The organism is Streptomyces sp. NPDC093544, from assembly GCF_040683495.1.
GTDB lineage: Bacteria > Actinomycetota > Actinomycetes > Streptomycetales > Streptomycetaceae > Streptomyces.
Genome location: NZ_JBFBEA010000033.1, coordinates 1 through 55,402 on the forward strand (window position 1 = coordinate 1; position 55,402 = coordinate 55,402).

The 55,402-nt window shown below is 68.4% G+C and carries 48 protein-coding genes and 10 pseudogenes (1 of these 58 cut by a window edge); 35 read left to right on the plus strand and 23 right to left on the minus strand.

Annotated features, from left to right (window positions below):
- The coding region (locus AB0N66_RS36270; protein ID WP_365443144.1) for a DNA-directed RNA polymerase subunit alpha C-terminal domain-containing protein at positions 1-376 on the plus strand (376 nt) is incomplete at its 5' end.
- 592 nt (positions 377-968) lie between these two features.
- Here AB0N66_RS36270 and AB0N66_RS36275 read toward each other — a convergent pair.
- Complete coding sequence (locus tag AB0N66_RS36275) at positions 969-1,454, minus strand: MarR family transcriptional regulator (RefSeq protein ID WP_365443146.1); 486 nt, start codon at positions 1,452-1,454, stop codon at positions 969-971.
- A gap of 85 nt (positions 1,455-1,539) precedes the next feature.
- On the opposite strand from AB0N66_RS36275, the gene AB0N66_RS36280 reads away from it, so the two are divergent.
- From AB0N66_RS36280 to AB0N66_RS36290, 3 genes and pseudogenes are all read left to right on the plus strand, one after another.
- On the plus strand, positions 1,540-2,436 hold the full coding sequence (locus AB0N66_RS36280) for an NAD(P)H-binding protein (RefSeq protein ID WP_365443148.1): 897 nt from the start codon (positions 1,540-1,542) through the stop codon (positions 2,434-2,436).
- A gap of 56 nt (positions 2,437-2,492) precedes the next feature.
- Positions 2,493-3,050 carry an anthrone oxygenase family protein gene (locus AB0N66_RS36285; RefSeq protein ID WP_365443149.1) on the plus strand — a complete coding sequence of 186 codons (558 nt, stop codon included), beginning with the start codon at positions 2,493-2,495 and terminating at the stop codon, positions 3,048-3,050.
- 11 nt (positions 3,051-3,061) lie between these two features.
- A pseudogene (locus AB0N66_RS36290) lies at positions 3,062-3,440 on the plus strand (alpha/beta hydrolase); the annotation flags it as partial.
- Between the two features lie 62 nt (positions 3,441-3,502).
- Here the strand turns inward: AB0N66_RS36290 and AB0N66_RS36295 are convergent.
- The gene (locus AB0N66_RS36295; protein ID WP_365443151.1) at positions 3,503-3,937 is read right to left on the minus strand and encodes a cupin domain-containing protein; all 435 of its coding nucleotides are present in this window, start codon (positions 3,935-3,937) and stop codon (positions 3,503-3,505) included.
- 552 nt (positions 3,938-4,489) lie between these two features.
- Here AB0N66_RS36295 and AB0N66_RS36300 point away from each other — a divergent pair.
- On the plus strand, positions 4,490-5,773 hold the full coding sequence (locus AB0N66_RS36300) for a hypothetical protein (RefSeq protein ID WP_365443153.1): 1,284 nt from the start codon (positions 4,490-4,492) through the stop codon (positions 5,771-5,773).
- A gap of 134 nt (positions 5,774-5,907) precedes the next feature.
- Positions 5,908-9,045: a BTAD domain-containing putative transcriptional regulator gene (locus AB0N66_RS36305; protein WP_365443155.1), complete on the plus strand. Its 3,138-nt coding sequence runs from the start codon at positions 5,908-5,910 to the stop codon at positions 9,043-9,045.
- Here the strand turns inward: AB0N66_RS36305 and AB0N66_RS36310 are convergent.
- The 3 genes from AB0N66_RS36310 to AB0N66_RS36320 form a co-directional block, all read right to left on the minus strand.
- Positions 9,026-9,820 carry an ABC transporter permease gene (locus AB0N66_RS36310; protein WP_365443157.1) on the minus strand — a complete coding sequence of 265 codons (795 nt, stop codon included), beginning with the start codon at positions 9,818-9,820 and terminating at the stop codon, positions 9,026-9,028. The two genes, AB0N66_RS36305 and AB0N66_RS36310, sit on opposite strands and share 20 nt — an antisense overlap.
- Positions 9,817-10,797 (minus strand): ATP-binding cassette domain-containing protein, encoded by a 981-nt coding sequence (locus tag AB0N66_RS36315; protein WP_365443159.1) that lies wholly within the window; start codon positions 10,795-10,797, stop codon positions 9,817-9,819. Before AB0N66_RS36315 ends, AB0N66_RS36310 begins: the two co-directional genes overlap by 4 nt.
- Positions 10,798-11,006: 209 nt before the next feature.
- Positions 11,007-11,249, minus strand: a complete 243-nt coding sequence (locus AB0N66_RS36320; RefSeq protein ID WP_365443161.1) for a hypothetical protein — start codon at positions 11,247-11,249, stop codon at positions 11,007-11,009.
- A 62-nt stretch (positions 11,250-11,311) separates the two neighbouring features.
- On the opposite strand from AB0N66_RS36320, the pseudogene AB0N66_RS36325 reads away from it, so the two are divergent.
- Positions 11,312-11,674, plus strand: a pseudogene (locus AB0N66_RS36325) (nuclear transport factor 2 family protein); the annotation flags it as partial.
- 39 nt (positions 11,675-11,713) lie between these two features.
- Here the strand turns inward: AB0N66_RS36325 and AB0N66_RS36330 are convergent.
- The 5 genes from AB0N66_RS36330 to AB0N66_RS36350 all read right to left on the minus strand — a co-directional run bounded on the left by AB0N66_RS36330 (position 11,714) and on the right by AB0N66_RS36350 (position 19,096).
- A complete protein-coding gene (locus tag AB0N66_RS36330; protein ID WP_365443163.1) occupies positions 11,714-13,732 on the minus strand; it encodes an NB-ARC domain-containing protein in 2,019 nt (672 codons plus the stop codon).
- 193 nt (positions 13,733-13,925) lie between these two features.
- Positions 13,926-16,715, minus strand: coding sequence for a discoidin domain-containing protein (locus AB0N66_RS36335; protein ID WP_365443165.1), 2,790 nt, complete (start codon positions 16,713-16,715; stop codon positions 13,926-13,928).
- Between the two features lie 142 nt (positions 16,716-16,857).
- A complete protein-coding gene (locus AB0N66_RS36340) occupies positions 16,858-16,998 on the minus strand; it encodes a hypothetical protein (protein ID WP_365443167.1) in 141 nt (46 codons plus the stop codon).
- 585 nt (positions 16,999-17,583) lie between these two features.
- Positions 17,584-18,309, minus strand: a complete 726-nt coding sequence (locus AB0N66_RS36345; protein ID WP_365443169.1) for an SDR family oxidoreductase — start codon at positions 18,307-18,309, stop codon at positions 17,584-17,586.
- 25 nt (positions 18,310-18,334) lie between these two features.
- Positions 18,335-19,096, minus strand: coding sequence for a DeoR/GlpR family DNA-binding transcription regulator (locus AB0N66_RS36350; protein ID WP_365443171.1), 762 nt, complete (start codon positions 19,094-19,096; stop codon positions 18,335-18,337).
- Between the two features lie 80 nt (positions 19,097-19,176).
- On the opposite strand from AB0N66_RS36350, the gene AB0N66_RS36355 reads away from it, so the two are divergent.
- The 5 genes and pseudogenes from AB0N66_RS36355 (at position 19,177) to AB0N66_RS36375 (ending at position 22,005) form a co-directional block, all read left to right on the plus strand.
- Positions 19,177-20,388 carry an MFS transporter gene (locus AB0N66_RS36355; RefSeq protein ID WP_365443173.1) on the plus strand — a complete coding sequence of 404 codons (1,212 nt, stop codon included), beginning with the start codon at positions 19,177-19,179 and terminating at the stop codon, positions 20,386-20,388.
- Between the two features lie 32 nt (positions 20,389-20,420).
- Positions 20,421-21,053 carry an HAD-IA family hydrolase gene (locus AB0N66_RS36360; RefSeq protein WP_365443175.1) on the plus strand — a complete coding sequence of 211 codons (633 nt, stop codon included), beginning with the start codon at positions 20,421-20,423 and terminating at the stop codon, positions 21,051-21,053.
- Between the two features lie 39 nt (positions 21,054-21,092).
- A pseudogene (locus tag AB0N66_RS36365) lies at positions 21,093-21,230 on the plus strand (IS110 family transposase); the annotation flags it as partial.
- 52 nt (positions 21,231-21,282) lie between these two features.
- Positions 21,283-21,429, plus strand: coding sequence for a hypothetical protein (locus AB0N66_RS36370; protein ID WP_365443177.1), 147 nt, complete (start codon positions 21,283-21,285; stop codon positions 21,427-21,429).
- A gap of 6 nt (positions 21,430-21,435) precedes the next feature.
- Positions 21,436-22,005 carry a TetR/AcrR family transcriptional regulator C-terminal domain-containing protein gene (locus tag AB0N66_RS36375; protein ID WP_365443179.1) on the plus strand — a complete coding sequence of 190 codons (570 nt, stop codon included), beginning with the start codon at positions 21,436-21,438 and terminating at the stop codon, positions 22,003-22,005.
- Positions 22,006-22,225: 220 nt separating this feature from the next.
- Here the strand turns inward: AB0N66_RS36375 and AB0N66_RS36380 are convergent, their stop codons facing one another.
- Complete coding sequence (locus AB0N66_RS36380; RefSeq protein ID WP_365443181.1) at positions 22,226-23,002, minus strand: polysaccharide lyase family 7 protein; 777 nt, start codon at positions 23,000-23,002, stop codon at positions 22,226-22,228.
- A gap of 409 nt (positions 23,003-23,411) precedes the next feature.
- On the opposite strand from AB0N66_RS36380, the gene AB0N66_RS36385 reads away from it, so the two are divergent.
- The 5 genes from AB0N66_RS36385 to AB0N66_RS36405 all read left to right on the plus strand — a co-directional run bounded on the left by AB0N66_RS36385 (position 23,412) and on the right by AB0N66_RS36405 (position 29,831).
- The gene (locus AB0N66_RS36385; RefSeq protein ID WP_365443183.1) at positions 23,412-24,416 is read left to right on the plus strand and encodes a TIGR03885 family FMN-dependent LLM class oxidoreductase; all 1,005 of its coding nucleotides are present in this window, start codon (positions 23,412-23,414) and stop codon (positions 24,414-24,416) included.
- A complete protein-coding gene (locus tag AB0N66_RS36390; protein WP_365443185.1) occupies positions 24,407-26,107 on the plus strand; it encodes an alpha-amylase family protein in 1,701 nt (566 codons plus the stop codon). Before AB0N66_RS36385 ends, AB0N66_RS36390 begins: the two co-directional genes overlap by 10 nt.
- A gap of 199 nt (positions 26,108-26,306) precedes the next feature.
- Positions 26,307-28,064 (plus strand): diacylglycerol kinase family protein, encoded by a 1,758-nt coding sequence (locus tag AB0N66_RS36395; protein WP_365443187.1) that lies wholly within the window; start codon positions 26,307-26,309, stop codon positions 28,062-28,064.
- Positions 28,065-29,018, plus strand: a complete 954-nt coding sequence (locus AB0N66_RS36400; protein WP_365443188.1) for a YihY/virulence factor BrkB family protein — start codon at positions 28,065-28,067, stop codon at positions 29,016-29,018.
- On the plus strand, positions 29,019-29,831 hold the full coding sequence (locus AB0N66_RS36405; protein WP_365443190.1) for a phosphatase PAP2 family protein: 813 nt from the start codon (positions 29,019-29,021) through the stop codon (positions 29,829-29,831). It begins immediately after the preceding gene.
- Positions 29,832-30,548: 717 nt separating this feature from the next.
- Here the strand turns inward: AB0N66_RS36405 and AB0N66_RS36410 are convergent.
- Positions 30,549-30,852, minus strand: a pseudogene (locus AB0N66_RS36410) (ISL3 family transposase); the annotation flags it as partial.
- Positions 30,853-30,946: 94 nt separating this feature from the next.
- Positions 30,947-31,315 (minus strand): VOC family protein, encoded by a 369-nt coding sequence (locus AB0N66_RS36415; RefSeq protein ID WP_365443191.1) that lies wholly within the window; start codon positions 31,313-31,315, stop codon positions 30,947-30,949.
- A gap of 63 nt (positions 31,316-31,378) precedes the next feature.
- Between AB0N66_RS36415 and AB0N66_RS36420 the strand changes: the two genes are divergently transcribed.
- The 6 genes from AB0N66_RS36420 to AB0N66_RS36445 all read left to right on the plus strand — a co-directional run bounded on the left by AB0N66_RS36420 (position 31,379) and on the right by AB0N66_RS36445 (position 36,536).
- On the plus strand, positions 31,379-31,837 hold the full coding sequence (locus AB0N66_RS36420) for a MarR family transcriptional regulator (RefSeq protein ID WP_365443193.1): 459 nt from the start codon (positions 31,379-31,381) through the stop codon (positions 31,835-31,837).
- A gap of 666 nt (positions 31,838-32,503) precedes the next feature.
- Positions 32,504-33,469, plus strand: a complete 966-nt coding sequence (locus AB0N66_RS36425) for an ABC transporter substrate-binding protein (protein ID WP_365443195.1) — start codon at positions 32,504-32,506, stop codon at positions 33,467-33,469.
- Positions 33,466-34,239, plus strand: a complete 774-nt coding sequence (locus AB0N66_RS36430) for an ABC transporter permease (protein WP_365443197.1) — start codon at positions 33,466-33,468, stop codon at positions 34,237-34,239. Before AB0N66_RS36425 ends, AB0N66_RS36430 begins: the two co-directional genes overlap by 4 nt.
- On the plus strand, positions 34,203-35,012 hold the full coding sequence (locus tag AB0N66_RS36435) for an ABC transporter permease subunit (RefSeq protein ID WP_365443199.1): 810 nt from the start codon (positions 34,203-34,205) through the stop codon (positions 35,010-35,012). The genes AB0N66_RS36430 and AB0N66_RS36435 overlap by 37 nt, the downstream gene beginning before the upstream one ends.
- Positions 35,013-35,036: 24 nt before the next feature.
- Entirely contained in the window at positions 35,037-35,840 is an 804-nt protein-coding gene (locus AB0N66_RS36440; RefSeq protein WP_365443201.1) for an ABC transporter ATP-binding protein, read from the plus strand.
- 9 nt (positions 35,841-35,849) lie between these two features.
- A complete protein-coding gene (locus tag AB0N66_RS36445) occupies positions 35,850-36,536 on the plus strand; it encodes a response regulator transcription factor (RefSeq protein ID WP_365443203.1) in 687 nt (228 codons plus the stop codon).
- A 59-nt stretch (positions 36,537-36,595) separates the two neighbouring features.
- Here the strand turns inward: AB0N66_RS36445 and AB0N66_RS36450 are convergent, their stop codons facing one another.
- Positions 36,596-37,798, minus strand: a complete 1,203-nt coding sequence (locus AB0N66_RS36450; RefSeq protein ID WP_365443205.1) for a histidine kinase — start codon at positions 37,796-37,798, stop codon at positions 36,596-36,598.
- A 459-nt stretch (positions 37,799-38,257) separates the two neighbouring features.
- On the opposite strand from AB0N66_RS36450, the gene AB0N66_RS36455 reads away from it, so the two are divergent.
- Positions 38,258-39,790: a subtype B tannase gene (locus AB0N66_RS36455; RefSeq protein ID WP_365443207.1), complete on the plus strand. Its 1,533-nt coding sequence runs from the start codon at positions 38,258-38,260 to the stop codon at positions 39,788-39,790.
- Positions 39,791-39,973: 183 nt separating this feature from the next.
- Here the strand turns inward: AB0N66_RS36455 and AB0N66_RS36460 are convergent.
- Positions 39,974-40,093 (minus strand): annotated as a pseudogene (locus tag AB0N66_RS36460) (IS5/IS1182 family transposase); the annotation flags it as partial.
- A gap of 65 nt (positions 40,094-40,158) precedes the next feature.
- Here AB0N66_RS36460 and AB0N66_RS36465 point away from each other — a divergent pair.
- Positions 40,159-40,362 (plus strand): annotated as a pseudogene (locus tag AB0N66_RS36465) (IS110 family transposase); the annotation flags it as partial.
- A 92-nt stretch (positions 40,363-40,454) separates the two neighbouring features.
- On the opposite strand, the gene AB0N66_RS36470 reads toward AB0N66_RS36465, so the two are convergent.
- The 3 genes and pseudogenes from AB0N66_RS36470 to AB0N66_RS36480 form a co-directional block, all read right to left on the minus strand.
- Complete coding sequence (locus AB0N66_RS36470) at positions 40,455-40,946, minus strand: IS5 family transposase (protein WP_365443209.1); 492 nt, start codon at positions 40,944-40,946, stop codon at positions 40,455-40,457.
- A gap of 156 nt (positions 40,947-41,102) precedes the next feature.
- Positions 41,103-41,504 carry a transposase gene (locus tag AB0N66_RS36475; RefSeq protein ID WP_365443285.1) on the minus strand — a complete coding sequence of 134 codons (402 nt, stop codon included), beginning with the start codon at positions 41,502-41,504 and terminating at the stop codon, positions 41,103-41,105.
- An 82-nt stretch (positions 41,505-41,586) separates the two neighbouring features.
- A pseudogene (locus tag AB0N66_RS36480) lies at positions 41,587-41,982 on the minus strand (carbohydrate binding domain-containing protein); the annotation flags it as partial.
- Between the two features lie 935 nt (positions 41,983-42,917).
- On the opposite strand from AB0N66_RS36480, the gene AB0N66_RS36485 reads away from it, so the two are divergent.
- The gene (locus AB0N66_RS36485) at positions 42,918-43,190 is read left to right on the plus strand and encodes a hypothetical protein (RefSeq protein WP_365443287.1); all 273 of its coding nucleotides are present in this window, start codon (positions 42,918-42,920) and stop codon (positions 43,188-43,190) included.
- 89 nt (positions 43,191-43,279) lie between these two features.
- On the opposite strand, the pseudogene AB0N66_RS36490 reads toward AB0N66_RS36485, so the two are convergent.
- Both AB0N66_RS36490 and AB0N66_RS36495 read right to left on the minus strand, forming a co-directional pair.
- Positions 43,280-44,590 (minus strand): annotated as a pseudogene (locus AB0N66_RS36490) (amidase).
- Positions 44,505-44,687: a hypothetical protein gene (locus AB0N66_RS36495; protein WP_365443211.1), complete on the minus strand. Its 183-nt coding sequence runs from the start codon at positions 44,685-44,687 to the stop codon at positions 44,505-44,507. Before AB0N66_RS36495 ends, AB0N66_RS36490 begins: the two are co-directional and overlap by 86 nt.
- A 633-nt stretch (positions 44,688-45,320) precedes the next feature.
- Here AB0N66_RS36495 and AB0N66_RS36500 point away from each other — a divergent pair.
- The 4 genes from AB0N66_RS36500 to AB0N66_RS36515 all read left to right on the plus strand — a co-directional run bounded on the left by AB0N66_RS36500 (position 45,321) and on the right by AB0N66_RS36515 (position 47,478).
- The gene (locus AB0N66_RS36500) at positions 45,321-45,758 is read left to right on the plus strand and encodes an ankyrin repeat domain-containing protein (RefSeq protein ID WP_365443213.1); all 438 of its coding nucleotides are present in this window, start codon (positions 45,321-45,323) and stop codon (positions 45,756-45,758) included.
- Positions 45,759-45,991: 233 nt separating this feature from the next.
- Positions 45,992-46,333, plus strand: a complete 342-nt coding sequence (locus AB0N66_RS36505) for a metalloregulator ArsR/SmtB family transcription factor (protein WP_365443215.1) — start codon at positions 45,992-45,994, stop codon at positions 46,331-46,333.
- A gap of 3 nt (positions 46,334-46,336) precedes the next feature.
- The gene (locus AB0N66_RS36510) at positions 46,337-46,843 is read left to right on the plus strand and encodes an SRPBCC family protein (RefSeq protein ID WP_365443217.1); all 507 of its coding nucleotides are present in this window, start codon (positions 46,337-46,339) and stop codon (positions 46,841-46,843) included.
- On the plus strand, positions 46,843-47,478 hold the full coding sequence (locus AB0N66_RS36515) for a dihydrofolate reductase family protein (RefSeq protein WP_365443219.1): 636 nt from the start codon (positions 46,843-46,845) through the stop codon (positions 47,476-47,478). The genes AB0N66_RS36510 and AB0N66_RS36515 overlap by 1 nt, the downstream gene beginning before the upstream one ends.
- Positions 47,479-47,879: 401 nt before the next feature.
- On the opposite strand, the gene AB0N66_RS36520 is transcribed toward AB0N66_RS36515, so the two are convergent.
- Entirely contained in the window at positions 47,880-48,608 is a 729-nt protein-coding gene (locus tag AB0N66_RS36520) for a spermidine synthase (protein WP_365443221.1), read from the minus strand.
- A gap of 129 nt (positions 48,609-48,737) precedes the next feature.
- Entirely contained in the window at positions 48,738-50,423 is a 1,686-nt protein-coding gene (locus AB0N66_RS36525) for a ribonuclease J (RefSeq protein WP_365443223.1), read from the minus strand.
- Between the two features lie 380 nt (positions 50,424-50,803).
- On the opposite strand from AB0N66_RS36525, the pseudogene AB0N66_RS36530 reads away from it, so the two are divergent.
- The 4 genes and pseudogenes from AB0N66_RS36530 to AB0N66_RS36545 all read left to right on the plus strand — a co-directional run.
- Positions 50,804-51,373 (plus strand): annotated as a pseudogene (locus AB0N66_RS36530) (transposase family protein); the annotation flags it as partial.
- A 56-nt stretch (positions 51,374-51,429) separates the two neighbouring features.
- Positions 51,430-51,549, plus strand: a pseudogene (locus AB0N66_RS36535) (IS5/IS1182 family transposase); the annotation flags it as partial.
- Positions 51,550-52,017: 468 nt separating this feature from the next.
- Complete coding sequence (locus AB0N66_RS36540; RefSeq protein WP_365443225.1) at positions 52,018-53,259, plus strand: hypothetical protein; 1,242 nt, start codon at positions 52,018-52,020, stop codon at positions 53,257-53,259.
- A gap of 204 nt (positions 53,260-53,463) precedes the next feature.
- The gene (locus AB0N66_RS36545; RefSeq protein WP_365443227.1) at positions 53,464-53,628 is read left to right on the plus strand and encodes a hypothetical protein; all 165 of its coding nucleotides are present in this window, start codon (positions 53,464-53,466) and stop codon (positions 53,626-53,628) included.
- Between the two features lie 330 nt (positions 53,629-53,958).
- On the opposite strand, the gene AB0N66_RS36550 is transcribed toward AB0N66_RS36545, so the two are convergent.
- A complete protein-coding gene (locus tag AB0N66_RS36550) occupies positions 53,959-54,708 on the minus strand; it encodes a TetR/AcrR family transcriptional regulator (protein WP_365443229.1) in 750 nt (249 codons plus the stop codon).
- A 103-nt stretch (positions 54,709-54,811) separates the two neighbouring features.
- Here AB0N66_RS36550 and AB0N66_RS36555 point away from each other — a divergent pair, with 103 nt between their 5' ends.
- A protein-coding gene (locus AB0N66_RS36555) for an NmrA family NAD(P)-binding protein (RefSeq protein ID WP_365443231.1) crosses the window boundary here: on the plus strand, positions 54,812-55,402 show its 5' portion. The gene runs 309 nt beyond the window's last position; only the first 591 of its 900 coding nucleotides appear in the window; the start codon lies at positions 54,812-54,814; the stop codon falls past the right edge of the window.

A 55,402-nucleotide genomic window follows, 5' to 3' on the forward strand; every position in this document is an offset into this window, starting at 1 on the left:
GGAGCTGTTCGGGCTTGCCCGTGAGCTCAACATCGACGCCGAGGGCATCGACATGGGCCCGTCCCCGACGGACGCCGCCCTCGCCGCTGATCTCGTCATGCCGATCGAGGAGCTCGAGCTCACCGTTCGGTCCTACAACTGCCTCAAGCGTGAGGGCGTCCACTCCGTGGGCGAACTCGTCGCCCGCTCCGAGGCCGACCTCCTCGACATTCGTAACTTCGGTGCGAAGTCCATCGACGAGGTCAAGGCGAAGCTCGCCGGTATGGGTCTGGGTCTCAAGGACAGCCCGCCCGGATTCGACCCCACTGCCGCTGCCGACGCCTTTGGCGCCGACAACGACGTGGACGCGGGCTTCGTGGAGACCGAGCAGTACTGACGCTGAGCTGGGCCGGGTCGCGGGGGAGTCGGGAAGGCAGAGGAGACGGCTCATCGGGCGTCTGCGCCCCCTTTCTCAGAGAGGGGGCGTCTGCCAGGTCGGGCACCTTGTCCCGGCCCAGCCGACGTTCCCCGACGACCCGGTCCACAAGGTGAGCGGTGCGACGGTGTCCGCGGGCCCGTCACGTCAGTACATCGCGGGCCGCGCGATCCGTCGGGCACCCGGGTGTCACCGGGTCCCGAGGGGAATCGTGGCGTGGCCCATCACTTGACGGCGTGCCTGGCGAACCGCCGCCAGGCCGCCTTCTGCCGCTGTGTGGTCCTGGCAGGCTGACGCCAGGACCACTCGGCGTGCCTCGGCACCTGCTCGCCCACGGCCGCCGCTTTCGTCCGGGGCCGCTGAGTTCGCCGCCACGGCGGAACCTTCCCGCTCTTCGATGACGTACGGGGCGGCGCTTTGCCAACAGCGTGCCCTTCTTCGGGCGTTGGCCCTCCCGCTTTCCCTCTTTCCCTCTTTCCCTCTTCCCCTCTTCCTGTCTTCCTGTCTTCCCGTCGGGCAGCGCTGTGAGGCGACCCGGCCGCGGTGGATGTCGTCAGTTGCCGGCCAGTCCCTCGGCCGCGTTTCGCCCGGCGTCGGCGGTGCGGCGGAGGAAGCCGGCGAGTCGTTCGAGCTCGGCGTCGTCGTAGTCGGCGCAGATCTGGTCCACCGAGGAGTTCATCCCGGCGAAGAGCTCGAGCAGTTCGCCGTTGCGGTCGCGCAGGGCCCGGACCAGCGAGGCTCGGCGGTCCGCCGGGTCGCGGTCGCGGGCCACCCAGCCGGCGCGTTCGAGCCGGTCGAGAACCCCGGTCGTCGTGGCGGCGTGCAGCCCGGCTCGTCGTGCCAGCGCGGTCGGGCTCAACGGACCGTGGGTGTTGATGAGGTCGAGGCAGTCCAGGTCGATGTCCTTGAGGCCGAGGCGGGTGCTGACCTGCCGGTTGAGCAGGGTCAGTTCGGCGCCCAGCTCGCGCAGCCCCTGCTTGACCTCGACGGTGGCCCGCCGACGACGGTGAGCCTCATCCCCAGATGTTACGGGAACCATAATGTACGCCTCTCAAATCAACATGCTACGGTTCTCGTATATTACGGCATCCGAACAACCGGGTGTCGAAGCGAGGGGCATCGACATGTTCATGGTGATCGGAGCGACCGGGAACGTCGGACGCGAAGCGGTGGACCTACTGCTGGAGGCCGGGGAGAAGGTGGCGGCGGTCACCCGCGATCCAGCCGCCGCTCTGCCCAGCGGTGCGCAGGTGGTGACGGGAGATCCGTCCAGGCCGGACAGCCTCACGGCCTGGCCGGACGGCGTCGAAGCGGTTCTGCTCAGCCCGCGCGCTGTCAGTGGAGCGGCTGCTGAGTTGCTGTCGCTGGCTGCCGCTCGGGGCGCGCAGCGGGTGGTGGTGCTGTCAGCCGCGACCGTGGAGCACCCGGCCGGTCACCGGCGGTTCGCCGACGAGTTCAGAGCGGTCGAGGAAGCCGTCAGGCGCTCCGGCCTGCAGTGGACGTTCCTTCGGTGCGCCGACTTCGCCTCCAACGCACTGGCCTGGGCTCCGCAGATCCGCGCGACCGGCGTTGTGCGTGGCGCCTACGGCAGCGCGGCGACCTCGCCGATCCACCAGCGCGACATCGCGGAGGTGGCCGTACAGGTGCTGATGACCTCAAAGGACGCAGGGCACACAGGGCACGCAGGGCACACAGGTCATGCTGGTCACGCAGGGCGTGCCTACCTGCTCACCGGCCCGCAGTCACTCGACCAGCGGGACAAGGTCCGCCTCATCGGCGAGGCCATAGGCCGAGACCTGTCCTTCCAGGAGCTCGCCCCCGAACAGGTCCGCCAGGCGATGCTCGCCCAGGGCCTGGCGGAGGACATCCCCGACCGGCTCCTCGGCTCCCTGGCCGACTACGCGAACACGCCAGGCCCGTCCACGGACACCGTTGAGCGGCTCCTGGGCCGCCCCGCACTCACCTTTGCCGCGTGGGCCGCCGAGAACGCCTCCGCCTTCATGACCCCGGCCGACTCATGAGCTCTCGGCCACGGCAGGCACGGCAGGCACGGCAGGCCCGACCGGGAGGAACGAACGTGCTGAACAGTCCAGTTGCAAAGGTCGCGCGGTGGGCCGGCCTGTTTTTCTCGGGCCTCTTCGCGGGGTTCCTCGTCGCCGTCCTCGTCCTCGAACTGTCCCTGCGGGGCTTCGACCGTCAGGTGTACACCCAGGTCCGGCAGGTCGAACTCGAGTCGCTGGACAAGCTCGCGGTCGCCACACTCCTGCCGGCGCTGATCGCCACGGCATTGCTCGTCGCCCTCACGTTCAAGGCGAGAGAAGTCACCCCCTGGTTGACGCTGGCGGCGCTCACCCTGCTGGTCGGGGTTCTGGCCCTGACGCTAGCGGTCAACCTGCCCATCAACGCCGACCAGCTCGACTGGAACGTGCAGGCGCCGCCCGCGGACTGGGCGACCGTACGTGATCACTGGCAGATCGCCCACGGCGTGCGGACGGGCGCGGCCGTGCTCGCGCTCGGGGCCTTGATCGCCAACGCGACGGGAACCCCGCGCCGCACGCGGCACGAGACACCGACGTCAACGCACCGTGGACTGCCCGCCGCATCAGAGGATTCCCCGCTGCACCAACGGACATGAGGGAGACCGGCATGAGGGAGATCGACGTGAAAGGGATCGAACTGTCCGCCAGGACAAGCGAATACGAGGACACCGGCGGCGACGGCCCCACGACCGCCTGCACTGCTGCACGGCTTGATGATGGACTCCTCGCTATGGGACGGCCCCATCGCCGAGCTGGCCGCCGACCACCGGTGCGTGGCACCGACGTTGCCGCTCGGCGTGCACCGTCACGCGATGCACGCCGACGCCGATCTGTCGCTGCCCGGGGTGGCACGGCTGGCCGCGGAGTTCCTCGACCGCCGCGCTCTGCATGACGTCACCCTTGTCGGCAACGACACCGGTGGAGCACTTGTCCAACTGCTGATGTGCGACGGCGCCGCACGTGTGGGACGGGCCGTTCTCGTCTCAGGTGAGTACGCCCCAGTGCTTCGGCGGTGAGCTACGAACGCAACAAGGGGGCGACTTCCTGGTTACTGGAAGTCGCAGCCCGGGTTGGGGGCGTCTTCGGACAGGGGCGCGCCATGGGGCAGTACGTAGAGGACGTCCAGGACCAGTGGGGTGGTCCCGAGGTTGCGGCCGATGTGTACGTGGTCGGAGCCGGACGGTTCGGTGAGGGTGGCGCCGGCCTGATAAAGGCCGTCGGGCGCGCAGTTCGAGTCGAAGTGGCTCAGCGTGCCCTCTTTGACGAGGCCGTACAGCGTTCCGTCGTGGTAGTGCCAGCCGGTGCTCTGGCCCGCCGGGACGGTGATCTCCCGCAGGATGTAGTCGGTGTCGCCGACGGTGGTCTGCGCGATCACTGTGCCGGTGACTCCCGGGCCGGGAGGCGTCGCGTGGGCGGGGCCTGCGACGAGTGAAAGGCAGAGGACTGCGGTTCCTGCAACTCCGGTACGGAGCACGGTGCCCATGGGGGGAAGTCCTTTCAGCGGGCGATGAGTCGGCGTTCCGATGAGGAGTGTGTCGTACGAGGGCGCAGGTTTCCCGGAGTTCGTCAGATCGGCTTCAGAGGTCCTGACGGAAGCCGTTGGGGGTGTGGCTGTCGGCTTGGATGCTCGTCGGGGTTGGCGTGAGGAGCAAGGTTGCACCCGCCGGCGGCACGGATGCTGGAGACTGGCGCGATGTCCTACGACCCCGGCGGTGTCCTGTTCATAGCGCTCGGCCTCGTATTCGCCGCCGCTGGACTTGTCTGGAAGGGGCGCGTCCTGCGCCTCCTCGCTTTCAACTGACTGCCTGCTCTGGGTGTCGGAGCTTGAGGTCCTGGCAGAGAGCCTCGAACGTGTTGTCCGTGCGGCGGAAGCCGTGGAGGGGCGTACGAGGGGCGTCGGTGCCGCCTGGCGCGGACGGCTCAGGGGCCCCTTGGGTTGTACATAATCGATCGGATTGCTCACGGAGCGGGAGGTGGGCTTTACTCCCCGTGTGCCCGGCGGGGGGTCGGGCACTGGAATGTCCCTGGGGGAGACATGACCTATTCCGTTCGTGCGGCTCGCGCGGCTCGCGCGGCTCGCGCGGCTCGCGCGACGACAGGAGCGTCCGCGTCCGCTGTGGTCGCCGTGCTCATGATGACGACTCTGCCGACGGCTCACGCGGCGCCTCAGACACCGGCCACCGTGCGGCTGAGTGTGGCGGCGGACGGCACGCAGGCCGACGCCGATGCCGGCGGTGCCGTGATCAGCAGGGACGGCCGGGTGGCGGCGTTCGTGTCGCGCGCCTCGAACCTGGTCCCAGGCGACCAGCCGGGCTCGCAGGACATATTCGTACGTCAGCTGCGTACCGGATCACTTCAGCGTGTCGCCCTGGCCGGCCACGTATTGAGCACGCCGTCGCTGAGCCGAACCGGCCGTCTGATCGCCTACACCGCCTACGCCAACGACACCGGGCTGAGGAGCGCGTACGTCCAGGACCTGCGGACCGGCGCTGTCGAGCGGCTCGCCGCACCGCCCGAGGACGACTTCGCGGCCGGTGAGGCCTTCACTCCCGTGCTGACTGCCGGCGGGCGTCATGTCGCGTTCGTCGTGAGACGGCCGACCGGCTCGACCGCGGACGAAAAGTCGCGGGTATACGTACGTGACCGGGTCACCGGTACGACCGAGTGGGTCAGCAGGCCCGACACCGAGCCCGAGGAGTACGGGGCGGGAAGCCCGGCGATCAGCGACGACGGGCAGCGTGTCGCGTACACCTTCGGCAGGATCATCCCCAAGGGGCCCGAAGTCGGCCATGTGTTGCTGCTGGACCGCGCCGCGGGCACGGAGCAGATCGTCGACGTGGCATACGACGGGACGACACCCCTGCGGGTCTTGAGCCGCCCGTCGATCAGTGGTGACGGCCGACGGGTCCTCTTCGAGAAGTTCAACTCAGGGCCCGTCACCTCCGACGACGGACTGAGCAACATGTTCGTCAGGGATGTGGAGGCCGGCACCACGATCGCGATCCCGGGCAATCCGGACCGGCCCGGCACCCGCGGCGGTCAGTTGAGCGCCGACGGCCGTCATGTGGCGTACGAGATGGGAGCTGACGACCCGGCCTCCGAACTCGGCTGGGCGTGGCCGGTCGTGGTCCTCGACCTGAGGACGGGGGAGTCCCGGCGGGTGAGTTCGGGCACGGACGGCGGGCCTGCGTTTGGGTCGATCGAGCGCGGGGCCGTCTCAGGCGACGGCCGGGTCGTGGTCTTCAGCTCCATCGATACCGACCTTGTGGCCGAGGACACCAATGAAGTGAGCGACGTCTTCGCGAACCGCGTCCGGTGACCGCGCCGGCCCGGCGGCGGGATCGGTTGGCGCGGTTCAGGAGCGGTCGGCGCGGCTGCGGCAGCCGCCCGGGCAGGGGGAGTTCGGCCCGCCGCGGGAGTTCCGGCGGCCTACGCCTTGGCTAATCTTCACGGGTGACCACCGACCTGACCTTGCTGCCACGTGTCGCCTATCGCGGACAGGAGGTCACCGCGCCCCGGCTCCGGGGTCTCCTCGCGCTGCTCGCGGGCGACTTGCGCACGGGCTGCAGCACCGAGCGGCTGGTGGCAGGGCTGTGGCCGGACGAGTTGCCGGAGCGGCCGGGAAAGGCAGTGCAGGTCCTGGTGTCCAGGGTGCGGGCACAGTTGGATGCCGACGTCCTCATCAGCACGCCCACTGGATATCGGCTCACACTCGACGAGGACCAGGTCGACAGCTCCGCCCTCTTGCTGCACGCCGCCGCGAGCGCGGACCGGGCCAGGGCCGGGGACCACGCGGGATCGCTGGCTGCGGCCGAGGCCGGGCTGGCGCTGTGGAAGGGCACTCCTGACGGGGCAGGCGACAACGACGACCCCGTAGCCGCGCTGCGCACCGAGCGAGCCCCCGTCCGCAGCACGCTCGTACGCGCGAGGGCGCTCGCGCTCGCCCGCCTCGGACGGCACACGGAGGCGGCCGAGCCGCTGGCCGTGGCCGCATCGGAGCATCCGCGCGACGAGGAGGTGCTCGCCGAACTGCTGCGCGGCGAGGCGGCGACGGCGGGCCCGTCCGCAGCGCTGATGCGGTACGAGGCGTACCGCCGTGAGCTCCGCGACGAGCTCGGCACCGATCCTGGCGCCGGGCTCAAGGCCGTACAGCAGGAGCTGCTGCGCGGCGAGGCACCTGCCCTCAGGCACGGCGTACCGCACGAGCCGAACCAACTCCTCGGCCGGGACGAGGACATCGCGGCCGTGGAGCGGCTGCTGCGCGCCTCCCGCGCCGTCACCGTCCTCGGCCCCGGCGGCCTCGGCAAGACCCGGCTCGCGCACGCCGTCAGCCGCCGGGCCGAGCAGCGCGTGGTGTACTTCGTGCCGCTCGCCGGAGTCACCGCGGACGCGGACGTGGCCGCGGAGGTGGCCTCCGCGCTCGGCGCCGGCGAGCGGCGGCCCGGCACCATGAGCGGCCACGACCCGGTCTCCGGCATCCTCGGCGTGCTCGGCTCCGGGTCCGCTCTGCTGGTCCTCGACAACTGCGAGCAGGTCGTCCGGGGCGCCGCCGACCTCGTACAGGCTCTGGTCTCGTCCTCGAAGGACCTGCGGGTGTTCGCGACCAGCCGGGCCCCGCTGGGCCTCACCTCTGAGGCCGTGTACGCGCTTCCGGAGCTCGGTCTTGACATCTCGGTCGAGCTGTTCACACAGCGGGCCCGGGCCGCCCGGCCCGGCGTGGAGCTGCCGTCGGCCGCGGTGGACGGGCTGTGCCGCCACCTCGACGGGTTGCCGCTCGCTGTGGAGTTGGCCGCGGCGCGGGTGCGGGTGCTTTCGGTGCCGGAGATAGCCCGGCGCCTCGGCGACCGGTTCGCGCTGCTGCGCGGCGGGGCAAGAGACGCGCCGGAGCGCCACCGCACACTGCACGCGGTCGTGGACTGGAGCTGGAACCTGCTCGACGAGGAAGCCAGGGCCGCGCTGCGCATGCTGTCCGTCTTCCCCGGCGGCTTCACGAGTGAAGCCGCGGAGCAAGTCCTGGGCGAGGACGCCCTGTTCGTACTTGAGCAGCTGGCGGATCAGTCACTGCTCACCGTCGCCGACACCTCGACCGGCGTACGATTTCGGATGCTGGAGACCGTACGGGAGTTCAGCGCGGCCCGGCGGGCGGAGGCGGGCGAGGACCAGGCCGCCGTCGACCAATTCCTCGCCTGGGCGCGCGACTTCGGGGTCGCGTACCACGACGCGCTCTTCGACTCGGATTCGCAGGCCGCCTGGGAGCGGATCAAGCCCGAGCAGGACAATCTCGTACTGGCCCTGCGGCACGCACTGGCCCGTACGGACAGTCCCTCCATTGCCGCCGTCACCGCCGTCCTCGCCGCTCTGTGGTCCACCGGCACCAACTTTCCCCGCCTCGCCGCCCTCGTCGAGGACACCGGCCCGCCGCTGTCGCACTACCGTCCCGAACCCGCGTACGTCGAAGTCGCCCGCACCGCCGCGGTGTTGGGCACCGTGACCGTGTTCATGGGCCCCGGCCCGCGCGCCGTACGCCAGCTCGTCACCCTCCGGCGGCTGCCTCAGGCGCCGCCGGACACGCTGATGCGCGCCACCGCGGTGGTGCTGAGCGCGATCCCCGAGATACGGCCTCCCGACTACGACGTGATGCAGCGGCTCTGCGACAGCGAGCAGCCGCTGCTCTCCGGCATCGCCGAGTGCGTCGCCTGCTACGTCTGGGAGTTCGAGCACGACATCGACCGCGCGCTCGTGTCGGCCCGCCGGTCGGTCGCCGGACTGGCGCCGGTCGACAATCCGTCCGTGCAGCTCATGGTGCATTCCCGGCTGAGCGAGCTGTGCTTGCGGACGGAGCGGGGCGAGGAGGCGTACGAGCATCTCAAGGCGGCGCTCAAGGAGTTGCCGCGGCTCGGCGACGGGCACGACTACATCGGTATCCGCTCGCTCCTCGTCATCGCCTGTCTGCAACGCGGCGACCCCGACGAGGCCGAGTACTGGCTGCAACAGGCGGAGAACGACAACATCCCGCAGCAGGACGACTTCTACCGACCCGACCTCTGCGGACGCGCCGAACTCGCGCTCGCCCGCGGACTGACGGAGGTCGGACTCGGCCTGTGGCGCGGCATCGTGGAGCGCATGCTCGCGGCCGGTGCGGTGCGCGGCGGCGACGCCGGGCTCGACCCGTGGGTGCTGGTGATCCAGTCGGTGGCGGTGACGGCGCACGCCCACGCCGGCCGCCTCGGGCTGGTCGCGGAGGGAGTCGACCGGCTGCGGCAGCGGCTGCGGGCGCTACTCGCCGCTCCGGTCGGCTCGCCCGCCGAGCTCCCCTTGTTCGGCACGGTGCTGCAAGCCCTCGGCATGGCGGGGCTCGTGTCCGGCGACACCAGTGCCGTACGGATGCTGGCGCTGGCCGAACGGCTGGGGGTGCTGCGGGAGTTCCAGCCGACGATGTCGGCGGACCGCGCCCGGCAGGCGGTCGAGGCCGCCGGGAACGCTGCCAGGGCGGCGTACGCCGACGCGGTGTCGGAGTACGCCGCCCTGGGGCGGGACGGGTTGCGGGAGGCAGCCCGCGCTGTCATGGCGGTTACTTCGGGTCGCGGTTGAACGATGCCGTCGACCAGCGATAACCGAGCACGGTCAGCGCGAGGCACCAGGCGATCGCGAGCCATCCGTTGTGGCCGATCTCGGTGCCGAGCAGCAGGCCACGCAGGGTCTCGATGGCCGGGGTGAACGGCTGGTACTCGGCGATCGGCTGGAACCAGCCCGGCATCGTCTCGGCCGGGATGAAGGCGCTGGAGATGAGGGGGAGGAGGATCAGCGGCTGAGCACTGTTGGCGGCCGCCTCGGCGTTCGGACTGGCCATGCCCATCCCGACCGCGAGCCAGGTGAGTGCCAGGGAGAACAGCGCGAGCAGCCCGAACGCCGCGAGCCACTCCAGGGCGGTGGCGTCCACGGACCTGAAGCCGATGGCCAATCCGACGGCACCGACGAGGATCACGCTCATCAAGCACTGCAGCACGCTGCCGACGACGTGCCCGATGAGGACAGAGCCGCGATGGATCGCCATCGTGCGGAAGCGGGCGATGAGGCCCTCGTTCATGTCCATGGAGACGTGCACGGCGGCCCCGATCACCGTGCCGCCGATGGTCATCATCAGGATGCCGGGGACGATGTAGGCGATGTAGGCGATGTAGTCGGAGCGGTCGGTGCCGCCGATGCCGGCGCTCATCACGTCGCCGAAGATGTAGACGAAGAGCAGGAGCAGCATGATCGGCGTGAGCAGCAGGTTCAGGGTCCCGGACGGGTAGCGCCACGCGTGCAGCAGGTTGCGGCGCAGCATCGTGTTCGAGTCGCGGACGGCGAGGGAGAGGGCGCTCATCGGAACTTCTCCTTGGGCTTGTTGGGGGCGTCGGTGACGGTGGTGGGGCTGGTGAGGGCGAAGAACACGTCGTCGAGGTCGGGGGTGTGCACGGTCAGTTCGTCCGCCTCGACGTCGGCGGAGTCCAGCCAGTCGAGGATGGCGCGCAGTTCGCGCTGGGTGCCGTCGCTGGGGATGGTCAGGGAGAGCGCCTCGTTGTCGCGGGTGGCCTCGCGCAGGGCGGAGGCGGCTGACTGGTAGGCGGCCGGGTCGGTGAAGCGGAGCCGGACGTGTCCGCCGGGGATGAGCCGCTTCAGCTCCTCGGCGCTGCCCTCGGCGGCGATCTTGCCGTCGTTCAACACGGCGATGCGGTCGGCGAGTTCGTCGGCTTCTTCCAGGTACTGGGTGGTGAGGAAGACGGTGACGCCGTCGGAGACGAGTTCGCGGATGATCTGCCACATGTTGTGGCGGCTGCGCGGGTCGAGGCCGGTGGTCGGCTCGTCGAGGAAGATGATCCGCGGGTTGCCGACCAGGGTCATGGCGAGGTCGAGGCGGCGCTTCATGCCGCCGGAGTAGGTGGAGGCGGGCTTCTTGGCGGCCTCGGTGAGGTCGAACCGATCGAGGAGTTCGGCGGCGGTGCGGCGGCCTTCGCCACGGGACAGGTGGTGCAGGTCCGCCATGAGGAGCATGTTCTCCTCGCCGGTGATCAGGCCGTCGACGGCGGAGAACTGCCCGGTGACGCCGATCGCGGCACGCACGGCCTGCGGGTCGGCGGCCAGGTCGTGGCCGCCGACGTGCAGTTCGCCGGCATCGGCGGTGATGAGGGTGGAGAGGATCTTCACGGCGGTGGTCTTGCCCGCGCCGTTCGGGCCGAGCAGGGAGAAGACCGTTCCTTCGGGGACGGACAGGTCGATGCCGTCGAGGACCGTCTTGTCGCCGTAGGACTTGCGCAGCCCCTTGGCCGCGATGGCGAGTGAGTGCGATGTCGTTGTCGTCATGCCGCAGAGCTTGCGGGAGGGCGCATTCAGCGCGCCTTCAGGATGGTTTCAGCGCCCTGAAACCGGGTGGCGGGGGCAGGGCCTTCATTGCCTCGCTGCCGGTGCGGCCTCAGAGCGGCTGTCGCCGCGCCCCGCCGGCACCGGCGACAAAGACGCACCGAAGCCGTCGTCGTCGGAACATGCCCGTCGGCAGTCCGAGCGCCGACGCCTCACCCACCGATTCCGAACGACAGCCCTTTTTGATCATTACTCAGTGACCTTCGTATGGCGTTGATCAGCCTCACCTGGGCCTTGGCAGGTGCCTGTCTGGCCTGCTCGAACTCCTCCGGACTCACCGGGTCATGCAGAGGGTCGCGTCCCCGCGCCACTTGGTCCAGGAAGGAGTTGATGGTGCGGCCGAAATGGTCGATCTCGGCCGCCACTTCCGGCGGGGCGACCATGCTCACGCGCATCAACGCCGCGCTCCACTCGCCCCAGTCGTAATCCCAGCCACGTTGGTCATCGTGCGCCCGCCTCGGTCCACGAGGTGGAGGACGCCGTGCGCGAACCGCTCCGCGCCTACATCCGCGGCCACGCCACCGGCGACCCCACCTACTTCCGCGACGCGTTCCTGCCTACCGCCCACATCGAGGGAATCCGGGACGGCGCATTTGTCTCGTGACCCCTGGCCGAGTACTGCGCTTTCTTCCCGGGCCGGCCGGCCTTGGACGAACCGACCCGCTCACGCTGTATCGACGTCGTCGACGTCCACGGCACCGTCGCAACCGCAACCATGACGCTCCGGCACGGCGCGGACACCTTCACCGACATCTTTCTGCTGGTCCGCGTCGAGGACGGCTGGCGCATCGCCAACAAGGTTTATCACCGACATGCCTGAGAAGTGGGGGAGCGATCCTTTGCCGGAAGCGGGTGACGGTCAGGACGGTGGCGGGCCTTGCAGCACGAGGGTGAGGCCGTGTTCGGCGTCGTCGTTCAGTGCGTTGTGGAAGGCCTTGTCGTAGGCGTCGTCCCCAGCCGCCTTGCGGGCTTGTAGCTCCCATTGGTCACGGACCTCGGAGAGTTCGGGTGTGCCGTGATTCGGGTGGCCGAGCATGCGCCAGAAGGTGTTCCCGGTTCCGGAGGTGCGGGCGGCCCCGATGCCGTTGCCCTGGACCGCGTTCGCTCCCGTGAGGAGGTCGAGAGCGAGGGCGATTCCGAGGTTGTCGTTGAGGCTGTGCTTGCTGGTGAGCATGGCCAGGGCGTGACGTTCGGCGTCGTGCGCGCGGCCCTGGAGGAGGTCTATGAAGGCGAGTTGGTGGAACGCGTACGACCGCGCCCAGTGCTCGCCGTACTGGAGGCTGAGATCGCGCAGGCCGATGGCCGCTTCATAGGCCTCGGGCAGTAGGCCGAGCGCGGATTGGGCGAACGTCCGGATCACCATGCAGCAGAGCTGCGGCGCGCCCGACGGGGGAGACGTACTGCTGGTGATCAAGGCGTGGTCGCTCACCTCGAACGCGGCCTGGGGCCGGCCGGCCATGAGGTGGGTGAGGCCGAGGGTGTGGGCGGCGAAGAGCACGGACTGCGGGGTGCCGTCCTGCTGCGCCGCATCGGCGCATTCCTCCCCGATGCGCAGGGCGGTCCGGTGGTCGCCCTGGAGGGTGAGCGTGATACCCAGGGCCCAGAGTGCTCGGGTGCGGGACGGGCCCTTGGGCGTGTCGAGGGCCAGGGCGCGCTCGAGATAGTCGCGGGATTCGTGGAGGTGTCCGCAGCAGGGCCAGAACAGGCCTGTCCGGCCGGCCATTTCGAGGGCGGCATCGGGGTCTGCCTCGATGAGGTGGTCGAGTGCGGCACGTACGTCGGTGTGGCTTTCGGAGATCCGTGCGTACCAGGCGACCTGTCGATCGCTGAGCCAGCCGGCTTCGGACTCGGCCAGCACGTTGGCGTAGTGCGTCGCATGGCGTCGGGTGAGGGCGTCCTGCTCACCGAGTTCCGCGAGCCATATGGCTCCGTACTCGCACAGTGTGTCGAGCATCCGGTAACGGGTGCCCACCTGTTGGAGGACGGACTGATCGACGAGCCGCTTGAGAAGCCAAGGGATGTCGTGGGCACTGAGAGGGCCGCCCGCGCAGACGGACTGGGCGTCCGCCACTTCGACAGGGCCGCGGAAGACGGAGAGCCTGGCCCACAGCAGACGCTCGAGTGGGGAACACAGTTCATGGCTCCAGCCGATCGCCGTGCGAAGGGCTCGGTGGCGCTGGGGCCGTACCGTCTCGTCCACGAGAGTGTCGAGCCGTGAGCCGAGGCGCTCGGCGATCTCCGTGAGGCTGCTCTCCCGCAGACGCGCGCAGGCGAGTTCGACGGCGAGCGGGATTCCCTCCAGGCGGCGACAGATGGTGGCGACTGCTTTGACGGAGCCGGGGGAATCGAGGGACACCGCAGGGGCGGCCGTGGCGCAGCGCTCGCGGAACAGGCGCACCGCGTCTCCGCTGCCGCCGTCGTCCATGGAGAGCGGAGCCACTTCGATACGGTGCTCACCTTGGACACCGAGGGACTGTCTGCTGGTGGCGAGGACGGTCAACTGCGGTGCAGCAGTGAGGAGTTCGCTCACCAGGGGTCGGCAGGAAGCGAGCACTCGTTCACAGCAGTCGAAGACGAGCAGGACCTGCCGGCCGGTGAGCCACTCGCAGAGCGCCTCGATCGGGGCGCGCGGATTGTGGTCCAGGAGATCGACCGCGTCGCAGACCGTGGCGGTGAACAACCGGTCGTCGTAGAGGTTGGACAGGTCGACCCACCAGACTCCGTCGGCGTACCGACCCCGTATCTGCTCTGCGACGCGCAGCGCCAGGCGGCTCTTACCGACACCGCCGCCACCGGTGAGGGTGACCGCCCGGTGCTGGGTCAACGCTGCTTTGACTGCGTCGAGTTCGCTGTCGCGGCCGACGAAGCTGGTCGTCATCACAGGAAGGTTGCCTACCACGGTCCCATCCTGCCTAGCCTGCGCGCGCCGCCAACCCCTCTTGCATGAAACGGTCACAAGCGATCGAGGTTGGCAACTATTCGATCGTACGGTTTCTGTACCCGATGACGTTCACGCCGGATCGCACCCGGATGCGTGGCCCAGGCCGGCCTACGCATCCGGGTGCTTGCCGCTATTTGGTGCCGTACACGGCGAGTTCGCTGATCGCCATCTGGCCACCGGGCTGGCCGCCGGAGTTCGGGCGGTCGGCAATGACCCGCACATAGCGAGCCGTGACCGGTGAGTCCAGTTGGACGCCTGTCGTACCTCCGATGCTGTCAGTGCGGTGCGCGACCGTCCAGAAGGTCGAGCCGTCGAGGGAGACGTCCACGTGGAAGGCGGTCGCGTACTTGTCGGTGGGCATCAGGACGGACACCACGTTGACCGACTGCGGTTGCTGGAGGTCCGCCTGCAGCGACCACCGGTAGCGTCCCGAAGCCTGCGCGAACGTCGACGTGTTGCCGTCGTTGCCGAGCGCCGGCGTGGAGCTCGGTTGCATGCCGGCCTGGGTTCCGTCGACGAACAGCGCCTGGGCCGGGGTGTTCAGCGCGATGTTGTTGCCGCCGGAGGCAGCGGCGTACGCGCCGATCCCGTTGATCGCCATCTGGTCGCCTCGCTGGCCGGAGTTGTCCGGCTTGTCGGCGACGACACGTAGGTACCGGGCGGTCACCGGCGTGGAGAAGGCGACGGGGACGGTTCCCCACCCGCTGTTGTTGACGGTTCCGACGGTGGTCCATGTGGTGCCGTTGGTCGAGGCGTCCACGTGGAAGTCGGTGGCGAAGTGGGCCTGGGGCATGCCGACCGTGATGTATCCCAGGCTCTGAGACTGCTGCAGGTCGACCACGAGCTGCCACTTGAACTGTCCGCTGGCCTGCACGAACGTGGCGGGGTCGCCGTCCGTCGCGTACGCCACCTGTGACCCGGGCTGCAGCTGCGCGGTGCTGCCGTCGAGGAACTGCGCCACGGCCGGCTTGTTGGCCGCGAGGTTGGTCGGTGCCGCGCCGGTCGGCGGTGCCGCGATGCCCGCGTATGCCGCTTCGAGGCCGGCGTTGGCCAGCAGGGAAGCCGGTACGCCGACGCCGTCGGCGGAGACCTGGGTGTTGCCGCTGACGTTGACGTTGGTCGGGTTGCCGCAGACCCAGTTGGGTGTGATGTTCTCGAAGTAGTTGCCGGTGAAGGAGAAGTCGCCGTAGGGGGTGGTGGTCCCCTCCTTGCATCCGCCCATGGAGGAGTTGTTGGCGTTGTAGGCGGCGTTGCCGGTCATGGTCACGTACTGGCTGCCGCCGTCGGTGTAGATGGCGAACCCGCCGCCCCCGGCGCCGCGTACGACGTTGCCGCTGATGACCAGGCCGTCGGTGAGCGAGGTGCCTTCCTGCCCGAGGACGTAGATGCCGCCGCCGTCGGAGCGCTGCTGCATGTAGTCGTAGACGAGGTTGTTGGTGATCTTGTTGCCCGAGGACTTGGTGGCGGTGCGTCCCCAGCCCCAGTTCGAACTGATACCGCTGTAGGGGACGTTGTTGACCTGGTTGTGCGTGATGGTGTCGTTGCGGGTGTAACCCTGGAAGATGCCGACGCCGCCGGTGTACTCCACGGCTATGTTGTGGATCCAGTTGTTGGCGATGGTGTTGCCCGTGGGCAGGACGCTGACGTCAGCAGGGTTCGCGTCGGTGCCGTTGCCGATCTCGATGCCGCTTCCGGAGATGTCGGTGAAGACGTTCCCGGTGATCGAGGAGTTGGTGACGCCCTGGCCCAACTGGAGTCCGGCGGCGCCGAGATGCTGGAACGTGTTGCCGGTGAGCTTCAGCCCGTCGGTGTAGGTGAACGTCACATTGCCCGGAGTCATCGTCCAGTTGCCGTACGGGCAGGTGCCCGGATCAGTGGTGGAGAAGCGGTCGCACGAACCCTGCTTCTGCCAGGCGCTCGCACCGGTGAGGCGCATGTTCGCCTGCACCTCGGAGAAGCCGTCGGTCGAGTTCGGGGTGGTCCAGCCCCCGTACGCGACAGTGATACCGCTGATGGCCAGGCCGCGCAGCGGATTCGAGGCGGTGCCGTTGCCCGTGATCACGTTCTGCAGGCTCGGGAGCTCGACGTCGGCGGTGTTCATCTGCTGGCCCGCGCGCGGCAGGTAGTAGATGGTGTGGCCCGGCTTGTCGAGGTAGAACTCCCCAGGGTTGTTCAGCAGTTCCTTCGCGTTCTCGATGGAGCTCGGCACGTCGGCGTTCACGCCGTACTGCTTCTTCGTGGAGTTGTCGAAGCAGGGCTGCTGCATCGTGACCGTGGTCCCCGACACAGACGCGACGCCGCAGCGCATCTGCGTCCACTCGACGCCGTAGACGAACTCGATGTTGGAGATGTTCTGCCAGCCGGCGAAGGGCGTGTTGGAGGTCGTGTAGCCCGTGGCGGTACGAGTGAAGGTGGTCGCCACCGATCCGGACGCGCGGTTCGCGCGGGCACCGTCGACGTAGAGCTGCCGGGTGTCGGTGCCGGCCGGGACCGTTGCGCTCCACATGCCGTTGGACGCCTGGGTCCACCCGGTGACCTGCTGGCCGCCGCTGAGGACCGGGTGGGCGCCGGGAGCCGCCTGGTAGCTGACGGTGTGTCCGCCGGTCGCGGAGTCGCCCGCCGAGGGCGCGAACGAAAGGGCGCCGTCGAGACGGTATGTCCCGTCGGCCAGCACGACGTTGATGTCCGTGGTCATCGTGCTTGTCGCCTGGCGGACCTTGCTCTGCGCTGTCAGTAGCGCGCACGGGGCCTGGGTCGAGCAGGTGGTTCCCTGCCCGCCGGGTGCGACGGAGTAGACCACGGGGGCGGCTGCGGCTGAGGCGGGAAGCACGCCGACGCCAATTGCGGCAGCCGCGAGGAGTGTTGGCAGTACGCCGATGGCCGTTCGGATTGCGGCCGGGCGCAGGAAACGTCGATGCATGGATTCTCCGAGGCGTCGTTGGTGGAGATTGGTCTGCCGGGGCGGCACGGCATTTCGTGTCGCCGATCCGGGGGTGAGCGGCGTGCACGAACTCCTCGGCGTCCACGTGACGTTCGTGTGTCACGGAAGCCGACGTCACCAGTCACTCGTGGCAGGTGACGTTCGGGATGGTCATGCCGACGTCGACGGGGTGCGCCATCCGCGTGGCACCGGTAACGGCGCCGCGCAGGCTGCCGCCGCCCGGGCGAAACGCGGCCCGGACGGCAGCAGTTGGACGTCGCACCCGTTCCTTCCTGCCTGCGTTGCCTGCGGCCGTGGCACGTCGACAGTCCCCTTTCAGGCAATGAATCAGATTCATATCTCTTGGCTGAGACGGCACGCCACTATGACATTTGTGTATCGCGAAGGGAAGACCTACATCAAATCTCTTATCTAGAGCGGCACTTTCGCGCTCTAATGGTGCATAACGGGGCAGCACTCCCGCTACTTGGACCGGAAGACTTAGATGTATATTTCCCCCCAGATCAAATGAAGCAGACTCTTCACGATCCCGCCGTGAGGGCTCCGGTGCCCTGGACATGGTCTTCGACGATGTGGAGCCTTGCGTCCGCCGGCAGGTCGCCGTCCCGCTCCTGCTTGGGGACCGACTTCAGCCGTGCCACGCCACGTTCGGCCTGCGCCCGTCCCGCGGATAGTGCGGTTGACGGGCCGCTCGGTGGGTGAGGTCGCGGCCTCGCGGGCGTAGGCGGGGTGTCGCCGCCCTTGGGTCGACGCCAAGGGCTCGCCGAGAATCAGCCTGAGGGTTTTGGGAGTTGACTTCGCAGGTCAACGCGCCGATTGCCCGCATATTGTTCTTTGCCCTTAGCTGCTATCCCTTGTAGCTGCCGCCGAATTGCTCGGGAACGAGGCCGGTCTGCTCGGCGCCGGTCTTGATCAGGTCGAGGATTGCCTCGGCTACTTGCTCGGGTGACTGCGGCTTCGGTGCGTGGCTGGACTCCAACTGAGACGCGGATTCGATGTCGCCTCGCAGGGATTCGGTGAATTCGGTGTCCGTGATGAATGGATACATCATCGAGACCGCGATGCCTGCGTCAGCGAGCTCGGCTCGCTCCACGGCGGTGAGCTTGTTGAGTCCTGCTTTGGATGCGCCGTACGCGGCTGAGCCGGGAAGCGCCGCGAAGGTGATTCCGGAACTGACATTGACGATGCTGCCGGCGGCCTGCTTGCGCATGATCGGGAGCACGGCCTGCATGGTGACCAGGGGCGCGATGAGGTTGAGTTCGAGGACGGAGCGAAAGTCATCGGGATCGATCTGTTCCACAGGTGCGTGCGGCCCCTGACCGGCAATGTTGCACAGGACGTCGATCCGTCCGAACGTGTCCGTGGCAGTGCGTACGGCCGCGGCGACCTGGCCGGCATCGGTGACGTCACAACGTATGGGCACCGCTTCGCCCAATTCGTCGGCGAGGTGGCGGATGCGATCCTCTCGACGTGCGATCAGCACCACTCGTGCGCCGGCCTGGGATGCGGCTCGTGCTGTAGCAGCTCCGACGTCTGACGACGCTCCGAGTGCCCCTGGTCGGTCACGCAACACACCGCCCGGGAGCGGAACGGTCTTGTCAGACGGCCCTGACGACGGTGCCGGTGCCTTCGAGCGCGGAGACCTCGTCGGCGGGTGCTGTCGTGTCGGTGACGAGGGTGTGCAGGAGTGTGGTGGGGCCGACGTAGGCGTAGGCGGTGTGGCCGAGCTTGCTGCCGTCGGCGGCGACGATGATGCGGCGTGTGGAGGCGATGCCGGCCTTCTTCACGGCTGCGTCATCGAGGTCGTAGGCGGTCAGGCCGTCGGCTGCGCTCAGACCACAGCAGCCCATGACGGCAGTGTCGAAGCGCAGTGCCGCCAGCGACGCGAGGGTGAGGGGGCCGGTGAGGGCTCCCTCGGCGGCCCGAGGCTGCCCGCCGGGCACCATCAGCGTGGCCGGGCCCAGACCCTCGCTGAGTACATGGATGGCCTGCAATGACAGGGGCATCACAGTGACCGGCCGCCGCCGCAGCAGATGGGCGATCTCCAGGCAGGTGGTGCCGCTGTCGAGGAGAACGGTCTCGCCGTCGGCGATGAGCGAGGACACCTCGGCCGCGATGCGGCGCTTGGCATCGACGGCCTCGTGAGCACGCAGCGCGAAGGGCGGCTCGTCGCCCCTGAGCAGCAGGGTGCGCGCCCCGCCACGGACGCGCTCCAGGACGCCTTGTGCGGCCAGCGCGTCGAGGTCGCGCCGGATGGTCATCTCGGAGGCGCCGGTCAGTTCGGCCAGTTCCTGGACCGTGATCCTTCCTGACTCCCTGACGGCCTGCGCGATCATCGCGTGCCGGTCTGCGTTGCTCATACCGCGATTGAACACCACACGAAACGAACATTCAATGTGTGCGAAGCGACAGTATTCAACCATGTAGTATGTTCGTTACGATGGTCGTCATGAATCCTTCGCTTCGAGCCGCCCGAGTAGCGACCTTTGTCTACTTCAGCCTCTGCGGCACACTGATGGGCACCTGGGTGGTGAACATCCCCGCCATCGAGGAGCGCGTGGGCATCAGTCACGCGACGCTCGGGGGACTGCTGGTGCTGCTGGGCCTGGGGGCCTTCATCGGTATGCAGGTGGCCGGGCGTCTGACCGACAGCCTCGGGGCGCGCATAGTCGTCCCCGCGACCGGCGTGCTGTGCAGCGCGGCCCTGGTGCTGCCCGGCCTTCCCCAGGAGCCGTGGACGCTGGCAGGTGCCCTGCTGGCCTTCGGATTCTGCAACGGCTGCCTGGACGTGAGCATGAACGCCCACGCCGTGCACGTGGAGAAGGCGTACGGCCGGCCTGTCATGTCGGCCTTCCACGCAACGTTCTCGGTCGGCGGTGTCCTTGCCGCGCTCGTCGGAGCGGCTACGGCGAGTGCCGGCCTGAGTCCGGCCACCGGCATGGCCGGCATGGGAGCCCTGGGCATCGTGATCGCCCTGGTGTCCGCACGCGCCCTGCTACCTGCCGCACCCGCCGTTGCCGACACCGACTCCGCGGCGAAGGCCGAGCAAGCGCCGGCCGCCGAGCGTCGCAGCACCAGCGGGCGCATCTGGATGCTCGCCGCCCTGGCTCTGATGGTCATGCTGTGCGAGGGAGCCGCCAACGACTGGAGCGCGCTGCACATGAAGGACATCCTCGGTGCACCCGCGAGCACCGCCGCCTTCGCGTACGGCACCTTCGCGGCGACCATGACCATCGGCCGGCTGCTCGCCGACCGTCTTGTCGCCCGGTTCGGGTCGGTGCCCATCCTGCGTTACGGCGCGGCGACGGCTGCCGTCGGCATCACTGTCGTGGCCGTCTCCCCGTGGATTTGGGCCGCGTTCGCAGGGTGGGCGCTGTTCGGGCTGGGGCTGTCAGGCTGTGTCCCGCAGTTGTTCAGCGCGGCCGGGCACGCCGACCCCGCCGCCGCGGGGGCGAACGTCTCCCGCGTCGCCGGGCTCGGCTACGTCGGCATGCTCGCCGGCCCCGCTGTCATCGGCTGGATGACCCACCTTGTCGCCCTGAACCACGCCTTCGTACTGCTGACCCTGCTGTGTGTGATCACCGCTGTGGCCGCTCGGATCCTGCGCACCGGATCCGACCGCACGCGCGTGTTGGCAACAAGCAGGCACTGAACGCCCTTGGGGATACGGAGGAACCCACGAACATGTCCACCGACCGGAGCATCGTGCTGTTCGACCTCTTCGGCGTTATCGCCCGCCACCAACGCCCGGGCGCCCTGGGAATGATGGCCGCCCGCTGTCACACACCCACCGACGCCTTCACCACGGCCTACTGGGCCTGCCGCCCGCCGTACGACGCCGGTCAGCAGTCGGCGCCCGAGTACTGGACCGCCGTACTGCGAGGGCTGTCCCTGTCCGTCGACGCCGACACGATCGAGGAACTGCGCCTCACCGACATCGACAGTTGGTCACGCGTCGACGATCGGATGGTCGCCTACGCCCAGTCCCTCTGCGAGGTCGCCGAGGTCGCCTTGCTGTCCAACATCCCCTCGGACCACGCGGATGCTTTCCTGGCCGCGCAGCCCTGGCTCCACAATCTGGACCACCTTGCCTTCTCCGGGAAGATCAAAACGGCCAAGCCGAATGCCGCGGCCTTCCATCACTGCGTCGTCGCCATGCGAGCTGTCCCGACCGACTTCCTCTTCGTCGACGACCGTGAGGAGAACGTACGCGCCGCGCGGGCCATGGGTATGAACGGACACGTCTTCACCGATCGCGACGAACTGGAAGCCGTCATCGACACCTGGTTGCCGACTCGACAACCCACGTGGAAATGACATCTGACATGAGACAGCATGAAAGGCCGCAGGCCAGAGCAGCGTCTCCTCTCGCGCCGGGCCCTCAACGATGAACCGGCCCTGCCGGAATGGATCGCGGATGTCCTCGTGCTCTCCGAAGAGGCCTTGTGGGCAGTGGACATCAACCACGGCGGAGCCGGTGCCGCCATGCTGATCGGGAACACCGTTCTATAGGCGAACGATGTTCGCGCCAAGTTTTAGTGGTCGGGTGAACCCGAGAGAGCGACGCGCGGCGCGCCACCAGCTACCGAACCCCGAGGTCGAAGCCGCCCCCAGGCCGCGACGCCGCAAGGTCCCGATCACGGTGGAGCAGGTCATCGACACCGCGTTCGGTGTCATCGCCACAGAGGGCTAGGAGGCGTTGACCATGCGCCGACTGGCCGGCGCGCTCGACACCGGACCCGCCTCGCTCTACGCGCACGTGGTCAACAAGGCCGACCTCGACGAGCTGCTCATCGCGCGGCTGTGCGCCGAGCTCGTTCTACCCGAGCCGGACCCCGCGGCCTGGCGGGAGCAGATCCGCGGCGTGTGCACCCAGATGCGCGACCAGTACCTGAAATACCCCGGAATCTCCCGCGCCGCGCTCGCTCTGGCCCCCACCGACCTCGAGACCGTGCGCGTCAGCGAAGGAATGCTGGCGATCCTGCTCGCGGGCGGCGTCGCCCCGCAGGCCGCAGCCTGGTCCATCGACGCCCTCTTGCTGTACGTGGCCGGCTACTGCCTGGAGATCTCCATCGTGAAGCAGCGCAAAATCCACAACGAGGCGGACTGGGTCGTCGACACCGACGAGCTCCGGCGCCGACTGACCGCGCTGCCCGCTGAGACCTTCCCTCACACCACCCGCTACGCGGCCGAGCTCACCGCCGGCGAGGGCCACGACCGGTTCGACTTCACCCTCGCCCTGATGATCGACGGCCTCGCCCACCGCTGACGCTTGCGCCGTAACTGATCTTCATGTTGCCTACAGCCGACCTCGCCGTGCCGCGTCAGCGCCTTCGCGCCGCAGCGCGATCACCAAACTTGCCCAACCGGCGAGGGCTCAGCCCGGTGAACGGGGCCGACAGACCGACGACGGCCCGGTGTTTCGGCAACACCGGGCCGTCGTCGGTCTGTCGGCCCTTGGTCCGGGTCGCTTGCGTGTCTCGCCTTCGTCAGCTGTGCGCGACGGTCAGCCCGTAGAACGCGACCCGCGCGCCCTTCGTGGTGCTGTCGGAGGACGACTGGTTGTAGGAACCGGCCTTGAAGTACTGCTTGTACGGGAAGAACGAGGACGGGATCGCGTAGCTGGTGGTGCTGCCGTTGACCGTCAGCTTGATGGTGTTGCCGCCGGACACGGCGATGGCGTAGGTCCACGTCTTGCCGACCGACACATTGCCCACGGTGTGCAGTGTCTGGCCGCCCGCGGGGGAGTTCTCGGTACCGACGACGATGTCGCCGTTCGACCGGTAGTACAGCTCCACCAGCGGCTTGGTGGAGGTGCCGCCGGAGCCGAGGTGGATCTGCCCCACGCACACGTTGGACGTCACCGAGACGACGCGCAGAGTGGCGCTCAACTTGTGGCTGCCGCCCAGCGACCAGTCCGCCGCACTGCCGCTGCGGTTCATCTCGCGCAACTCGGAGCGGGCGTAGTTGGAGTTCGGGGTGGTGACGCCCTTCTCGGGCGCCCAGAACGTCATGGCTCCGTCGCGGGTGTCCGTGTAGAAGTACGAGTCCTGGAAGCCGCTCGAGCCCTGCAGTCGGGACGAGGATATGGTCGTGGGACTGCCGGGCGACCCCACGGGCTCCTGCAACTGCCAGACACCCAGGTCGAAGTTGCCACCGGGAGCGACCTTCGGATCTGCTGCGCCCGCGCTTGATGTGCCCAACACGGTGACCACGGCGACAGTGGCCGCCACGGTGACCGTCGCGAGAACTCTGGTACGGATCATGTTGCCGTCCTTCGTGATGTGGGGGAGGACAAGGCGAGTTCAGGTTTGTGAACAACTAGTTCACCTGTGAACCTGTGTGTCGAGACGGTAAAGGTCTGCACCAGTGCCGTCAAGAGGTTGGCCACCGCCCACTGAGCCGTGACACCGACGGCCGTGCAAGGAGTTGATCTCAGCCGGCCGACCCCGTCCTGCCGGGTGGGCCCGGCCGGAGGGGCGTGGCCGTGGCCGTGGCGCTGAACACGCCGTTGCCGGCCTGATCGACGCCGATCGTCAGCAAGGTGACAGGGAACTCGTCGGGACGTACTCCCGAGCAGAGACTGTGCGGAGCAACTCCGTTGCCGCGCATGCGGTTTCGGGGTGGTCCGGCCACTTCTCCACTGAGGGTGCCTTCCGGGGGTAGTCGCTTGTCATGACTGTCTATGGATTACACGCCTCGCACGAACAGGTCCCGCCCGCGGATCTGCTCGACGCCGTGGTGCACGCGGAACGCGCGGGTTTCACCGCCGCCATGTGCTCCGACCACTTCTCGCCGTGGAGTGTCCGTCAGGGGGAGTCCGGGTTCGCCTGGTCGTGGCTCGGCGCCGCCCTCCAGGCCACCGACCAGGTGCCGTTCGGCGTGGTGAACGCGCCCGGCCAGCGCTACCACCCCGCGATCGTCGCGCAGGCGGTCGCCGGTCTCGCGTCCATGTATCCGGGCCGGTTCTGGGTGGCGCTCGGCAGCGGCGAGGCCTCCAACGAGCACATCACAGGCGCGGGTTGGCCCCGCAAGGACGTCCGCACCGCACGGCTGCGCGAGTGCGTCGACGTCATCCGAGCACTCCTGCGGGGGGAGGAGGTCAGCCACGACGGGCTGGTGACCGTGGACCGAGCTCGGCTGTGGACGCTACCGCCCGAGGTACCGCCGCTGATCGGAGCCGCGTGCAGTACGGCGACCGCGACCTGGTGCGCCGAGTGGGCGGACGGCCTGATCACGGTCAACGCTCCGCGCGCGCGGCTGCGCGAAATCGTGGACGCGTACCGTGACGCCGGCGGTCGTGGGCCGCTGTACCTCCAGGCGCACCTGAGCTGGGCGCCCGGCGAGGACGAGGCCCGTGCGCTGGCGTACGACCAATGGCGCACCAACGTACACGCGCCCCCGGCCAGTTGGGACCTCGACTCCGCGGAACTGTTCGACATCGTCAGCGAGCACGTCACCCCCGAGCAGGTGGCGCACTCGGTCAACATCTCGTCCGACCTGGGACAGCACACCGCATGGCTGCAGGAGTACGCCGACCTCGGCTTCGACGCGGTGATGCTGCATCACGTGGGCCGCGAACAGGGCCCGTTCATCGATGCCTTCGGGGCCGAGGTACTGCCCCGACTCGACGTCACCCGCCCGCTTCCGGCCACGGTGAAGGAGTACCGATGCGTCTGACCCGTACGTCCGACCTGTGGTGGAAGAACGCGGTGGTGTACTGCCTGGACGTCGAGACGTACCAGGACGGCAACGGCGACGGGATCGGCGACTTCGCTGGCCTCACGCAGCGCATCGACCATCTGGAACGTCTCGGCGTGACCTGCGTGTGGCTGATGCCGTTCTATCCGACGCGCGAGCGCGACGACGGTTATGACATCACGGACTTCTACGGTGTCGACCCCCGCCTGGGCACCCTCGGTGAGTTCACCGAATTCGTCCGCACCGCCCGGGACCGCGGCATCCGTGTGATCGCCGACCTCGTCGTCAATCACACCTCCGAGGACCACCCCTGGTTCCAGGACGCCCGATCCGGCCGGGACTCCGCCCACCGCGACTGGTACGTCTGGGCGGACGAGCCCCCCGAGGACGGTCCCAAGGGTGTGGTCTTCCCCGATGCGGAGGACAGCCTGTGGGAGTACGACAAGGGCAGCGGCCAGTACTACCTGCACCGCTTCTACAAGCAGCAGCCCGACCTCAACGTCGCCAACCCGGAGGTCCGCAACGAGATAGCCCGCGTCATGGGGTTCTGGACACAGCTCGGGCTGTCCGGTTTCCGGGTCGACGCCGTGCCCTTCCTGCTGGAGACGGACGGGCAGGCCGACGCCGGCGCGCTGCCGGACCCGCACGAGTACCTCGCCGACCTGCGCGCCTTCCTCGGCCGTCGCAACGGCGAGGCTGTGCTGCTCGGCGAGGTCAATCTGCCCTACGACGACACCGCCCGCTTCTTCGGCGACCCCGCCTCGGGCCGCGGCGACGAGCTCACCATGTGCTTCGACTTCATCGCGATGCAGCAGATGTACCTGTCGATGGCGCGCGAGGACGCCGGGCCGCTGGCCGCCGCGCTACGGGACCGCCCCGCCGCCCCACGCGACGCCCACTGGGCCACGTTCGTGCGCAACCACGACGAGCTCACCCTCGACAAGCTCAGCGACGCCGAACGGGCCGAGGTGTTCGCGGCCTTCGGCCCGGACAAGAACATGCAGTTGTACGACCGGGGGCTGCGCCGCAGGCTGCCGCCCATGGTCGAGGGCGACCGGCGCCGCATCGAGCTCGCCTACAGCCTGCTGTTCACCCTGCCGGGTACCCCCGTGCTCTTCTACGGCGAGGAGCTCGGCATGGGGGAGAACCTGGCCGCCGAGGGACGCCAGGCCGTACGGACGCCCATGCAATGGACCCCGGAGGCGGGCGCCGGCTTCTCCCATGCCGGTCCGGACGCCTTTCCCAATCCGCTGACGGACGGCGCGTTCGGAACCCAGAAGGTCAACGTGTACGAGCAGAGCCGCGACCCAGGCTCGCTGTTGAGCCGCATGCGGCTGTTCATCGAGCGCTACCGGGAGGCTCCCGAGCTGGCCTGGGGCGACTACCGCCTCGTGGACACCGGGGAGCGACCGGTCCTGGCACACATCGCCTGCACCACCGACGGGACCGTCCTGGCCGTACACAACTTCGCGGGCGAGCCGGTCACCGTACGGCTGCGGCTGCCCGAGGCCGGGCCTGGCGGGAGGCTCATGGATCTGCTCGACGAAGGGCACGCCGGTCTCACAGTGCCCGACGACGGCCTGCTCCGCGTCGAACTGCCCACCTACGGGTACCGGTGGCTGCGCGTCGGCACCCCGGCGGACGACCCCGTAAGGGTTGCCTCCGACTGACACCAGCTCAGAGGTTCCGGGAGGAGAGTCACACTCTTCTCCGTCAGGCAGTGACCGGGTCCTTTTGCTCCGCGGAACCGATGGGTTCCCCGCGTCAAGGAGCGTCTGCACCTCCGCTTCGGGGGCAGACGGCGTTGGGCAGGGTGAGAACGCCACCCAGCCGAGGACCGCCGTGAGGCGCCGACCCGTGGGAGCCCCGATGCCGACCGCCGTGCCGGGAAGAGCCGCAGGAGCGACTGGAGCGACTGGAGAAGGAACCGGAGCCGTCCGGCCGGGCCACTCGTCCGTCCTGCCCCGCGGTACCGGCATCACCGCCGCACGCATCGGCGTGCTGACCTTCTGCCAGGCCGCCCTGATCGTGGGCTTCGGACTCCTGATCACGGGCCCCGCCCGGAACGTGTGGCCACTGACGGTCGAGGACAACGTCAACAAGGGATTCGAGCGGATCCGTACGGGCCCGCTCACCACTCTGTCCTACCTCGGCTCGGAGGCGGGCAACACCCTCACCGTGATCACCATCACCCTGCTGAGTTGCGTGGCGCTGCTGGTCATACCCCGGCTGCCGATGTGGCGCCAGGCGGTCTTCCTCGCCGTCGCCGTCTCGCTCCAGGCCCTGGTGTTCCTGGCTGTCACCGAGTCGGTGGACCGCACCCGCCCGGACGTGCACCGCCTCGACGCCTCCCCGCCCACGTCCAGCTACACCTCCGGCCACACCGGCGCGGCCACCGCGCTCTACGCCGGACTCGCGGTGCTCGTACTGTCCCGGGTCCGCAGGCCGTGGCGGTGGCCGCTGGCCGGGCTGCTGTTCCTCGTACCGCTGGCTGTCGGGGTCGCCCGCCTCTACCGGGGCATGCACCACCCCACGGACGTGATCGGCGGAATGGCCAACGGCGCCCTGTCCCTGCTGATCGTCGGCCGTGCCCTGTTCACCGACCGGTCCGTGGCAGCCGTCCCCTCGCCGCCCACCGCGCACACCGACGCGACCGTCGAGGGCAAGGAGCGCGAGCCCGGCAGCACCTCCGTGATCTTCAACCCCACGGTGACCGGCGAAGCCGACCGCGAGGAACTGCGGCGGATCCTCGAACAACACGGCCACCGCGCACCGGCGTTCATCGAGACCACCGCCGACGACCCCGGCACCGGCCAGACGGCCGGCGCGGTCCGTGACGGAGCGACACTCGTCGTGGTCTGCGGCGGCGACGGAACCATCAGGGCGGCCGCGGACGCCCTGGCCGGCAGTGGAGTACCGCTCGTCGTGGTGCCCTGCGGCACCGGCAACCTGCTGGCCCGCAACCTCGGCCTGCCCCTCACCCCCGCCACGGCGCTCGAAGCCGCGCTGTCCGGCACCCCGCACCGCCTCGACCTCGGCCGCATCGAGGGAGACGGCCTCGCCCCCACCCACTTCGCCGCGATGTCCGGGGCCGGACTCGACGCCGCGATGCTGGAACACACCGACGACCGCGCCAAGTCCGCCGTCGGCTGGCCCGCCTACCTGCTCGCCATCATGGGTACCCTGCACACGCCCCGGATGCGACTGACGGTCCGGCTCGACGACGCACCCGTCCTGCACCGCACGGCCCGCATGGTGCTCGTCGCCAACGTCGGCACCGTACAGGGCGGACTCACGCTCCTCCCGGCGGCCCGTCCCGACGACGGACTGCTCGATCTGCTGATCCTCGACCCGCGCGGCCCCCGCGGCTGGATGCATGCCCTGGGCGTCCTGATACGCGGCCGCAGGCGCAACGCGCGGCCCACGACCGTGGACACGCCCGCCGCCGGGGGCGCCGGCACGCAGGGCGTACCGGTGGAGTTCCTCACTTTCCGGCGGGCCGAACTCGTCTTCGCCGCACCGCAGTCACGCGAACTCGACGGGGACCCGGTGTCCCACGGCCGACGTCTCACCGCCGAGGTCAGGCCCGGCGCGCTGACCGTCCTGCTGCCCACCCGGGAGAAGTGAATGGGCACCGCCACCAAGGTCCCCGAGACCCGCGACATGACCGGCGACGGCCTCTCGGCCGACGACGCGCTGGCGTCGCTGCGCCGATACGGCCGCTGGCCGCTGCTGCGCGACTCCTTCGTCCGGTTCCGGTACGCCGACGGCTTCAGCCACTCCCGGGCGCTCGCCCTCCAGACAGTGCTGGCGGTGATCCCCCTGGCCATCGCCTTCGTCGGACTCTCCACCGCGCTGCACACGGAGAACATCGGCAGACTCGCCGAACTGACCATCCACCGGATCGCGCAAGGTCCCAGCGCCGACGTCGTCGACGACGCACTGGACCGCAGCCGCCACAGCGCGGGCGACGGTGACCAGATCGCCCTCTGGTTCGGCCTGGTCTTCTCACTGGTCAACGTGACCACCGCGATGTGCCAGATCGAACGCGGCGCCAACCGGATCTACGGGAACGAACGGGACCGCCCCTTCCACCAGAAATACCTGCGCGGGCTCGTGATGTCCCTAAGCGCCGGGATCCCGCTCGGCCTCGGGTTCATCGTGATGGTGGCCGGCGGCGACCTGGCCGCCGCGGCGGTGACGGTGTATCACCTCGACGGCGACGCCAGAACCGCCTTCGAGATTCTGCGCTGGCCCTTCGGCCTGCTGCTCGCCCTCCTCTCGGCCAGCGCGATCTTCCGCCGTTCCCCCCGGCGCCGACAGCCCGGCTACACCTGGCTGGCCTTCGGCGCCGCCGTATATCTCGTGCTGTGGACGGCCCTGACCTGGCTGCTGAGCCTGTACCTGGGCATCAGCGGGTCCTTCGACACGGTCTACGGCCCGCTCAGCGCCTTCATGTCGCTGCTGCTCTGGGCCTACCTCACCTCCATCGCCCTCTTTCTGGGCCTGTCCTTCGCCGCGCAGCTGGAGGCCGCGCGGGCGCTGCGACCCGGTCCGATCAAAGCCGACCCGGGAGTCTGAATGGTGGTCCGCGCCGCGGCTCAGCGCCTTCGTGACCGTCGCCGCCGGGCGGCCGACCGGAAATTCGGTATCCACCTGCTCGGTTCGGCCGCCGTCGCAGCCTGTGCCGCCGTCCCCTTCGGCCTGCTGCTCGTCCTGGTCGAGGGGCACTGGCAGCCGCTGCGCCGTCTCGACGCGGGCGCGGCACGGCGGTTGAACGAGACCGCACTGGAACACCCGGCGTGGACGGACACATTGCGTTTCCTGTCCAACTGGGTGTGGGACCCGTTCACTCTGCGGACAGTCGTCGCGCTGCTGACTGTGTGGCTGCTGTACCGCCGGGCCTGGCGACTCGCCGCCTGGTCCGCCGTGACCGCAGTGGCCGGCGGACTGATCGGGCTGCTGGTCAAAACGGTGGTCGAGCGGGCCAGACCGTCCCTGGAAGACCCGGTCGCGCACGCACCGGGATTCTCTTTCCCCTCGGGACACGCGATGACCGCGACCACCTCGTTCGCCATCCTGCTGCTGGTCCTGCTCCCCATGGTGCCGCGCGCCCTGCGGGCGCTGTGCTGGTGCGCCGCGATCGTGTCCGTCCTCGGCGTCGGCTTCACCCGGATCGCCCTCGGCGTCCACTGGTTCAGCGACGTCGTGGGCGGCTGGCTCCTGGGCCTCGCCGTAGTCGCCCTCACCGCCTGGGCCTTCGAGGCCTGGCGCACCGACGCAGGCCGCGGACACGCCGGGCTGGGAGAGGGACTGGAGCCCGAACTCACCGGCGCCCACCCCGAACCGGGAACCTCAGGCCGGGAACATCGAGACGGGTCCGTACGCGACTGACGGCCGAGGCCAAGAGATTCCTGAGCTTGACGCTGTCGGGAAACTTGGTGTTTCCCGGCGCGGCAGCATGATCAGCGGGCATGGTCGGGGGCTGTTTCGAAGGCCGATGGAGTTGTCGAGGCGTCCGTGTCCGTTTGTCCCCGTTCCGGTGCGCAGTCCGTCTCTGACTGCGCAGGTCACGCAGGCGAGCAATTCGGGCGGTACGACGGCGATCTGCTGGACGGGCTTGGTGCGACGGGGACTTCGCCAACTGGAACCCGTGTGACGGGCACCCGGGCCTCTGCGTACAGGGTGGCGAGCACCTCTGCGTCGCTGCAGGTCAGGGGGAGATCCTCGGCCGGCAGTGACACGTCGCGTCGATGGCGTATCAGCGGCGGCGCAGCATCATGACGACGGCGACAACGACGATGATGAGGACGACGGTACCCAGGCCTATGTACACGGGGTTTCTCTTTCCTTCGGCAGAGCGGCACCGGTGGGTGCCGCCGAAGGCCGGGTGCCCCCTTCGGGGCCTTTCAGACCGCCTGGATGATTGTGGAGTTCCGTTAGGCGTCCTCGATCTGCGTTGCCTGAGACGCCGTTGCGTCGGCCGCTGTTGCGGCAGGCGGTGAACTGTGGCGGGGGTGCAGTCCAACGACCTTGGACGCGTTGGCGGCATCGGTCCAGCGCATCGCCGGCCAGGGCGACAACATGAAACGGGTCCGTCATCGCCTGCGTCGAGAGTTTCGCCCTCGGCACGGCGGCCGCGGTCGTGTCTTGGCGCCAGACCTGCCCGCGGCCCGAACAGCGGTAGCGGCGGATGCGGACGTGCAGGATCGTTGCCCGTCGGCCGAGCGGGACGTGCGCCAGTCGGCGCAGCACGCTGTCGCGCGGCGCCCCCGGACAGCCGCAGGCATGGCGCCAGTCATCAGGGTCGACCACTCGACAGAGCAACACGGCGTGGTCGGGATGCAAACTGTTGGCCGATCACTTCCAAGCCGAGGTCATCCAGCCGGCAGAACGTCGTCAGGTCGGCTGGCAGACGATGGCGTCGAGCGCGAGCCCAGGGCGCAACCGCTGATGATCGTCCGGTGGCGTCCGGTGGCGTCGGGTGGCGTCGGGTGGCGTCGGGTCGATCAGGCGCGGTCGTGGAGCGTGACCTGGTAGCCGTCGGGGTCGGCGAAGGTGAAGGTCCGACCGAAGGGACCGTCGATCGGTGCGGAGACGATGGGGTGACCGTCGGCGACGAGCGCGTCGTGGATGGCCTGGACGTCGGTGGCGTGGAGCCAGATCGCGGCGCCGATGCCGGGCTGAGCGACGGATGCGAGGTCGGTGCCGGGAATGACGTCGCGGAGCGCGAACGCGATCGGCTTCGTCTCGAAGACGACGGCGTGCGGAGGTCCGGTCGGCGAGCGGACGAGGCCCAGGTACTGCTCGTAGAACGCCTGCGAAGCGCCGAGGTCGCGCGTCTGGAGCGAGATGAAGTCGGGGCCGGTGGCGGGCATGGTGACGCTCCTTCGTTGCGTGTCAGTTTTCTGACACAGAGCAATCTATGTCAGAATGCTGACATGAGTCAAGAAGGTGTCGGCGTCGACCTGGAGACGTCACTGGGCTACCTGCTCAAAGAAGCGTCGAGCGCCCTCCGTGCGGCCATGGAGGAAGTGCTGCGGCCACTCGGGATGAGCGTGACGCACTACTCCTGCCTCGAGCTGCTGGCGCAACGACCGGGCTTGTCGAACTCCGAGCTCGCGCGGGGCGCGTTCGTGACACGGCAGACGATGAACGTGCTACTCCAGGCCCTGGAACGAGACGGCTACGTGACCAGGCCTGCGGAGGCACCCGTCGGGAAGGTGCTTCCCACGCGGCTCACGCCTCGCGGCCGACGAAGCCTCGAGAAGGCGAGCGCAGCCGTCCGGTCCGTCGAGGCCAGAATGCTGGCCGGACTGCCCGAGATCGAGCAGTCAGACGCGTTCCGGATCCTGCAGAACATGATCCATTCCCTGCGCGGTGACAACGAGGGTGCATAGCTCGTTCCGGGGCGCACGTCTCGTCGCGCTCGGACAGGAGTGCAGCCGAGCCTGAAACCGTGTCGGCGACCTCAAGAACCGACAGACCCTGAGCACACCCGCTACTGCGATGAGCCGCATAAGGGCAGGCGCCTTTTCAGCACCCTCCCCGTTGGGAGACCACCACAACGACCAGCGCATCGAGTCAAGCCGCCGACAGCCAATCCGGCAGCGGGCAAGTTTGAAGATTGCTCCGTCGTTGTCGGCCCGTCGTTTCCAACGGAGCTGAAGGCATCGGAAGCCGACGGCCGAGTGAGACTCCGCTCGGACCGGTTCCGATGGCCCGAGCCCTCCCTGCGCGCCAATTCCGCGGAAGGCGCCGATGCCCTTCAAACTGCCTTTCCAGTGATCGCCGGGTAGGGCGTCATGCCTGGGGCAATGGGCCGGAACCGCAACGATCCGAGGCCTGGGCCCAGTACGGCCGCGAACGTACCCCTCGCCCGTTCTACGGCAGACGCCGTACGGGCCAATGACGGTGTCCGGGGGATGTGCGGGTGGGCTGCGGACGACACCTTTGGCACGTCGAACTCGACGCCATTTCTTGACCCTTCGTCTTTCTCCCTACCAAATCCCATTGTGCGCGGACCGGCCGGAGCAGTTCGGAAGCGGCCTGCGGGAGGACAGAAAATGCAGCGCCTATTCGTCGGCATCGCCGCCGCCTCACTTCTGTTCGGGGCCACGGCCTGTGGATCGTCCGACAATTCCGACGGCTCCGCGTCGGACAGCGGCGGCCTCACCCACGTCAAGGTCGGAGTCATTCCGATCGTCGACGTGGCTCCCCTCTATCTCGGCCAGAAGAAGGGGATCTACAAGAAGCACGGTCTCGATGTCTCGATGACCACGGCGCAGGGCGGCTCGGCCATCGTGCCGGGCGTAGTCAGCGGTCAGTTCCAGTTCGGTTTCAGCAACACGACGTCGCTGATGATCGCCCAGAGCAACGACATACAGGTGAAGGCCGTCTCCAACGGCGTGGCGACCACCGGTGTGGAGGGCGACGACTACGGCGCGCTCGTCGTCAAGAAGGGCAGTTCCCTCAAGTCCGCGAAGGACCTTGAGGACAAGACGGTTGCCGTCAACACGCTGAACAACATCCTCGACACCTCGGTCCGCGAGTCCGTGCGCAAGGCCGGAGGCGACGCGTCGAAGGTGAAGTTCGTGGAGCTGGCCTTCGACCAGATGCCCGCCGCCCTGGAGAAGGGCCAGGTGGATGCCGCGATGGCAGTCGAGCCCGCGCTGACCACCATCCTGAACGCGGGGGGCGTGGAGATCGCGTCACCCTACGTGGACGTGGCCAAGGACCTCACCGTCGCCATGTACTTCACCTCGCAGACGTACGCGACGCAGAACCCCCAGGTGGTGGCCAACTTCCAGAAGGCCACCGCGGAGGCGCTGGCTTACGCGAACAGCCACCCGGACGAGGCCCGCGACGCCGTCTCCACGTACACGAAGATCCCGTCCTCCGTCCTGTCGAAGGTGACACTGCCGAAGTGGCCGGCGGACATCAGCCGGTCCTCGGTGGAGACCCTGGAGAAGCTCGGCGAGCAGGACGGCCTGTTCAAGACCGCCCCGGACCTGGACGAGTTGCTGCCGTGAGGAATCCGAACATCGCGCTCGGGGCGGCGGGCCTCGCGACCTTCCTCGCCCTCGCCGAAGCCGTGCCGCGGCTCGGCCTGGTCGCCGCCGACTACTTCCCGCCCCCGAGCAGGACCGTCGGCGCGCTGGGCGACGAACTCACCGACGTCGCCTTCTGGTCGGCGCTCGGGGACACGCTGACCGGCTGGATGATCGGCCTGGGCATCGCGTCGGGCGCCGCCGTCCTCTGCGGCCTGCTCATCACCGTCGTGCCGTTTCTGCGTCAAGTGACGGCGTCGACCATCGAGTTCCTGCGGCCCATCCCGTCCGTGGCCCTGATCCCGCTGGCAGTACTGCTGTACGGCAGCGAACTGCGCTCGGTGCTGCTCCTGGTGGTGTACGCGTCGTTCTGGCAGGTGCTCGTCCAGGTGCTGTACGGCGTCCAGGACGTGGACCCCGTCGCCGACGAGACGGCACGGTCGTACGGGCTCGGGACCTGGGCACGCATCCGGCATGTGATGTGGCCGACGGCCTTGCCCTACGTCATGACCGGGATCCGGCTCGCCGCGGCGGTGGCCCTGGTGTTGACCATCACGGCGGAACTGGTCATCGGAGCACCAGGACTGGGCTCGCTGATCGCGGTGGCCCAGGCGTCGCAGGCCGTGCCCGAGATGTACGCGCTGGTCACGGTGACCGGAGTCCTGGGGCTCCTGATCAATGTGGGGGCCAGGGCGGTGGAGCGGCGTGCGCTGGCATGGCATCAGTCCGTACGCGGGGAGGCCGCGCTGTGAGGGCGTCGGCACGGCAGGTGCTCTTCGCGGTCGGCCTGCCCGCGGTGCTGCTGGGGCTGTGGTGGGTCGCGTCGGACGCGAGCACCGACCCGTTCTGGCCGCCGCTGCGCACGATCTTCCGGACCTTCCCCTCGGTGTGGACCGGTGAACGCCTGCGGACGGAACTGCTGCCCAGTATGCTGCGCCTGACCTGCGGCTACGTGCTCGCGGGTGTCGTGGGCGTCGGTCTGGGCACTCTCATCGGTTCCCACCGTGGGGTGCGGGCCTTCTGCGAGCCCGTGCTGGAGTTTCTGCGGGCCGTGCCGCCCCCGGTGCTGGTGCCGGTGATCATGCTGTTCGCGGGCATCGGCGACACGATGAAGATCGTGGTCATCGCGAGCGGCTGCGTCTGGCCGATCCTGCTCAACACCGTCGAAGGCGTCCGCGCGGTCGACTCGGTGATGCTGGAGACGGCGCGTTCGTATCACATCCGCGGTGTCGGACGGCTGCGCCACCTGGTGCTGCCCTCGGCGAGTCCGCAGATCGTCGCCGGCCTGCGCCAGGCTCTCTCCGTCGGCATCATCCTCATGGTCATCAGCGAGATGTTCGCGGCGAACAACGGCATCGGCTTCACCGTGGTGCAGTTCCAGCGCAGTTTCGCCATCGCCGACATGTGGACCGGAATCCTGCTCCTTGGCCTGCTCGGATTTCTGCTCTCCCTTGCCTTCCAGTTCGCCGAGCGGCGGGTGCTCGGCTGGTACCACGGCCTGCGCGCGTCCACCCGGCGGTCGTGAGTGAACATTCCGAAAGGGCGAACCATGCTCGACGTACGTGGTCTGGGGAAGATCTACCAGGGGTCCGGCCGGCGGGTGGAGGCGGTCCGCGATCTCACCTTCACGGTGAAGGAGGGTGAACTCGTCTGTCTGGTGGGCCCGTCGGGCTGCGGCAAGACGACCCTGTTGAAGTGCATGGGCGGACTGCTCGACCCGTCCGCGGGACAGGTGCTCCTCGACGGCGAGCCGGTGACCGGGCCGCCGCCAGGCATGGCGATCGTCTTCCAGGAGTACGGGCGCAGCCTCTTCCCGTGGATGAAGGTCGGCGACAACGTCGGTCTGCCTCTGAAGCAGAAGGGGACGCCGAAGGCGAAACGCCGGGAGCTGGTCACCGACGCCCTGCGGTCGGTTGGGCTTCCGGACGCCGCCGACGCCTATCCCTGGCAGTTGTCCGGGGGTATGCAGCAGCGCGCGGCGATCGCCCGCGCGCTGGCCTACGAGCCCCAAGTCCTTCTGATGGACGAGCCGTTCGCGGCGGTCGACGCGCAGACCCGTGCGGACCTGGAGGACCTGGTGCGGGCGCTGTGGCAGGAGCGCGGGATCACCTTCCTGTTCGTCACACACGACATCGACGAGGCGGTCTACCTCGGCGAGCGGGTGATCGTTCTCTCCGCCTCGCCCACCGTCGTGCAGGACGAGCTCCGCATCGATCTGCCCGACGAACGGGATCAACTGCACACCCGAGCTGCCCCTCGCTTCACCGAACTGCGGACTCATGTCTACGAGCAGATCCAGGCGGCGAAGCGAGCCGTCCGAATACCCGGAGACGGGACCTCCGTTTTGCCATAGGGTGACGGCATGAACGACGCCTCGATCCGGGTGGTCATCGCCGACGATCAAGCTCTGCTGCGGGGTGGATTCCGCATTCTGATCGACTCGGCGGACGATCTGGAGGTGGTGGGAGAGGCCGAGACCGGCCGCGAAGCCATCGAGGTCGTCCGCCGCACCACACCGGATGTCGTGCTGATGGACATCCGCATGCCGGAGTTGGACGGTCTGTCGGCCACGCGGGAGATCGCCTCGGATCCGGACCTGGACGGCGTCCGCATCGTGATCCTCACCACCTACGAGGTGGACGAGTACGTCCTGCAGGCCCTACGGGCCGGGGCGTGCGGCTTCCTGGGGAAGGGGATGCGCCCCGCGGAACTGCCGGAGGCCATCCGCGTCGCGGCGCGCGGCGACTCTCTGCTGTCGCCCAGAGCCACCCAAACGTTGATCGCCAGGTACCTCGCGCTCCCCGAAGGACCGCTGCCCGTCCTGTCCGGGGAACTGGCCAAACTCACCGACCGCGAACGGGAGATCGTGGCGCTGGTGGCCGAGGGACTGTCCAATGAGGTGATCGCCGACCACCTGGTCATCTCCCGCCAGACTGTCCGTACCCATGTGCACCGCGCCATGGCCAAACTCGGAGCCCGGGACCGGGCACAACTCGTGGTGATCGCGTACCAGACCGGGCTCGTCCGCGCCACGGCCATGGACCGGTAGCCGGAGCACGAACGCGCTCCCCCGGAACGGTCTCGCGGCCAGGGGGCCGGAGCCGGGCTTCAGAGCTCCGTCCGGGACGCGGGAAGGAACGTGTCCACGCTGAACTCCTCGCCGCTTTCCCGGATGTCGAGGCGACCGCCGACGGAGGCGGCCCTTTCGCGCAGGCCCAGCAGACCACGACCGGTGCCCCGGCGCTCGGGGAAAGCCACCGAGGACGCCTCGGCGGAGTTCCGCTGGGCCTCACCGCGGGTCACCGGGTTGACGACCGAGATCCGCAGCCGGTGAGCGGAGAAGGACAGACGGACCGTCGCGGTCCGGGGCGTGGCGTACTTGGACGCGTTCGTCAGCGACTCCTGGATGATGCGGTAGCCGGCCATGCTGACGGCCGGACTCAGGCTGAAGGCCATTCCGCCGCGTTGCATGTCGATCGCCAGGCCGACGGCCCTGAAACCGTCGAGGAGATCGTCGAGACGGTCGAGGGTGGGCATGGGTTCCGGAGGGAGCGGCTCATCGACGGGCTGGCGCAGAATGGTCAGCATCGTGCCGAGTTCGGCCAGGGCGCTGCCGCTCGCCGTGATGACGTGCTCGATGGCCGCTTCTGCCGCGTCGGGCTGTCGGCGTATCAGATGGGCGGCCGCTCCGGCCTGGAAGTTGATCACCGTGATGCTGTGGGCCACGATGTCGTGCAGGTCGCGGGCGAGACGCAGGCGTTCCTCGGCCACTTGCCGACGCGCCTCCGCTTCACGGGTCCGCTCCGCTCGCACGGCACGGTCCTTGATGGCCTGAATGTAGGCACGACGGTTCCTGGTGGCATCACCAATGGCGGCGGCCGCGCCGAGCCACGCGATCAGGATGAGATTGGCCGGGTCGAAGAAATGACTCCCCGTCACAAAAAGCGCGGAGACCGGGACTACGATCGCGGTGACCGTGCCGATGATCAAAGCGCGGGTACGTGGGGCTGCCACGGCCGCGGAATACAGGGCCACCAGACAGCACACGATTCCCGGGCCCGGTTTCCCCATCCACAGTAGGGCGGCAAGGAATACGGCGGTTGTCGCCGCGAGTGTGCCCAACGGCGTACGCCGTCGCACCGTCAGCGGCCCTGCCGAAAACAGGGTGAGCAGAATCGAGGCGAACACCGGAAGGTCCTCGCCGAGGAATCCCTGCAAAACGACGCCCGCGCAAAGGGCGGCGAGCAACCCGTCGACGAGGAACGGGTTGCCGAGCGTCCGGCTCCGTATTCTGTCCGGCACACTTGTCATCGCGTGGCTCCGGCCGGTTTTCGCCCGCGACAGTACGCGCCACTGTTCACCTCGTTCACGGTACGCGTCCCAACCGCCCGGGACACGCCACCCGTCTCAACGCACCGCTGTCGCCCGCTTGTGGCGACCTCCCCATGTCCGTAGGCACGACCTGCACCTTTGCGGTATCCAGAGGGGTCGGTCGCCCGTTCGCCCTACGTCGACGCGCGTATGCGGGCGGCAGGATACGGCGGACGCCGTATGTGCGAGAGACGGCATGCGGGGGACGCGCGAACCCGTTTCGAGAAGGCAGTTTGAACACGCCGCATCCCCCCATGAGACAAGGCCGTTGTGTCTGCTTCGGTCTCCATCGACGTGCAGGGGAAGCTGCACACGCATAGGGACCCGCCGCCCAAAGGGCAAACAAAACCGTACTCCGACAAAGGTGATGATGTGAAGCGCCGAATTCTCCTTTCAGGCATGGCAGCCACCGCAGCCGGCGCGGCCACCGTCTGGTATCGCGGCGGAACGCAGAGCGCGGCTGCGTCGATCGTAGACGCGCTGATATTCCCGAGGGATTCGTCCACGACGAAGACCAAGACCGTCGCGACGGCCGACGGCACCGAGAGGAGCGTCACCTACCGGTTCTGGGAGAACATCGTCTACGTCGCCAATCCCGTGGACGTGACCTACCAGTGTCTCAACGTCGAGGAGCCGATCGAGATCGACGGCAGGGCCATCGACGCGTCCCACGCTCCGATCTTCTTCTCCATTCCGCTCGGTGGTTTCCTGTCCGGCACGCCCACCGGCCGTGGCTTTCCCGGCCCGAGCCCGACCACGAGCGACAGCGCCTCGCCCGACCCCAGCGCCACCCCGACCACCACGCCCACGACCAGGCCCCCTCTGCCGCCCGGGGCAGGTGACCAGGGCGACAACTCGGCACTGGCCCTGGCCGCCGGCTATGTCGTGGTCACTTCGGGCGCCCGGGGACGGGAGAACGTCAAGGACGGCAAGTACTACGGCAAGGCTCCCGCAGCTCTCGTCGACCTGAAAGCGGCGCTGCGGTACGTCCACAAGAACAGGGGCGTGCTGCCCGGCAACCCCAGCAAGATCATCACCAACGGCGGCAGCGCCGGCGGCAACTTCTCCTCGATGATGGGCGCCTCGGTAGGCAGCCCGCTGTTCGACTCCTACCTCCGGGAGATCGGCGCGGCCGAGGCGAGCGACGCCGTGTTCGCCTCGGCCGTCTTCTGCCCCATCATCGACCTCGGCAACGCCGACAAGGCCTACGAGTGGATGTTCAGCTCGGCCAAGCTGAACGGCGAGCTGGTCGACCAGACGGCCTCGAAGCAGCTGACCGCACAATTCGCGGAGTACCAGGCGTCCCTCGGCCTCCATGGCGTGGGCCGGTTCGGCCGGGTGACGGCCGCCAACTACGACCGGTATCTGCTGGAGAAGTATGTACAGCCGGCCGCGACCAGCCATCTGCGGGCGCTCTCCGAGGCCGACCGGACGGACTATCTGGCCACCAACCCGTTCATCACGTGGTCGGGCGGCAAGGCGACCTTCTCCTGGGACGGCTACATCGCGCACATCGCGCGGTCCCGTCCGGTGCCCGCCTTCGACGACAAGGCCCTGGCGCAGCCGGAGCCGGGTTACTTCGGCGACGAGACCCACGTCTCGCGGCACTTCACCACCTTCGGTCTGCGGTACGCGACCGGTGACAAGACCGCCACGGTCGACCGTGACATCCCGCACAAGGTGAAGCTGACCAACCCGATGACCTACCTGGAGGAGCGCAACCCGCGGCGGGCAAGGCACTGGTGGCTGCGGATCGGCACCAGCGACACCACGCACTCCCTGACCGCGATCACCAACCTCGCCCTCAAGACGCAGAACCTCGGTGACGACGTCAACCTCAAGATGTACTGGGACGGCGGCCACGGCGCCAACGAGGACCCGGGCGATTTGATCAAGTGGATGGGCGATATCACCGGCTACACCATCGGGTAGCGCTAGACCGTTGCGTTCGGATCATCGGGCGGACCAGAGGAAGATGGCTCCGATGTGGAGTCCGGTCAGGTAGATGGTGGCGGTTTCCTCGTAGCGGTGGCGATGCCTCGCCACCGCTACGAGGCGGTTGATGCACCGCTCGACGGGGTTGCGCTGCGTGGAGGCCGTGCGGTCGAAGGCGGGCGGCCTGCCGCCGCGGCTGCCTCGGCGAAGCCGGTGGCCCTGCTGGTCCGCCGGCACGGGGATCACCGCGCGGATGCCGCGCTTGCGCAGGTGTTCGCGCATGGCGCGTGAGGAGTACGCCCAATACGCATGTGGGTTGGCCGGTTGGGCCGGTCGGCAGGGGCCCGAGCGAGACGTCTGGGATGTACGCAGTGCTGACCGCCTCACCCGGCGCACACGACCACTACAACCGCCGACGGGACACCGGCGACCACTACCACGCGGCTCTCCGGAATCTGTTCAACCGCATGCTCGGCCAGCTCCACCACTGCCTGACCAATCGCCAGAAGTTCGAAGAAGCGATCGCCTTCAACACCTCCGCCCCAACTCCACTCTCGGTAGCTGCTTGACCCGAAAGCTGCATGGGGTGTCTTGTCGGCCAGGACCACGTCCGGCCTGGTCCGGGGCCGTCCCCGCTGGCCGGGAACGCGCAGACGGGCCATCACATCGGTGAAAGCGGGCGCATCTCCGGCCTGGTCGGCGGTGAGGACGAAGGCCAGGGGTCGGCAGTGGCCGTCGGCGGCGAGGTGGATCTTCGTGGGCAGTCCGCCGCGGGGCTGGCCGATGGCGCGGTCGTCCGGTTCGCCGGGCGGGGCCCCTTTTTGCAGGCCCCGGCCGCGTGCTGGTGCGCGAGCACGACCGTGGAGTCCACAGAGACGGCCCAGTTGAGGTCCTCATCCGCGTCGGCCTGGGCCATCAGCGTGGTGAGCACCCGCTCCCAGGTGCCATCGACGGCCCACATCGGCAGCCGGTTGTAGACGCCTCTCCAGGTGCCGTGCTTCTCCGGCAGGTGGACCCACTGTGTGCCGGTCTGGAACTTGAAGGTGATCGCGTCGATCACCTCCCGGTGATTCCGCCACCGGCGACCCCGCTTCGGCATCCGGTCCGGGAGCAACGGCTCAATCCGCGCCCACTGCGCGTCAGTCAACGGCACATCCAGACGAACGATCAGATGATCCGAACGGAAACGGCTTGGTAGTGCTTCGTTAGGTGCTGGTGCTGGTTCTGGTGAGGGGGCGGCCGCAGGTGGTGCAGGTGCCGGTCCAGCAGCGCAGCAGGTCTTGGAGCGCGTCGAGGACTTGGAAGAGGGTCAGGCTGCTCTGCGGGCTTTGGGGTCGTAGCGCCGCAGGGTGAGGAAGGCCTGTGCGGCGGTGACGAGAGTGACGTGGTGGTGCCGGCCGCGCCAGATGCGGCCTTCCAAGCGGTCCAGGCCCAGGCCGTGTTTTAGTTCGCGGCAGTCGTGCGCGATGGGCCAGCGCATCTTGGCCCAGCGCACGAGGTCGGCCGTGAGGGTGGTGGCCGGCAGGTTGGTCGTCCAGTGCTGCAGGGCCTGCATGTTCCCGTCCGGTAGTCGCTGGGCCATCGGCTGGATCGACATGCGCCGACCGTCCAGCATCAGCCCCCGCAGGCAACACTCGCCCCTGGCCCGCTGATCCTTACGCGGTACCGAAGCGAACACGTCTCCCACGAACAGCCCCAACGCCGCCCGCATGCGATTCGCTTCATGTAAATCCACACACCCAACATGCTCTTGATCAGCGCTAACGCATAAACCTAATGAGGCACTACTGGGCGCCACCACCGGGCCCGTTCAGGGTGATGTCGTCGGCGTAGTACGTGCCCTGTGCGTACCAGCCGTGCACGTAGACCGTCGCGCTGGTCTGGGCGGCGCCTGTGGTGAAGGAGACGGTCAGTGGGCTGTATCCGGAGGGGGAAGTGGTCCAGGTGGAGGGACCGCCGTTGACGCCGAGGTAGACGTAGGGGCCGCGGACCCAGCCGCTGAGCGAGTAGGTGGTGTTCGGCCGTACCGCGACAGTCTGGTTGCACTGCGCGGTGTCGCTCGAACTCACCCTCCCCTGGAGGGCCTTGGATCCTGCGTGGACGGGGGAGGAGACGATCGAGCCCGGGTTGCCGGTGCAGTTCCACGGCGAGAGACTGCCCGACTCGAAGCCGGGGTTGGTCAGGACGTCGGTGGCCCCGACCGCGCCCGGGGCGACCGACGTCGGGGCGGCAGACGCGCTCGCCGAGGGCGCGGCCGGGGTGACGTCAGTACGGCTGGGGATCAGGAGAGAGCAGCCGAAGCCGACGACGGCCGCCGCGACGACCGCGATCACCACGGCCGCCCGGCGCTGTCCGGGCCCGAGGCGCGGGCGACCTACGGGCCGCGGCGGGCGGGTGCCGCCGTCGGGTGCGGGGAGTTCCTCCGTCCTGTAGTCGGGGACAGGCGGGAGTTCCTCTGCCTTGCCGCCGGTCCGGGGGCGTGGGACGGGTGCGGCCACGGGCTCGTAGCTGCGGTAGTTCTTGTCCTGGCGTATCTCGTCGAGCAGCTGGACCAGCGACTCGTTGCGGCGCGGGCGCAGTACGCGGATGGGCTCCAGTGCGGGGCGGTCGTCCGGTGAGTCGGACGCGGGCGGTGTGGGCACGATGCTCTCCTTCCGTCCCGTTGCAGAGACCTGAGCTGTCCCTCTGGAATTGATACGCAACGCCCGCTCCGGAGGTTCAGCCGACGCCGCACCGGGGGAAGCCATGCGGGACGCCTGCTCCTGGTCGACCTGCTTGACCGGCTGCTGGGAGGTGCCCGCGTACAAGACGAGCTCGGACACGGTGACGGCGTAGATGCGGATGCTGGACAGCGAGGGGACTGTCGACGTGGCCGTCGACTGCGACCACCACAACACTTTCGGTGGGTAGGGTTCTGGCGCGGCGAACCGGGCGCTCGTCAATGTCCCTTGTGCCGAGCAGGGTGTAGGAACGCTGCGGCGTGACCGTCCGCCGATAGCGGGAAGCTCGGGCTGGGGACCCTCTCACGGCCGTGTCCCCCGTAGCCCTCCAGTAGCCCGCTCCCGCGCCCTATCCCTGGGTACAGCCGAGCGGAATCTCCGCAGGGTCGCGAGCGGGGTCGCAGATTCCCGGAGGCGAACTCTCCACCCGCGACGACATCTTCCGCCAACGCTGGGCCCGACACGAGGTCCGCCGCTACCGCGTAGCCGCCAAACGCCTCAACCCCCCGCTGGTCGGAGAGCTGACGATCAGTTACGAAAGGATGGAACTCGCCGCCGACAACGGCTTGTCACTGATCGTGCATGGTGTCGCACCCGGCAGCCGCGAAGCCGACGCACTCAACCTGCTCGTCAGTTGGAACGCCACCGAAACCACCCGGCCGACTCCGAGGACCTGATCCGGACCAGGTTTGCACGCCCCGCGCAGGCCACGCCGAATCCTGCAGCACCGCCCGCGTTGCACCCGAAGGGTGGCCTTTCGTGGCTGTCAGATGGCGGGGTGCTGGTCACGGACCGGGCTGAGCGACTCCAGCAGCGAGGCGACGTGCAGGATCGTCGACTCGTGGTGCCAGTTGGCTGCCAGCTGTACACCGATCGGCATGTCGTCGCTGCTCGTGCCGAACCGCATGGACAGGGCCGGGAGTCCGGTGAGGTTGAACGGAACGGTCGCCGTCTGAATGTGGGCGGCGTCCACCGTCTGACCGTTGATGGTGAACTGGGTGAGTCCGTGTTCGTGGGCCGGGATGGGCAGGACCGGGAGCAGGAGGGCGTCGTAGTGCTGGAAGTACTCGGTGAATGCGTCCCGGAGACGTTCGATGCCCTGTTCGGCCAGGACGTAGTCCTCCACGGACGTGTCGGGGCCGGCGAGCATGGACTTGGAGACCTTGGCCATCTGGTCCTCGTGACCGGCGGTGGCGTCCCGGAAGGCCGGCTTCATCTCCATGACGTGCTGCCGGTTGAAGAGGTCGAGGGGGTTGTCGCGCTCGAATGCCGGGATGCTCACAGCCTCGGCCTGAACCCCCGCGCCCTGTAGGGCTTCGGCGGCCTGCTGCACGGTGGCGGCGACCTCCGGGGAGATCGGGCCGAGTCCGGAGTCGACCAGCCAGCCGACGCGGACGGGCCGGTCCGGCGACGCGCCCAGGCCGGCGTCGAATTCGCGCGGAATGGTGGCGAAGCCGTCGGCGCCGTCGGGGCCGGAGAGCACCGAGTACGCCAGTGCGAGGTCGCGTACGGTGCGGGCCATCGGCCCGACGTGCCAGTCACGGCGCGGCACCCGCGGCCAGACCCCGGTCATCGGGATACGCCCATGCGTTGCCTTGAGGGCGACGATGCCGGTGTGAGCAGCCGGCCCGCGCACCGAGATGGCCAGGTCGCTTCCGAGTCCGAGCGGCTACATGCAGGCCGCGATCGCCGCCGATTCCCCGCCACTGGAACCGCCGGACGTGCGGTCAAGGTTCCAGGGGTTGTTCGTCCTGCCCGTCAGGAGGTTGTCGGACTCGGTCGAGTACGAGAACTCCGGGAGGTTGGTCTTCGCGAGGAGGATCGCACCGGCGCGCCTCATACGTGCCACGCTGGTGGCGTCCGAGTCCGGGATGCGGCCCTCGAAGATCGGGGAACCGCGCTGGGTCAGCACCCCGGCGGTGTCGAACGAGTCCTTGACCGTGATCGGCACACCGTGCAACGGCCCGACCTCCCCATCGGCCGCGAGCGCCTCATCCGCAGCCTTCGCGGCCCCCAGAGCACCGTCGACGAGTGTGACGATTGGCGTTGACCTTCGGATTGACGGCCTGGATGCGATCGAGGTGCGCCTGCACCACCTCGACGGATGACACCTTCCTGTTGCGGATCAGTTCAGCGAGTTCACTCGCGTCGGAGTAGATGAGGTCGGCGGTCACGATGATCTCCTTGCCCAGACCGGTCTACTCTCTATAGATCCAGTCCAGTATTGGATCCCGCCCGGGCCGGTGCGCCGCAGGCGGCGGGGGCTTGGCAGACGTGGAGAACCGGGACGGCCTTCTCGGCCCTGGCCGCGCGCAGCACCTGTGGTCGGACGCCTGGACAGGTCGCGCCAAAGGCCGACCCGGTGGCCTGGAAGCCCAGGCCAGCAAGGTCGACCTGCTTCGCGTCGATAGCAGTGCCCGTCAGGCAGAGGACGAACCGTCCGCTCCCCGCAGGCACCTGCACGACAATCGCGCTATCCACGCCGGGGTCCGGGACGTTACTTCGAGGCATAGCCCCCGCCCGGCACATCGGTGGCGATGTCGTGCGCCATTCCAAGCTGCTGTCCCCACACAGCCGCTCACGCTCGACAGCCTTCCTGAGAGCACTGACCTGGTACGAGTCCTGTAGTTCTCTCACTGACATCGGAACGTCCGCCACGGCACCGAGAGCTCGAAGGCGTCAGCGCCCGTCGTCGGCCAGGGCTGGCCCTGGCCGACCTTCCCGTCCATACGGCGAAGGCTCATGGAGACGCCCAAAGGGGTTCGTCTCATCGCCCCGTCCGGTCAAGCCGGGTGAGGATGGTCGGCATGACGGATCGGGACCGGTTGGGGCGGACGGCGGTGCACTATGCGGCTGCCGATGGGAACGCGGATGGCCTGAGGGTGCTCTTGGCAGGGGGCTCCGCCGTAGAGACAGCCGACGACGCGGGCTGGACGCCGTTGCATTTCGCGGCTCAGGCCCAGGCCCCATCGGTCGTCGAGGTTCTCCTGGTCGCAGGTGCGGCGGTTGACACCGCGGACCGTGACGGCAATACGCCGCTGTGGAGGGCGGTGTTCTGTTCACAGGGTGAGGTCGCGACGATCCGGCTGCTGCTGGAGGCCGGTGCCGACCCTGACCGGGACAACGGCCATGGCATGAGTCCGCGTATGTTGGCGGGACACATCGCCAACCATGACTTGGCCGCTCACTTGCCGGCCGGCGACAGGACTTCCTTTTGCCTGTTGCGTCGGCTGCGGCAGCCGTGACCGCGGCCGCGTATTACCGCGGCCGCAAGGTACTGAAGGGCACTGAGGTCCTTCTTCTGGACTTGGTGCCGGGGATCCATGCGCTGGGCAAGGTTCGCGCCGCCGTCGCGCGTGCCGTCTGCGGGATACGCGTTTCCGCAGCCGCTGACAAGGGTCACGATCGTCATCTGACGAGAGCCGCCTGAGTCCTCCTCCGGCTTGACGCATGCCGATATCGGAATATGATGGCGCCCATGGCACGAGCAGCGACGACGTCGGACGTTTTCAACGCGATCGCCGAGCCGCAGCGCCGGGAGATCCTGCTACTGCTGCGGGCGGGTGAGCGCCCGGTTACCGAGTTGGCCCGGGAGCTGGGGATGACCCAGCCGGGGGCGTCCAAACACCTGCGGGTGCTCCGGGAGGTCGGGCTGGTGCGGGACCGCAAGGCGGGCAAGCAGCGCCTGTACGGCCTTGACGCCCGCGGGCTGCGACCGGTTCACGAGTGGGCCGGCGGGTTCGAGCGGTTCTGGAACGAGAGTTTCGACCGGCTGGACGCGTACGTGCAGGACCTCAAGCAGGCAAAGCAGGAGGAGTGACCGATGGCAGCGACAGGACGGGACGCGCCGGCGCAGTCAGTGACGGCCGACCGCGAGATCGTGATCTCCCGGGTCATCAGTGCCCCACGGGATCTGGTGTTCGAGGCGTTCACCGAAGTCCGGCATTTGTCGCGATGGTGGGGACCGGAGGGGTTCAGCACCACCACGCGGGCGTTCGAGTTCCGCGTCGACGGGGAGTGGGACTTCGTGATGCACGGACCGGACGGGACGGACTACCAGGAGTGGATCTCCTGGACCGAGATCGCCCCGCCGGAGCGGATCGCGCTGCTGCACGGTGAGTCCCGCGGCGACCCGAACGCCTTTGAGTCGGTCCTCACCTTCGCGTCCGACGGCGCGGCGACCCGGATCGAGATGCGCACGGTGTTCCCCACCAAGGAGCTGCGCGACGAGGCGATCGAGAAGTACCACGCGATCGAGGGTGGCCGGCAGACCCTGAACAACCTGGCTGCCTACGTCACCGAGGTCGTTCGGAAGGGAGTTGAGGGCTGATGGCCGGGAAGGTGTTCTTCAGCGTGACGATGTCGCTGGACGGGTTCATCGCGCCCGAGGAGCGCGAGGATGACCCGGATGCGCAGCGCTGGATGGCGCAGTGGATGGAGCTGCAGGAGTGGGCATTCCCGCAGCGGTTCTTCCGGGAGAACCTGAAGCTCGGCGAGGGCGGCGCGGAAGGGCGCGACAACGACGTCGCGCGGGAGACGTTCGATCGCACCGGCGCGAGCGTGATGGGCAAGCGAATGTACGACCTCGGCGAGCAGGCGTGGCCGGAGGAGGCGCCGTTCCACACGCCGGTCTTCGTCGTGACGCACGAGAAGCGTGACCCCTGGGAGCGGCCGGGTGGAACCACCTTCCACTTCGTCAACGACGGCATCGAGACCGCGCTCGACCAGGCTCGCGAGGCCGCCGCTGACCGAGACGTCCGCGTCGCGGGCGGCGGCGCAACGATCCTGGAGTACGTGAACGCCGGCCTGATCGACGAGTTCTCGATCACGCTCTCACCCGTGCTGATCGGCTCCGGAATCCGCCTGTTCGAGGGCGTGGACGCGGGCCGCGTGGCCCTGGAGCCGGTCCGCGCGGAGCCGACGCAGCGGGTGACCCACCTGACCTACGCAGTCCGGGAGCGGTAACTGTCTCGACCTCAGCGCTCCCAGGCCGAGGTCAGCAGCGTGGTGAGATCCTCGCCGCTCCGAGCGCGTCAGCAAGGGCGAGCGTTCGAGCCGCGATCTCGGCCGCGCGTTCCTCCGGGACGACCTCACGGCGTCGTCGTAGAACTTCCTCGCCAACTCAGGCTTCGCCAGCGAGTCACCAAGGTCCCCGGCTCCGTTTGTCGCCTATGGGGTGCCGGTTCATGGTGCCGAGATCGGTCAAGTCCTCGCGGACGAGCGCCGACACGACCTCCGTTTCAGCGAGGTCTTGTCGGCCTGCGCGCCGTCGGGCCGTCCAGCGACAGCTCTGGTCGCTGACGGCGAATGCCGCCATGTCGGCTCGTTCGCACTCCCGGTTCAGCAGCAGGGGAGTACGTGTCTGCCTACTGTGGGCCCGGTTCTGTCCTGGCCACGTAGACGGTGTTGGTCGAGGTGCCGCCTTGCAGGGGATTGTCGAAGTCGACGACATGGGCCGCTGATTGCGGGAAGGCCTCTGTGAGTGCGGAGGTGAACTGATCGTCCGGCGGGTCGTTCGACCACAGGGCGAAGGCCCCGCCCGGGTGGAGGTGTTCGCTGAGAGCTCGGAGCCCGGCGGGCTGGTAGAGCGCCGCGTGGCGCGGGTGGAGTACATGGCGCGGCGAATGGTCGACATCCAGCAGAATGGCGTGGAAGCGGCGGCCCGGCTCCCTCGGGTCCAGACCGCACGAGTCGGCCGCCATGGCGAAGAAGTCGCCTTGAACCAGGCGGCAGCGAGCGTCCGAGGTCAGCCGGGCGCCGAGAGGGACCAGGCCCCGCTGATGCCAGTCGATGACTTCGGCGAGCGTGTCGATCACGGTCAGCGAGCGCACCCGTGAGTCGTCCAGCACCGCCGCGGCGGTGTACCCGAGTCCGAGCCCGCCGACGGCGATGTCCAGTTCGGCGCCGGGCAGTGCCGCCAGTCCGAGTTCCGCAAGCGCGATCTCGCCGGTTGTGAAGAGGCTGGACATCAAGAACTCGTCGCCGAGCTTCACCTCGTACACATCGGTGTCCGACACCGGGTCGCGTCGGCGCCGCAGGCTGATGTCGCCCATCGCTGTCGGGCGCCAGTCGATCTCCTCGAAACGCGCGCTCATCCTTTTACCTTTCTGACGCACCGTCGGTGCCCGAAGCCGTGCCTGGAACGCCACTCCGCGCAGGTGCGGACGCAGGCGCGAAACCGACGCTGCCGCCGGCAGGGCAGGAGAGGGGAAGGGTGCCGCCGGTCAGGCGTCGATGATGATGGGGATGATGAGGGGCCTACGGCGGTGGGTACGGAAGGCCCAGTTCGCCACGGCTCGGGCGATGAGCTGTTCCAGCTGGTGCGCGTCGCCGACGCCTTCCTGGGCTGCGGTCGCCAGAGTCTTCTCGATGACAGGGATGACCGGTTCGAAGGTGGTGTCGTCGTGGACGAACCCTCGGGCCAGGAAGTCGGGAGTCTCGGCAAGGGCGCCCGTGTCGGCGTCGACGATCGCCACCACCGTGACCACGCCTTCCTCCGCGAGAGTGACGCGGTCCTTCAGGGAAGCGTCGGTGGCGCCGCCCACCTCCATGCCGTCCACGTAGACGTTGCCCGCGGGCACCTTGCCGGTGATCGACACACGCCCGTCCACGAGGTCGACGACGACGCCGTCCTCGGCGATGACCACACGCTCGGGATCGACCCCAGTACGGATGGCCAGGTCGGCGTTGGCCCGCAGGTGGCGCCATTCGCCGTGCACGGGCATGACATTGCGGGGCTTGACGATGTTGTAGCAGTACACGAGCTCACCGGCGCTGGCGTGCCCGGAGACGTGCACCTTGGCGTTGCCCTTGTGGACGACATGGGCGCCCCACCGGGTCAGCCCGTTGATCACCCGGTAGATGGCGCTCTCGTTGCCGGGGATCAGGGAGCTGGCGAGCAGGACGGTGTCGCCCTTGCCGATGCGGATCACATGGTCGCGGTTGGCCATCCGGGACAGAGCCGCCATCGGCTCGCCCTGGGATCCGGTGCACACCAGGGTGATCTTGTGGTCCGCCAGCTTCTCCATTTCCTTGATACTCACGACCAGGCCGCTGGGAACCTTCAGGTACCCGAGGTCGCGGGCGATGCCCATGTTGCGGACCATGGAGCGGCCCACGAAGGCGACCTTGCGGCCGTGCTGGTGCGCGGCGTCCAAGACCTGCTGGATGCGGTGCACATGGCTGGCGAAACTGGAGACGATCACGCGGCGCGGGGCGGTACGCATCACCTGCTCGATCGCCGGGTTCAGGTCGCGCTCGGAGGTGGTGAAGCCAGGGACCTCGGCGTTGGTGGAGTCGGTGAGGAAGAGATCGACGCCTTCCTCGCCGAGACGGGCGAAGGCGCGCAAGTCGGTGATGCGGTCGTCCAGCGGGAACTGGTCCATCTTGAAGTCACCGGTGTGCAGCACCAGCCCGGCCCGGGTGCGGATCGCGACCGCGAGGGCGTCTGGGATGGAGTGGTTGACCGCTACGAATTCGCAGTCGAAGGGGCCGAAGCTGCGCCGGTCGCCCTCACGTACCCGCACCGCGCGCGGCCGGATTCCGTGCTCTTTGAGCTTGGCCTCCAGGAACGCCAGTGTCAGCTTCGAGCCCACGACAGGGATGTCGGAGCGCTCTCGCAGCAGATATGGCACGGCACCGATGTGGTCCTCGTGGCCGTGGGTGAGCACCAGGGCCACGATGTCGTCCAGGCGATCACGGATCGAGGTGAAGTCCGGCAGGATCACGTCCACGCCGGGCTGGGTCTCTTCGGGGAACAGCACGCCGCAGTCGACGATGAGCAGCTTGCCGGCATGCTCGAAGACGGTCATGTTGCGGCCAATCTCACCCAGACCGCCCAGGGCGACGACCCTCAGCCCTCCTTCGGACAGGGGAGGGGCGGTTTTCAGTTCGGGATGCGGATGACTCATATTCCGACGTTACCGGAGAGTCTGCCGAGGTGATCCACTGGCTGCCCAACCTACCGGTTCAACACGGCGCGGCTGAGGCGGTCAGCGGGTGGAGAGCACTGCTACGGCAGCGGAAGTGTTCGCCCCGCCACCGGGTCAGCGGTCCCTTTCGTTGGAGTGCGCCGCCGCCGTGCCTCGCGCGATGGCCTCGGCCATATGGGCACGCGAGGTCAGTTCGGCGTGGCGGACTGCGGTCTCTTGATCAGTTGGAGGAGTGGATCGGCCTCGTGGATGACGCTGACGGACAGTCGACGTACGGATTGCGTCTAAGGGCGTTGCAGAATGTCTTGGTCAGGGCATTTCCCTGGTAGGCGTGGGGCGTTGAGGGCCGAGCCGGTGTGCTTGGGCCGCTGTGCGGCGTCTCTGCGACCACCGTCTGCCGGGTGATCCGGCGGCTTCGGACGCTGCTCGCATGGGCACCTTCCACGTCACCCATGGACGCCGCGGACCGGCTGTGGATCGTGGACGGCACCCTCATCACGGTCCGGGACCGCACCGTGGGAGTCTCCGGCCGCAACTACCGCATCTCAGCAAACGTGCAGGTCATCATCGATGCCGCCACACGTCTGGTGGTGGCTGCCGCCCGGTCGGCCCCAGGAAACAAGGCCGATGCCAGTTCTGGCGGAACTCCGGACTCGCCGAGCACTGCGAGGGTGTCACGGTGCTCGGCGAGGGCGCCTACATCAACACCGGGCTCGTCGTGCCGCACCGCAAACGACCCGGCCGGTCATTGCTGCCGGGCGAGGAATCGGACCACGCGGAGCATCGCCGGGTACGGGCCCGCGTCGAGCACGCCTTCGCCCGCATGAAGCGCTACAAGATTCTCCGCGACTGCAGGCAGCGCGGCGACGGCCCTCCACCACGCCGTCCAAGGTGTCGCCCACAAGCACAACCTCGCCCTCGCTGCATGACCTGCACACGCCAACAGCCCAGTTCAAGCTGCCTGATCAAGACCTTCTGCGACGCGCTTCAGCACCCTTTTGCCCGCATGAAGACCTGGAAGATCCTGCGCTATGGCCAACTCGAGGGCGAAGGCGCACACCACGCCATGAGCGGCATCGCCTGCCTGCTCAACCTCGTCGGATAGGCGATCGGGCCAAACGACGGTCGACCCCACCTCACCGAAGATTGCGGGCCGGTCTGCCGCCCATCGACATCGAGGTGGCCGTCGACGACGAGGCGAGCGGTGTCACCGTGGCGGCTGTCCCCGGCCAGAGCACGGCGTTGCGGGTGGCTTGGCAGCAGGATCCCCGCCGCCGACACAGAGGCCTGCCGAGCGATGGCATGCCCAGCAGGCCGCCATGCGTCAGGCTCTGCGTACGATCCTCAGCGTCCAGCAATTGTGGATCGACGACGGCCCTCTCGGAGCGCCGCCGATTGCCCTGCGGGCGGCTCGGCTGCCTGTTCCTTGAGGTCAACAGGCCCCTGATGCGCCTACGACTGGCGAGGCGGTGCGAGACTTTATTCGCGATCGACGGATCCTGCCTCGGGGTGGGCAGCTCCCGGTCACCCTGGATATAAAGGACCATGGCGTGGTGTCACCATCGGGGGTGGGATGGAGCAGCTCAAGGCTCTGCAACCACAGCGGATCGGAGGTGTCTTCCGTTCAACTGAACCTATCGATTTCCGCTGGGCGATGCGCCTGCTGCGCAGGGTTCCGCTGCGGAGTCGGGCGGCGGCTCGCCTTCTAGTCCGCCTGTTGTACTGGCCGCTGACCGCCAAGACCAAGATTCTGCTGATCAGCCTGGCCTTCTGCGTCGCGCTGATGGGGTTGGCCGAGGCCGGCGGAGTGTTGGGGTCGCCAGCCGGCGGAGACAGGCGGTGGGCCCTGGCCTACTTGTTCTCCGACAACGCCGAACTGAGCGGCGTAAGCCTGTCCCTGCTCCAGGACCCGGCCGGCCTCATTGTGCTGGTAGTCGTCTTCATCACGCCCGTCTTCTGCTGCCAGCAGGTGCAGGCCATCGCCGACTTCGTGCAGATGAACGAGCGCAACGGCGGCGCGGAGGGCCTGTCCCTGGAACAGATACTCCAACTCAATCGGCTGGCCAACCGGACCAACAAGTGGTTCGCTGCGCTCGGCCGCCGGGACATCTCAGCGGTCATCATGGTGGCCATGGCGATCAGCACGACCTCGCTCTACTCCTACGTCAACACCCACGGCCTCATGGAGACATGGAACCCGACCGGGCTCCCTGGCCCGGTCTGGCGCTCTGAGGTCTACGCCGGCTGGTGGGCCAACCGGCACACCCACCCCGAACTGGCATTGGCCCTGTGCACAGTGGGCACGTACGCCTTTTACTTCCTGGCCAAGCAACTAGTCATGGGTGTCGTCTTCACCGTCTACCTGTACCGGTCCGAAGCAGTCGACTTCGGGGTGACCCCGAACATGAAATTCGACAGCGACGGCTTCCAGGGACTGCGCCCCCTGCGCCAGTTCATGCTGTGGACCTATGGATCCGCCCTTGCCCACTTGGTCGGCTTACTGGTCCTGTTCATGGTCTGGCTGCCAGCGAGATCATGGATGGTGTTCATAGTGTTGGCGGTGATGGTGGTGGACATGCTCGTGATCGTCTACCCCTCCTCGATTGGCTACCATTCCGCTTTGGCCGTCAAGCAGCGCCACGTCAAATCGCTGTACCAGAGTCTCCCCGACGACAAACGTGACCCGGCGATAGCGCAGGTCTGGGCCGTTCCGGTCCTTCCGGTAACGACCCGCAAGGCAATGACCGGAATCACCCTCTACCTGCTGGTCCCCGCAGTGCCTGCCCTGATCCCTGTGCTGTTCCAGCGGCTCTGATCAGAAGTCCAGACGACGCTGCGGACACTACGGTTCTCGCCGCGATCTTGGCCCGTGACTGGAAGTCAGGGGAACCTGCTGGCGCAGCATTCGCAATTTCTTTCGGGCGTGATGGTTGGGTCACGGTCACCACCGGGCGGGGAAGTCGCTGCGCGCCGCGCAGGGCGAAGTCGATGTCCCGTCCGGGCGTTGGACTGGCTGGGCATGGCAGCGCTCGGACTCGCGTCCGGCGGCGTCGTGACGGAGCGGAAGGCCGAACTGCTCCTGGACGAAGGCCGGCACCCGGATGCCGATGTGATCGAGGACCCGCTCCTGGAGGCGGGGGAGAGCCCGACTGGGACGTGGAACGCGAGCGTGTGCTGCTCATGACCCAAACGCTGGCGGATGCCATGGAAACGGGCCTTACGGCGACCCGTCGTATCCCGGGGACGGAGTCGTTCAACGACTGACGCGACTACTGCCGCTTCACCCTTGAGGACAGCCCTGTGACGTGCGATCTGATCGATGAGCACCCCAATTGGTGGCCGAACTCTGCCAACTTCGTGCTTCCTGGTACTCCAGCTGTAGATCGTGATCTCCATGCCTCGGATGCGGCATCGCGGCAGTGATGACGGATGCCGAATCGGAACAGCAACGTCGGCCGTGGGCACCGGTCATCGGAGTACGTGGCGCCCTCCGATTCCAGTGACTCATCCTCCGCTAGGAAATCGTTGCCGGTCCGAGGCGGCGGCGACGTGCTCGCTGTCGGCAAGTCGCTCCGCAGTAGCGGGCGGGGCGGCCGGTGGACCGGGCGTCGAGCCGGGACCCGCACTCCTCGCACCGTGGCGCCGCGTGAAGCGTGCCGGGCATGTCACGAAACACCCGCCCTTCCGTGACGGATGCGGGACTCCGCAGGCTCTCCAGCGTCAGCCGCACCATGCGGGTGCCGCCGTTGCGGTCGCGGTGGGCAGCCCAAATCGTCGCGCACCCGACGGTGAGCGCAGCGACATCGTCCGCGCTGACGTCGGTGCGGACCCCGCCGGCCCGCTGCGCTGCGCGCAGCAGTTCGTCGAGTGCCTGGCGGAACCGTCGCGCCGACGCGGCCAGGCTCGGGCGCGGCCAGCTGGTTTCCGTGGTCAGGGCGTCGCACGCGTGCTTGCGCCCTAGGGATGTGTCGACGACCTCCAGGAGGAAGCCGAAGAGCGCCGTGACAGGGTCAGCGCGGGCCGCCCACCGTCGAGCGGCGTCCACATGGTCGTCGATCTGCTGGACGAGTACGGCCTCCAGCAGGATTTCCTTGCTTGGGAAGTGTCGGTACACGGTGCCGGCGCCGACCCCCGCCTGCCGTGCGATCACGCCGAGCGAGACGTCCAGACCGTGCTCGTCGAACGCTCGCGAGGCGGCGGCGAGCACCTTCATGCGGTTGCGGCGGGCATCAGCCCGGCCGACATCCTCGGGAGCTGCGGTCATGTCACGTAATCCCTTGTCCGTCGAACTCAACCGGGTGCAGCATTCCATATCGACCCCGGGCCCAACCCACCGTGCCCCCGACAAGCCCGGGGCGGAGGACGACATGACCACTGACCGCTTGGTTGTCGTGACCGGTGCGACAGGTCGACAGGGCGGCGCCACCGCACGCCGGCTGCTGGCGGCCGGCAGACCGGTGCGCGTACTCGTGCGAGACACGACCACGCGCACCGCCAAGTCACTCGAAACCGCCGGGGCCGAACTCGTCCGCGGCGACTTCGACGACTCGTCGAGTCTGCCTGCGGCGCTGGAGGGAGCAGCGGCACTGTTCGCCGTACCGCCCGTGGCATTCGGACCGACCGGCCCCGACGCGGAGCGGGAGTTCGCCCGGGGCCGAGCGCTGATCGATGCCGCAGCCGCCGTGGGGGTCGAGCACGTCGTGTTCACGGGCGTCGCGTCCACACCGGGGCGCCCGGGTGGCTCCGAGGCGAAGAAGCGCATCGAGGACCACCTGCATGAGCGGATCCGGTCAGTGACCGTGCTGCGCCCGGTGCGCTTCATGTCGAACTACCTCGGATCGACATCCATCGGAGTCGACGGCATCGCCCACGGTGTGCACCGGCACATCTTCCCGCCGGACGAACCTGTCCAGATCATCGCGGTGGAGGACATCGCCGAATTCGCCGCGCTGGCCTTC

Excerpts from the sequence above, each read along its gene's own strand:
- AB0N66_RS36390 (WP_365443185.1), top strand. The coding sequence starts at position 24,407 with ATGCGTCTGACCCGTACGTCCGACCTGTGGTGGAAGAACGCGGTGGTG.
- AB0N66_RS36385 (WP_365443183.1), top strand. The coding sequence starts at position 23,412 with ATGACTGTCTATGGATTACACGCCTCGCACGAACAGGTCCCGCCCGCG.
- AB0N66_RS36280 (WP_365443148.1), top strand. The coding sequence starts at position 1,540 with ATGTTCATGGTGATCGGAGCGACCGGGAACGTCGGACGCGAAGCGGTG.
- AB0N66_RS36445 (WP_365443203.1), top strand. The coding sequence starts at position 35,850 with ATGAACGACGCCTCGATCCGGGTGGTCATCGCCGACGATCAAGCTCTG.
- AB0N66_RS36520 (WP_365443221.1), bottom strand. The coding sequence starts at position 48,608 with ATGAGCGCGCGTTTCGAGGAGATCGACTGGCGCCCGACAGCGATGGGC.
- AB0N66_RS36320 (WP_365443161.1), bottom strand. The coding sequence starts at position 11,249 with ATGCGCGTGAGCATGGTCGCCCCGCCGGAAGTGGCGGCCGAGATCGAC.
- AB0N66_RS36545 (WP_365443227.1), top strand. The coding sequence starts at position 53,464 with ATGGCAGCGCTCGGACTCGCGTCCGGCGGCGTCGTGACGGAGCGGAAG.
- AB0N66_RS36510 (WP_365443217.1), top strand. The coding sequence starts at position 46,337 with ATGGCAGCGACAGGACGGGACGCGCCGGCGCAGTCAGTGACGGCCGAC.
- AB0N66_RS36505 (WP_365443215.1), top strand. The coding sequence starts at position 45,992 with ATGGCACGAGCAGCGACGACGTCGGACGTTTTCAACGCGATCGCCGAG.
- AB0N66_RS36525 (WP_365443223.1), bottom strand. The coding sequence starts at position 50,423 with ATGAGTCATCCGCATCCCGAACTGAAAACCGCCCCTCCCCTGTCCGAA.
- AB0N66_RS36515 (WP_365443219.1), top strand. The coding sequence starts at position 46,843 with ATGGCCGGGAAGGTGTTCTTCAGCGTGACGATGTCGCTGGACGGGTTC.
- AB0N66_RS36435 (WP_365443199.1), top strand. The coding sequence starts at position 34,203 with ATGGCATCAGTCCGTACGCGGGGAGGCCGCGCTGTGAGGGCGTCGGCA.
- AB0N66_RS36420 (WP_365443193.1), top strand. The coding sequence starts at position 31,379 with ATGAGTCAAGAAGGTGTCGGCGTCGACCTGGAGACGTCACTGGGCTAC.
- AB0N66_RS36335 (WP_365443165.1), bottom strand. The coding sequence starts at position 16,715 with ATGCATCGACGTTTCCTGCGCCCGGCCGCAATCCGAACGGCCATCGGC.
- AB0N66_RS36310 (WP_365443157.1), bottom strand. The coding sequence starts at position 9,820 with ATGAGCGCCCTCTCCCTCGCCGTCCGCGACTCGAACACGATGCTGCGC.
- AB0N66_RS36380 (WP_365443181.1), bottom strand. The coding sequence starts at position 23,002 with ATGATCCGTACCAGAGTTCTCGCGACGGTCACCGTGGCGGCCACTGTC.
- AB0N66_RS36300 (WP_365443153.1), top strand. The coding sequence starts at position 4,490 with ATGACCTATTCCGTTCGTGCGGCTCGCGCGGCTCGCGCGGCTCGCGCG.
- AB0N66_RS36425 (WP_365443195.1), top strand. The coding sequence starts at position 32,504 with ATGCAGCGCCTATTCGTCGGCATCGCCGCCGCCTCACTTCTGTTCGGG.
- AB0N66_RS36405 (WP_365443190.1), top strand. The coding sequence starts at position 29,019 with ATGGTGGTCCGCGCCGCGGCTCAGCGCCTTCGTGACCGTCGCCGCCGG.
- AB0N66_RS36350 (WP_365443171.1), bottom strand. The coding sequence starts at position 19,096 with ATGAGCAACGCAGACCGGCACGCGATGATCGCGCAGGCCGTCAGGGAG.
- AB0N66_RS36400 (WP_365443188.1), top strand. The coding sequence starts at position 28,065 with ATGGGCACCGCCACCAAGGTCCCCGAGACCCGCGACATGACCGGCGAC.
- AB0N66_RS36395 (WP_365443187.1), top strand. The coding sequence starts at position 26,307 with ATGCCGACCGCCGTGCCGGGAAGAGCCGCAGGAGCGACTGGAGCGACT.
- AB0N66_RS36475 (WP_365443285.1), bottom strand. The coding sequence starts at position 41,504 with ATGCGGGCGGCGTTGGGGCTGTTCGTGGGAGACGTGTTCGCTTCGGTA.
- AB0N66_RS36415 (WP_365443191.1), bottom strand. The coding sequence starts at position 31,315 with ATGCCCGCCACCGGCCCCGACTTCATCTCGCTCCAGACGCGCGACCTC.
- AB0N66_RS36455 (WP_365443207.1), top strand. The coding sequence starts at position 38,258 with ATGGCAGCCACCGCAGCCGGCGCGGCCACCGTCTGGTATCGCGGCGGA.
- AB0N66_RS36500 (WP_365443213.1), top strand. The coding sequence starts at position 45,321 with ATGACGGATCGGGACCGGTTGGGGCGGACGGCGGTGCACTATGCGGCT.
- AB0N66_RS36275 (WP_365443146.1), bottom strand. The coding sequence starts at position 1,454 with ATGGTTCCCGTAACATCTGGGGATGAGGCTCACCGTCGTCGGCGGGCC.
- AB0N66_RS36450 (WP_365443205.1), bottom strand. The coding sequence starts at position 37,798 with ATGACAAGTGTGCCGGACAGAATACGGAGCCGGACGCTCGGCAACCCG.
- AB0N66_RS36360 (WP_365443175.1), top strand. The coding sequence starts at position 20,421 with ATGTCCACCGACCGGAGCATCGTGCTGTTCGACCTCTTCGGCGTTATC.
- AB0N66_RS36550 (WP_365443229.1), bottom strand. The coding sequence starts at position 54,708 with ATGACCGCAGCTCCCGAGGATGTCGGCCGGGCTGATGCCCGCCGCAAC.
- AB0N66_RS36315 (WP_365443159.1), bottom strand. The coding sequence starts at position 10,797 with ATGACGACAACGACATCGCACTCACTCGCCATCGCGGCCAAGGGGCTG.
- AB0N66_RS36295 (WP_365443151.1), bottom strand. The coding sequence starts at position 3,937 with ATGGGCACCGTGCTCCGTACCGGAGTTGCAGGAACCGCAGTCCTCTGC.
- AB0N66_RS36330 (WP_365443163.1), bottom strand. The coding sequence starts at position 13,732 with ATGACGACCAGCTTCGTCGGCCGCGACAGCGAACTCGACGCAGTCAAA.
- AB0N66_RS36440 (WP_365443201.1), top strand. The coding sequence starts at position 35,037 with ATGCTCGACGTACGTGGTCTGGGGAAGATCTACCAGGGGTCCGGCCGG.
- AB0N66_RS36355 (WP_365443173.1), top strand. The coding sequence starts at position 19,177 with ATGGTCGTCATGAATCCTTCGCTTCGAGCCGCCCGAGTAGCGACCTTT.
- AB0N66_RS36540 (WP_365443225.1), top strand. The coding sequence starts at position 52,018 with ATGGAGCAGCTCAAGGCTCTGCAACCACAGCGGATCGGAGGTGTCTTC.